The 56,478-nt window shown below is 65.3% G+C and carries 50 protein-coding genes and 1 riboswitch (2 of these 51 only partly in view); of the genes, 24 read left to right on the top strand and 26 right to left on the bottom strand.

Annotated elements, in window-relative coordinates:
* Window positions 1-2,532 carry the 5' portion of an isoleucine--tRNA ligase gene (gene ileS / locus MLD63_RS06525; protein ID WP_255329071.1) on the bottom strand. The gene continues 363 nt to the left of window position 1, outside the view, so only the first 2,532 of its 2,895 coding nucleotides appear in the window; its start codon is at window positions 2,530-2,532; the stop codon falls past the left edge of the window.
* Between the two features lie 180 nt (window positions 2,533-2,712).
* Entirely contained in the window at window positions 2,713-3,468 is a 756-nt protein-coding gene (locus MLD63_RS06520; protein ID WP_255329070.1) for a GNAT family N-acetyltransferase, read from the bottom strand.
* A gap of 93 nt (window positions 3,469-3,561) precedes the next feature.
* On the opposite strand from MLD63_RS06520, the gene msrB reads away from it, so the two are divergent.
* Window positions 3,562-3,948, top strand: a complete 387-nt coding sequence (gene msrB / locus MLD63_RS06515) for a peptide-methionine (R)-S-oxide reductase MsrB (RefSeq protein ID WP_255329069.1) — start codon at window positions 3,562-3,564, stop codon at window positions 3,946-3,948.
* Here msrB and MLD63_RS06510 read toward each other — a convergent pair.
* Window positions 3,906-5,054 (bottom strand): Gfo/Idh/MocA family protein, encoded by a 1,149-nt coding sequence (locus MLD63_RS06510; protein ID WP_255329068.1) that lies wholly within the window; start codon window positions 5,052-5,054, stop codon window positions 3,906-3,908. The two genes, msrB and MLD63_RS06510, sit on opposite strands and share 43 nt — an antisense overlap.
* Window positions 5,054-5,755, bottom strand: coding sequence for a GntR family transcriptional regulator (locus tag MLD63_RS06505; protein WP_255329067.1), 702 nt, complete (start codon window positions 5,753-5,755; stop codon window positions 5,054-5,056). Before MLD63_RS06505 ends, MLD63_RS06510 begins: the two co-directional genes overlap by 1 nt.
* 78 nt (window positions 5,756-5,833) lie before the next feature.
* Between MLD63_RS06505 and MLD63_RS06500 the strand changes: the two genes are divergently transcribed.
* Together MLD63_RS06500 and MLD63_RS06495 are read left to right on the top strand one after the other, a co-directional pair.
* Entirely contained in the window at window positions 5,834-6,991 is a 1,158-nt protein-coding gene (locus MLD63_RS06500) for an LLM class flavin-dependent oxidoreductase (RefSeq protein WP_255329066.1), read from the top strand.
* A 5-nt stretch (window positions 6,992-6,996) separates the two neighbouring features.
* Complete coding sequence (locus MLD63_RS06495; RefSeq protein ID WP_255329523.1) at window positions 6,997-7,890, top strand: aldo/keto reductase; 894 nt, start codon at window positions 6,997-6,999, stop codon at window positions 7,888-7,890.
* On the opposite strand, the gene MLD63_RS06490 is transcribed toward MLD63_RS06495, so the two are convergent.
* From MLD63_RS06490 to bglB, 7 genes are read right to left on the bottom strand one after another with little or no spacing between them, the layout of a single operon-like run.
* Window positions 7,887-8,864: an ABC transporter ATP-binding protein gene (locus MLD63_RS06490; protein WP_255329065.1), complete on the bottom strand. Its 978-nt coding sequence runs from the start codon at window positions 8,862-8,864 to the stop codon at window positions 7,887-7,889. The genes MLD63_RS06495 and MLD63_RS06490 overlap by 4 nt on opposite strands.
* The gene (locus MLD63_RS06485) at window positions 8,864-9,916 is read right to left on the bottom strand and encodes a carbohydrate ABC transporter permease (RefSeq protein WP_255329064.1); all 1,053 of its coding nucleotides are present in this window, start codon (window positions 9,914-9,916) and stop codon (window positions 8,864-8,866) included. Before MLD63_RS06485 ends, MLD63_RS06490 begins: the two co-directional genes overlap by 1 nt.
* Window positions 9,913-10,911, bottom strand: coding sequence for a carbohydrate ABC transporter permease (locus MLD63_RS06480; protein WP_255329063.1), 999 nt, complete (start codon window positions 10,909-10,911; stop codon window positions 9,913-9,915). The genes MLD63_RS06485 and MLD63_RS06480 overlap by 4 nt, the downstream gene beginning before the upstream one ends.
* Window positions 10,908-12,185: an ABC transporter substrate-binding protein gene (locus tag MLD63_RS06475; protein ID WP_255329062.1), complete on the bottom strand. Its 1,278-nt coding sequence runs from the start codon at window positions 12,183-12,185 to the stop codon at window positions 10,908-10,910. Before MLD63_RS06475 ends, MLD63_RS06480 begins: the two co-directional genes overlap by 4 nt.
* An 18-nt stretch (window positions 12,186-12,203) precedes the next feature.
* The gene (locus tag MLD63_RS06470) at window positions 12,204-14,687 is read right to left on the bottom strand and encodes a hypothetical protein (protein ID WP_255329061.1); all 2,484 of its coding nucleotides are present in this window, start codon (window positions 14,685-14,687) and stop codon (window positions 12,204-12,206) included.
* Entirely contained in the window at window positions 14,684-15,517 is an 834-nt protein-coding gene (kduI, locus tag MLD63_RS06465) for a 5-dehydro-4-deoxy-D-glucuronate isomerase (RefSeq protein WP_255329060.1), read from the bottom strand. Before kduI ends, MLD63_RS06470 begins: the two co-directional genes overlap by 4 nt.
* The gene (bglB, locus tag MLD63_RS06460) at window positions 15,514-16,602 is read right to left on the bottom strand and encodes a beta-galactosidase BglB (RefSeq protein WP_255329059.1); all 1,089 of its coding nucleotides are present in this window, start codon (window positions 16,600-16,602) and stop codon (window positions 15,514-15,516) included. The genes kduI and bglB overlap by 4 nt, the downstream gene beginning before the upstream one ends.
* 88 nt (window positions 16,603-16,690) lie before the next feature.
* On the opposite strand from bglB, the gene MLD63_RS06455 reads away from it, so the two are divergent.
* From MLD63_RS06455 to MLD63_RS06440, 4 genes are all read left to right on the top strand, one after another.
* Window positions 16,691-17,716: a LacI family DNA-binding transcriptional regulator gene (locus MLD63_RS06455; protein WP_255329058.1), complete on the top strand. Its 1,026-nt coding sequence runs from the start codon at window positions 16,691-16,693 to the stop codon at window positions 17,714-17,716.
* A gap of 64 nt (window positions 17,717-17,780) precedes the next feature.
* On the top strand, window positions 17,781-18,965 hold the full coding sequence (gene metZ, locus MLD63_RS06450) for an O-succinylhomoserine sulfhydrylase (protein WP_255329057.1): 1,185 nt from the start codon (window positions 17,781-17,783) through the stop codon (window positions 18,963-18,965).
* A gap of 96 nt (window positions 18,966-19,061) precedes the next feature.
* Entirely contained in the window at window positions 19,062-20,024 is a 963-nt protein-coding gene (folE2, locus tag MLD63_RS06445) for a GTP cyclohydrolase FolE2 (protein WP_255329056.1), read from the top strand.
* A 79-nt stretch (window positions 20,025-20,103) separates the two neighbouring features.
* Window positions 20,104-22,488, top strand: coding sequence for an ATP-dependent helicase (locus MLD63_RS06440; RefSeq protein WP_255329055.1), 2,385 nt, complete (start codon window positions 20,104-20,106; stop codon window positions 22,486-22,488).
* A 14-nt stretch (window positions 22,489-22,502) separates the two neighbouring features.
* On the opposite strand, the gene miaB is transcribed toward MLD63_RS06440, so the two are convergent.
* The gene (gene miaB / locus MLD63_RS06435) at window positions 22,503-23,825 is read right to left on the bottom strand and encodes a tRNA (N6-isopentenyl adenosine(37)-C2)-methylthiotransferase MiaB (protein WP_255329054.1); all 1,323 of its coding nucleotides are present in this window, start codon (window positions 23,823-23,825) and stop codon (window positions 22,503-22,505) included.
* 93 nt (window positions 23,826-23,918) lie between these two features.
* Complete coding sequence (locus MLD63_RS06430) at window positions 23,919-24,407, bottom strand: DUF2380 domain-containing protein (RefSeq protein WP_255329053.1); 489 nt, start codon at window positions 24,405-24,407, stop codon at window positions 23,919-23,921.
* A 132-nt stretch (window positions 24,408-24,539) separates the two neighbouring features.
* Here MLD63_RS06430 and MLD63_RS06425 point away from each other — a divergent pair, with 132 nt between their 5' ends.
* Window positions 24,540-25,904 carry an aminotransferase gene (locus MLD63_RS06425; protein ID WP_439957630.1) on the top strand — a complete coding sequence of 455 codons (1,365 nt, stop codon included), beginning with the start codon at window positions 24,540-24,542 and terminating at the stop codon, window positions 25,902-25,904.
* A gap of 14 nt (window positions 25,905-25,918) precedes the next feature.
* Here MLD63_RS06425 and MLD63_RS06420 read toward each other — a convergent pair whose 3' ends face one another.
* On the bottom strand, window positions 25,919-28,150 hold the full coding sequence (locus tag MLD63_RS06420) for a ComEC/Rec2 family competence protein (protein ID WP_255329052.1): 2,232 nt from the start codon (window positions 28,148-28,150) through the stop codon (window positions 25,919-25,921).
* Between the two features lie 112 nt (window positions 28,151-28,262).
* Here MLD63_RS06420 and gltX point away from each other — a divergent pair, with 112 nt between their 5' ends.
* From gltX to MLD63_RS06405, 3 genes are all read left to right on the top strand, one after another.
* Window positions 28,263-29,666: a glutamate--tRNA ligase gene (gene gltX / locus MLD63_RS06415; RefSeq protein ID WP_255329051.1), complete on the top strand. Its 1,404-nt coding sequence runs from the start codon at window positions 28,263-28,265 to the stop codon at window positions 29,664-29,666.
* 63 nt (window positions 29,667-29,729) lie between these two features.
* Window positions 29,730-31,022: a citrate synthase gene (locus tag MLD63_RS06410; RefSeq protein WP_255329050.1), complete on the top strand. Its 1,293-nt coding sequence runs from the start codon at window positions 29,730-29,732 to the stop codon at window positions 31,020-31,022.
* Window positions 31,023-31,202: 180 nt separating this feature from the next.
* The gene (locus MLD63_RS06405) at window positions 31,203-31,622 is read left to right on the top strand and encodes a VOC family protein (protein ID WP_255329049.1); all 420 of its coding nucleotides are present in this window, start codon (window positions 31,203-31,205) and stop codon (window positions 31,620-31,622) included.
* 25 nt (window positions 31,623-31,647) lie between these two features.
* Here the strand turns inward: MLD63_RS06405 and MLD63_RS06400 are convergent, their stop codons facing one another.
* On the bottom strand, window positions 31,648-32,127 hold the full coding sequence (locus MLD63_RS06400) for an SRPBCC family protein (RefSeq protein ID WP_255329048.1): 480 nt from the start codon (window positions 32,125-32,127) through the stop codon (window positions 31,648-31,650).
* On the bottom strand, window positions 32,124-32,447 hold the full coding sequence (locus tag MLD63_RS06395; RefSeq protein ID WP_255329047.1) for an ArsR/SmtB family transcription factor: 324 nt from the start codon (window positions 32,445-32,447) through the stop codon (window positions 32,124-32,126). Before MLD63_RS06395 ends, MLD63_RS06400 begins: the two co-directional genes overlap by 4 nt.
* Before the next feature lie 105 nt (window positions 32,448-32,552).
* Here MLD63_RS06395 and MLD63_RS06390 point away from each other — a divergent pair, with 105 nt between their 5' ends.
* Window positions 32,553-33,206: an SDR family NAD(P)-dependent oxidoreductase gene (locus MLD63_RS06390; protein ID WP_255329046.1), complete on the top strand. Its 654-nt coding sequence runs from the start codon at window positions 32,553-32,555 to the stop codon at window positions 33,204-33,206.
* Here the strand turns inward: MLD63_RS06390 and MLD63_RS06385 are convergent.
* From MLD63_RS06385 to glmU, 6 genes are all read right to left on the bottom strand, one after another.
* A complete protein-coding gene (locus MLD63_RS06385; protein WP_255329045.1) occupies window positions 33,203-33,949 on the bottom strand; it encodes an ABC transporter ATP-binding protein in 747 nt (248 codons plus the stop codon). The two genes, MLD63_RS06390 and MLD63_RS06385, sit on opposite strands and share 4 nt — an antisense overlap.
* Window positions 33,946-34,929, bottom strand: a complete 984-nt coding sequence (locus tag MLD63_RS06380; RefSeq protein ID WP_255329044.1) for a FecCD family ABC transporter permease — start codon at window positions 34,927-34,929, stop codon at window positions 33,946-33,948. The genes MLD63_RS06385 and MLD63_RS06380 overlap by 4 nt, the downstream gene beginning before the upstream one ends.
* The gene (locus MLD63_RS06375; RefSeq protein WP_255329043.1) at window positions 34,926-35,753 is read right to left on the bottom strand and encodes an ABC transporter substrate-binding protein; all 828 of its coding nucleotides are present in this window, start codon (window positions 35,751-35,753) and stop codon (window positions 34,926-34,928) included. The genes MLD63_RS06380 and MLD63_RS06375 overlap by 4 nt, the downstream gene beginning before the upstream one ends.
* Window positions 35,740-37,590 carry a TonB-dependent receptor plug domain-containing protein gene (locus tag MLD63_RS06370; protein ID WP_255329042.1) on the bottom strand — a complete coding sequence of 617 codons (1,851 nt, stop codon included), beginning with the start codon at window positions 37,588-37,590 and terminating at the stop codon, window positions 35,740-35,742. Before MLD63_RS06370 ends, MLD63_RS06375 begins: the two co-directional genes overlap by 14 nt.
* Window positions 37,591-37,715: 125 nt before the next feature.
* A riboswitch (cobalamin riboswitch) is annotated at window positions 37,716-37,915 on the bottom strand.
* A gap of 31 nt (window positions 37,916-37,946) precedes the next feature.
* Window positions 37,947-39,779 carry a glutamine--fructose-6-phosphate transaminase (isomerizing) gene (gene glmS / locus MLD63_RS06365; RefSeq protein ID WP_255329041.1) on the bottom strand — a complete coding sequence of 611 codons (1,833 nt, stop codon included), beginning with the start codon at window positions 39,777-39,779 and terminating at the stop codon, window positions 37,947-37,949.
* A gap of 2 nt (window positions 39,780-39,781) precedes the next feature.
* Window positions 39,782-41,137 carry a bifunctional UDP-N-acetylglucosamine diphosphorylase/glucosamine-1-phosphate N-acetyltransferase GlmU gene (gene glmU / locus MLD63_RS06360; protein WP_255329040.1) on the bottom strand — a complete coding sequence of 452 codons (1,356 nt, stop codon included), beginning with the start codon at window positions 41,135-41,137 and terminating at the stop codon, window positions 39,782-39,784.
* A gap of 99 nt (window positions 41,138-41,236) precedes the next feature.
* Here glmU and MLD63_RS06355 point away from each other — a divergent pair, with 99 nt between their 5' ends.
* On the top strand, window positions 41,237-41,911 hold the full coding sequence (locus MLD63_RS06355; protein WP_255329039.1) for an HAD-IA family hydrolase: 675 nt from the start codon (window positions 41,237-41,239) through the stop codon (window positions 41,909-41,911).
* Here MLD63_RS06355 and tpiA read toward each other — a convergent pair.
* Together tpiA and MLD63_RS06345 are read right to left on the bottom strand one after the other, a co-directional pair.
* Window positions 41,908-42,648 (bottom strand): triose-phosphate isomerase, encoded by a 741-nt coding sequence (gene tpiA, locus MLD63_RS06350; protein ID WP_255329038.1) that lies wholly within the window; start codon window positions 42,646-42,648, stop codon window positions 41,908-41,910. The two genes, MLD63_RS06355 and tpiA, sit on opposite strands and share 4 nt — an antisense overlap.
* Before the next feature lie 74 nt (window positions 42,649-42,722).
* Window positions 42,723-43,097 (bottom strand): HesB/IscA family protein, encoded by a 375-nt coding sequence (locus tag MLD63_RS06345; protein ID WP_255329037.1) that lies wholly within the window; start codon window positions 43,095-43,097, stop codon window positions 42,723-42,725.
* A gap of 201 nt (window positions 43,098-43,298) precedes the next feature.
* On the opposite strand from MLD63_RS06345, the gene MLD63_RS06340 reads away from it, so the two are divergent.
* The gene (locus tag MLD63_RS06340) at window positions 43,299-44,735 is read left to right on the top strand and encodes an LGFP repeat-containing protein (protein ID WP_255329036.1); all 1,437 of its coding nucleotides are present in this window, start codon (window positions 43,299-43,301) and stop codon (window positions 44,733-44,735) included.
* A 57-nt stretch (window positions 44,736-44,792) separates the two neighbouring features.
* Here the strand turns inward: MLD63_RS06340 and MLD63_RS06335 are convergent, their stop codons facing one another.
* The gene (locus MLD63_RS06335) at window positions 44,793-45,149 is read right to left on the bottom strand and encodes an SUF system Fe-S cluster assembly protein (RefSeq protein WP_255329035.1); all 357 of its coding nucleotides are present in this window, start codon (window positions 45,147-45,149) and stop codon (window positions 44,793-44,795) included.
* Between the two features lie 117 nt (window positions 45,150-45,266).
* Here MLD63_RS06335 and tgt point away from each other — a divergent pair, with 117 nt between their 5' ends.
* The gene (tgt, locus tag MLD63_RS06330; protein WP_255329034.1) at window positions 45,267-46,394 is read left to right on the top strand and encodes a tRNA guanosine(34) transglycosylase Tgt; all 1,128 of its coding nucleotides are present in this window, start codon (window positions 45,267-45,269) and stop codon (window positions 46,392-46,394) included.
* 107 nt (window positions 46,395-46,501) lie between these two features.
* Window positions 46,502-47,671: a ribonuclease D gene (gene rnd / locus MLD63_RS06325; RefSeq protein WP_255329521.1), complete on the top strand. Its 1,170-nt coding sequence runs from the start codon at window positions 46,502-46,504 to the stop codon at window positions 47,669-47,671.
* 42 nt (window positions 47,672-47,713) lie between these two features.
* On the opposite strand, the gene MLD63_RS06320 is transcribed toward rnd, so the two are convergent.
* Window positions 47,714-48,397: a PAS domain-containing protein gene (locus MLD63_RS06320; protein ID WP_255329033.1), complete on the bottom strand. Its 684-nt coding sequence runs from the start codon at window positions 48,395-48,397 to the stop codon at window positions 47,714-47,716.
* 275 nt (window positions 48,398-48,672) lie between these two features.
* On the opposite strand from MLD63_RS06320, the gene gmk reads away from it, so the two are divergent.
* From gmk to MLD63_RS06280, 8 genes are all read left to right on the top strand, one after another.
* Window positions 48,673-49,323 carry a guanylate kinase gene (gmk, locus tag MLD63_RS06315; RefSeq protein WP_255329032.1) on the top strand — a complete coding sequence of 217 codons (651 nt, stop codon included), beginning with the start codon at window positions 48,673-48,675 and terminating at the stop codon, window positions 49,321-49,323.
* Window positions 49,307-49,828, top strand: a complete 522-nt coding sequence (locus tag MLD63_RS06310; RefSeq protein ID WP_255329031.1) for a gamma carbonic anhydrase family protein — start codon at window positions 49,307-49,309, stop codon at window positions 49,826-49,828. Before gmk ends, MLD63_RS06310 begins: the two co-directional genes overlap by 17 nt.
* A gap of 21 nt (window positions 49,829-49,849) precedes the next feature.
* A complete protein-coding gene (locus MLD63_RS06305; RefSeq protein WP_255329030.1) occupies window positions 49,850-50,968 on the top strand; it encodes a sensor histidine kinase in 1,119 nt (372 codons plus the stop codon).
* 107 nt (window positions 50,969-51,075) lie between these two features.
* Window positions 51,076-52,155: a microcin C ABC transporter permease YejB gene (locus MLD63_RS06300; RefSeq protein WP_255329029.1), complete on the top strand. Its 1,080-nt coding sequence runs from the start codon at window positions 51,076-51,078 to the stop codon at window positions 52,153-52,155.
* Entirely contained in the window at window positions 52,155-53,261 is a 1,107-nt protein-coding gene (locus tag MLD63_RS06295; RefSeq protein ID WP_255329028.1) for an ABC transporter permease, read from the top strand. The genes MLD63_RS06300 and MLD63_RS06295 overlap by 1 nt, the downstream gene beginning before the upstream one ends.
* A gap of 119 nt (window positions 53,262-53,380) precedes the next feature.
* The gene (locus MLD63_RS06290; RefSeq protein ID WP_255329520.1) at window positions 53,381-55,018 is read left to right on the top strand and encodes an ABC transporter ATP-binding protein; all 1,638 of its coding nucleotides are present in this window, start codon (window positions 53,381-53,383) and stop codon (window positions 55,016-55,018) included.
* A 3-nt stretch (window positions 55,019-55,021) separates the two neighbouring features.
* The gene (locus MLD63_RS06285; protein ID WP_255329027.1) at window positions 55,022-56,023 is read left to right on the top strand and encodes an NADP-dependent oxidoreductase; all 1,002 of its coding nucleotides are present in this window, start codon (window positions 55,022-55,024) and stop codon (window positions 56,021-56,023) included.
* A 214-nt stretch (window positions 56,024-56,237) separates the two neighbouring features.
* Window positions 56,238-56,478 carry the start of a glycosyltransferase gene (locus MLD63_RS06280; RefSeq protein WP_255329026.1) on the top strand. The gene runs 983 nt beyond the window's last position, so only the first 241 of its 1,224 coding nucleotides appear in the window; its start codon is at window positions 56,238-56,240; its stop codon lies beyond the right edge, outside the window.

The following is a 56,478-nucleotide window of genomic DNA, read 5'->3' as shown; positions in this document are numbered from 1 at the left end:
CTTTGCAACAAGCGGCTCGTTCAGCCAGTCGGCCGGCGTGACGGGGAAATCGTGCAGATGAACGCTGTCATCTTCAGATGGGAAGCGAGACAGCCAGACGTCCTCCATCGTGAAGGGCAGGATCGGCGCAAGCCATGTGACCAGTCTGTGGAACAGCAGGTCCAGCAAGGTGCGCGCGCTGCGGCGACGCAGGCTGTCGGGCGCATCGCAATAGAGCGCGTCCTTGCGGATGTCGAAATAGAAGGCCGACAGGTCCACCGTGGCAAACTGGAACAGCGTCTGGAAAACGCCCTGGAAGTCGTAGGCGTCGTAACCCTGCCGCACCCGATGGTCGAGCTGCGCGAGGCGGTGCAGCACCCATTGCTCCAGCTCGGGCATGTCCTCGGGGGCGACCCGTTCAGCGTCCGAGAACCCGGCGAGGTTGCCCAGCATGAAGCGCAGCGTATTGCGCAGCCGGCGGTAACCGTCGGCGGTGCCTTTCAGGATCTCGGGCCCGATGCGCAGGTCGGCGGTGTAGTCGGACTGCGCCACCCACAGACGCAGGATATCGGCGCCGTACTGATCGATGACCTGCTGCGGCGCGACGGTGTTGCCGAGCGACTTGGACATCTTCATGCCCTTTTCGTCCAGCGTGAAGCCATGGGTCAGCACACCACGGTAAGGCGCGCGGCCCTTGGTCGCGCTGGCCTGCAGAAGTGAGGAGTGGAACCAGCCGCGATGCTGGTCCGTGCCTTCCAGATACAGGTCCGCGATGCCGTCCGGCGCGCCGTCCTTGCGGTCGCGGATCACGAAGGCATGGGTCGAGCCGCTGTCGAACCACACGTCCAGAACGTCCATGACCTGATCATAGTCGTCCGGGTTCACGATCCCGTCCAGCATCTCGGCCTTGAAGCCGGGGCGATACCAGGCGTCCGCGCCGTCAGCCTCGAAGGCTGCGGTGATCCGGTCATTGACGCGGCTGTCGCGCAGCAGGAAATCCTCGGCGTCGGGCTTCACCCCCTTCTTGACGAAGGCGGTCAGCGGCACGCCCCAAGCGCGCTGACGCGACAGAACCCAATCGGGGCGGTTCTCGATCATCGAGTGGATTCGGTTGCGTCCCGTCTTAGGCGTCCAGCGCACCAGCTTGTCGATCGAGGTCAGCGCGCGGGCACGGATGGTCTGGCCGTATTCGTTCATCCCGTCGCCCAACGGCTTATCGATCGCCGCGAACCATTGCGCGGTGTTGCGATAGATCAGCGGCGCCTTCGAGCGCCAGGAATGGGGGTAGGAGTGCTTGATCTTGCCCTTGGCCAGCAGGGCCCCGGCCCAGGCGAGGTTCTTGATGACGCTGACATTGGCCGGGCCGTCCTTGCCATCGGCCTGGATGATCGCCTCGCCGCCGAAGATCGGCAGGTCGGGGCGATAGCTACCATCCGGCTCGACATTGTAGGTCATCTTCAGCCCGTGCTTCAGGCCAAGCTGATAGTCGTCGTCCCCGTGGCTGGGGGCTGTGTGGACAAAGCCCGTGCCGGCCTCGTCGGTGACGTGATCGCCGGGCAGCATGGGAACGTCGTAATCCCATTCACCGTTTGCACCGTCGACGCCGCGGAACGGGTGGGCGAGGGTCAGGGCGCCCAACTCTTCCGCGCTCACATCGCGCAGACGCTCGAACTCTTCGACCTTCGCGGCCTGCATGACGCTTTCGGCCAGCGGATCTGCCAGGACGATCGTCTCGTCCTGCTGTGCCGTCGAGTTTTCGGATGCCGAGGTGACACGATAAAGGCCGTAGCTGATGCCAGGATTGAAGGCGACCGCGCGGTTCTGCGGGATGGTCCAGGGCGTGGTGGTCCAGATCACCACCGACGCTCCGTCCAGCGCCCCGTCCACCGGCCTGAACCGCACCCAGATCGTGTGGCTGGTATGGTCGTGATACTCGACTTCGGCTTCGGCCAGGGCCGTCTTTTCGACCGGCGACCACATTACAGGTTTACTGCCCTGATACAGCGCACCGTTCATCACAAGCTTCATGAACTCGGCCGCGATCACCGCCTCGGCGTGGTAGTCCATCGTCAGGTAGGGATCGTCCCACTTGCCGGTGATGCCGAGGCGCTTGAATTCGGCCCGCTGCACGTCGATCCATTCGTCGGCGAAGCGGCGGCATTCCTGCCGGAACTCGACGACATCGACCGCGTCCTTGTCCAGGCCCTTCTGGCGGTATTGTTCCTCGATCTTCCATTCGATCGGCAGACCATGGCAGTCCCACCCGGGCACGTAGCGCGCGTCGCGACCCATCATCTGCTGGGAGCGAACGACCATGTCCTTCAGCACCTTGTTAAGGGCGTGGCCGATGTGCAGATGGCCGTTCGCATAGGGCGGACCGTCATGCAGGATGAAGGGCGTGCGGTCGCCGACGGTCTCGCGCAGGCGGTCGTAGATGCCGATCCGCTCCCAGCGGGCCAGCCAGTCGGGTTCGCGTGCGGGAAGGCCGGCGCGCATCGGAAAATCGGTTTCGGGCAGAAAGACGGTGCTGCGATAGTCGGGCTGGTCGCTCATCGGCGGGATCCTTGGCTTAATCGGGAGAAGACGCGCGTGACCCGGCGGCGAGCGACAGGCTCAGGCCGCCGGGCGACTAATTCGCGCGATGTGGATCGTCCCGAGCATCGGGCCGCTTATAGAAAGCGCGCCCAGACTGTTCAAGCAGCGAGGTTCAAGCGTGCGGTGGATGGGCAGGGGCTAGCCCGCGGCACGTCGCAGCAGACGCTGCCGCGCAGCCGGAATCGCGCCGATCTCCAATCCCGTGAAGACGTGGAGCGTGTCCAGATCACGGTCCACCACCGCGTGATCGGATACCCATCCCCCCATGACCAGATAGCTGCGAAGCAGGGGCGGCATCGCGGCCAGTGCGGCCCGCGGATCGGCCCGGCGCCGCGCCAGCACACGGGCAAAGCGGAACACCTGGGGCGCCTTCACCCGTGGCAGCCAGCGGCGCGGCGCGATATGCCTTTCGCGCAGTATCGCCAGCGCCTCGGCATGCGCGTCGGGATCGGCGCCGAGGAAGCTGGAGCAGCCGAACAGCATCCGCACTCCGTTCGCATCGACGAACCGCGTGAGTTCTGCCCAGGCAAGCCGCAGGATGTCGGGATCGCGCCATCCGGGGTGGATGCAGAAGCGTCCAAGCTCCACCATCGGTCCGTCGAAATCGGCAAGCGGCGACAGATCGTAGTGCCGCGCGGAATAGCTGCGCGCGATCTCGGACCCGTCGCGAAGGTGAAGGAAACGGAAGCAGCAGACCAACTGACCGCTGCCGGCCTCCTCGATCAGCATGTGCGTGCAGAGCGGGTCCAGATCGTCGCTGTCGACCATGTCGGGATCGTCGGCAGGTCTGTGACGTGCCATGAAGCACAGCCAGCGCAATCTTTGCGCGGTGCGCAGGTCCTCTGCCGTCGCGGCGACGTGCAAGTGATAGCGGCTGCGGCGTTGTGCAAGCATCGCGTCGTCCCCGCCCGATCGGGCCTTGCTTGTTCCAGGCCAGTCTACACCTATCTTTGTAACCAAGCTGTAAAACATTTGCAGGAGCAGGCGATGGCCGCGAAGATCCAGAAATCCGACGCCGAATGGCGCGAACAACTGTCTCCCGAAGAATATCGGGTCACCCGCCAGGCGGGGACCGAGCGCCCGTTTTCACATGAGGGTTTCCCGGACGGGCCGGGACATTACGAGTGTGTCTGTTGCGGCGCGCGGCTGTTTGACGGCGACCAGAAATTTGAAAGCCATTGCGGATGGCCCAGCTTCAGCAAGGCCGGCGGCGAGATCGAAGAAATCCAGGACCGCAGCCACGGAATGATCCGGACCGAAGTGCGCTGTGAGAATTGCGACGCGCATCTGGGCCACGTCTTCCCGGACGGCCCGCCGCCGACCGGGTTGCGTTATTGCATCAACGGCGTGGCGCTGCGCTTCGTACCGGACTGAACAGACCGGGCCGGCGGGGCATAGGGCTGGTCCGCGATTTCGATCGCACGACCGGTCCGTGCTGAGTCCTGCGCGGCCATGCCCATCGCGACGGCCCACCAGCCGTCGCGCACGGGGACCTCGACCGGTCCGTCACCCGCCATGGCGCGGGCAAAACGCTGATGCTGCCAGAAGGTCGAGCCATTGTGGTCGCCGGCCGCCAACAATGTCGGATCGACCGGAATTTTCAGCACATGCGGCCCTTTCGGTGTGCGGGGGCTGGCGATCACCTGTGCGACCGGTGGAGCACCCAGATGGTCGGGCCAGAAGCGCGTCGGACCGGGTACGAAGGCCTCTATCAGCCCATCGGGCCCGGTTGCCGCAACCTGCTCTTGATAACGCGCACCTTCGGCGAACATGCACAATTCCAGCATCGCGCGACCGCCGCGGGCGAAATCCACGATGACATAGCCACTGTCCCAGACATCAGGCTGGCGACCGTCGACGCGTTCGTCCTTGTGGTTCACCGCCTGTCCGGCAGAGGCCATGACCCGCACCGGATCATCCTGCAAAATTAACCGCATCAGGTCGAAGAAATGGCAGCATTTTTCGACCATTGTGCCGCCCGACCGCGCGTTGAAGCGGTTCCAGCCACCGACCTTGTGCAAAAACGGAAAGCGATGCTCGCGGATCGACAGCATCCGAACGCCGCCGGTGACGCTGTCAGCGGTGGATACCAGCCGCGCGATCGGTGGCATGTAGCGGTATTCCATCGCCACCCAAACAGGCGCGGGGTAGGTGGCCAGCGCCGCCAGACGGTCGGTGGACCCCGGATCGGTGAACAGCGGCTTTTCAACCATCAGCGGCAGGGGACGCGTGGCGGCGATCTGTTCGATCTGCGACAGATGCAGATCATTCGGACTGGCGATCAGCACGGCATCGACGGGCTGATCCAGCAGCGCGGTCACGCTGTCGCAGCACCGCGCGTCCGGGGCCAGCGCCATCGCGGCCGCGGCCATCGCCGCATCCGGCTCGACGATCGCAAGCACCTGCGCGTCGGGCAGCAGGGCGAGGTTGCGGATATGCTCCTGCCCCATCATCCCCGCGCCGATGATCCCCCACCGCATCAGCCCAGCCTCGCCACATAGCGTGCAACGGCCGGGTCGAACCAGTTGCGAGAGATTTCGGCGACGGTGCCATCTGCCGTCTGGCTCAACCGCTGGACCTGCGGCAACGGTGTGCCGGGTGGATGGGGGAAGGTGTCGGGCGTCCAGTTTGGAAGGGGTTCCTGACCGATCCGGTCCTCGGCCCGGGTGATGTGCAGGCCCAGGTGCTGGCGATAGTGCAGGTACAACGATTCCGAAAGCGACTCGCGATCCATCCGCGCCGCGTAGGAGGCGCAGAGCCAGATTTCCTCGACGGAGGCCGGCTGGCCCGACAGGCGACGCAGTCGCCGGATGCGATGCGCCTGATCGCCGCTGCCGAAGGTCGGCAGATCGGCAGGCTTGGGCTCGCGCGAGACCGAGATCACCTCTGCCGTCGGAAGCCCGCCGCCAGACACATGTTCAAGCCGGAACAGCGCATAGATCCCCTGCGGTTGCGCGCTCGCCTGAATGTAGTTGCCCGATCCCTGCCGCCGCGCCAGCAGCCCGCGCGTCTCCAGTTCGGACAACGCCTTTCGCAGTGTGCCCACCGCGACGTTCAGCCCGGCCGCCATTTCGCGTTCAGGCGGCAGCCGCTGGCCATCGACCAGCCGTCCCGCCGCGATGTCACGGCCCAGGGTCTCGGCGATGCGCAGATAGGTCGGAAGGGGGGCTGTCTGGGGCATGGCTCATCGCAATTGATGCACCATTGATCTATCACTTCGCCGATGCTACGCAAGTCCCGATTTCATGGAGGAGCGCGTATGAGCATCGTCCCCGTCACGTCCGAAGACCTTCCCAGCAGCGAAGTGTCGTGGTTCGCGGCGCTTTGTTCCGACGATTATCGCCTGCTTGGCGTTCCCGACGACGATCTGCGGTCCAGTTGGGAGCATTGCAGCGAGATCGTGAAGCGATCCGAAGCGCTTGGTTTTCGAAACATCCTGTGCCCGTCCTCCTATCAGGTCGGGCAGGATACGCTTAGCTTCGTGGCGGGCTGCGCACCGATCACGGACCAGATCAATCTGCTGGCCGCGATCCGGATGGGCGAGATGCAACCGATCATGCTGGCCCGGACGGTCGCCACCCTGGATCACATGCTGAAGGGGCGGCTGACGCTGAACGTCATCTCCAGCGATTTCGCCGGTCAGAAGGAAGACAGCGCGCTGCGCTATCGCCGCAGCCACGAGGTCGTTCAGATCCTGCGGCAAGCCTGGACCCGCGACACGATCGATCACGACGGTGAAATCTACCAGTTCAAGGGCGTGCCCACCGATCCCGCCAAACCCTACCAGCAGAACGGCGGACCGCTTTTGTACTTCGGCGGCTATTCCCCGGACGCGCTCGAACTCTGCGGTGCGCAATGTGATGTCTATCTGATGTGGCCCGAACCCAAGAAGCAGCTTGCCGAGCGCATGCGCGCTGTCCATTCCCGCGCCGAGGCGCATGGTCGGACGCTGGATTACGGGCTTCGCGTCCACATGATCGTGCGCGAGACCGAAGCCGAGGCCCGCGAATACGCCGAGCACCTCGTCAGCCGGCTGGATGACGAATACGGCCGGTTGATCCGCGAACGCGCGCACGATTCGACCAGCCTCGGCGTCAGTCACCAGGCCCGGGCGCGCGAACTGGCCGACCAGTTCGGCTATGTCGAGCGGCATCTGTGGACTGGCATCGGCCGCGCACGGTCGGGCTGCGGTGCGGCTTTGGTCGGGTCGGTGGACCAGATCCTGTCCGAGATCGAGGAGTACCGCCGGATGGGCATCCGGTCCTTCATCTTCTCGGGCTACCCGCATCTAGACGAGGCCGAGCATTTCGGCCGTCTCGTCCTGCCGCATCTGGAAACCTGCTCGCTTCCGCACGAATATGGCCGTGTTCCGGCCCAAACGCCGGCGACGCCACTCGGGAACGGAGAACGCAGGTGACTGACATGGAACGCGTCGAGATCGCCGACGATCTGAGCTTCAGCCGGATCGTCTACGGCATGTGGCGCCTGGCGGACGATCCGGACATCTCGACTGGTCATGTCCGGGCCAAGGTCGAGGCCTGTCTGGATCAGGGCATCACCACGCTGGATCAGGCCGATATCTATGGCGGCTACGAAGGCGAGGCCCTGCTGGGCGCCGCCTTTCGCGAAGCGCCGGGACTGCGCGACCGGGTCGAGCTGGTCACAAAATGTGACATCGTGGCACCGATGGGCCGCCACGGTGCGGCACGGGTCAAGTATTACGACACCACGCCCGGCCATATCCGCGCCTCGGTCGAACAATCCCTCAAGGACCTGACGACCGACCGGATCGACGTGCTGCTGCTGCACCGCCCCGACCCGATGATGGATGCCGACGAGACCGGCCCGGTGCTGGACGCCCTTGTCGAGGCGGGCAAGGTCCGCGCCATCGGGGTGTCGAACTTCCGTCCGTGGGACGTCGAGCTTTTGCAGAGCCGGATGGATCAGCCGCTGGTGACGAACCAGATCGAGCTGAGCCTGGCCGCGCATGAGCCTTTTACCAACGGCGATGTCACCACCATGCAGCGTGACCGCACGCCGATCATGGCCTGGTCGCCGCTGGGCGGCGGCTCGCTGTTTGCGGCGTCCGACCCCGCCCTGACCGCCGAACTGAAGACGCTCGCCGAACGCGAGGGCACTGACATGGCCGCCATTGCGGTGGCGTGGCTGCTGGCCCACCCGGCGACGATCCTGCCGGTGATGGGGACAAACAACCTCGACCGCATCGCGAGGCTATCGGACGCGCTGCGCGTCAAGCTGGACCGGCAGGATTGGTTCGTGCTGTATCAGGCGGCATTGGGGCGCGAGGTCGCCTAGAGGCGCAAGCCATCCGCGCCGAACCAATGCTCATCCGCCGGGTCGTGGACCAGTGAAAGGTTCTCGCCGCGCGTTGGCGTGAGCTGCCCCGGAAGCAGCGCAAGGATCGGCTGATCCTTGTCCGTCCGCGCGTGGATCAGCGTCTCGGCGCCGAGATTTTCGGCCATGTCGACCGTCACCGCCAATCCGCCGTCTGCCAATCGCAGATGCTGCGGGCGGACACCCATGACACGGCCGTCCTCGGCTTCGATGAAGTTCATCCGCGGCGCGCCGATGAAACCCGCCACAAACCTGTTCGCGGGCTTGTTGAAGAGGTTCAGCGGCGTGTCGACCTGTTCCACCACCCCCGCGCGCAGGACCACGATCCGGTCGGCCATCGTCATCGCCTCGATCTGGTCGTGGGTGACGTAGATCATCGTCTTGCCCAGCCGTCCGTGCAGCGCGGCCAGTTCGGCGCGCATCGTTCCGCGCAACTCGGCGTCGAGGTTCGACAAGGGCTCGTCCAGCAGAAAGGCCGTCGGTTCGCGAACGATGGCGCGGCCGATGGCGACGCGCTGGCGCTGGCCGCCGGATAGCTGGCCGGGGCGGCGATCCAGAAGCGGGCCGATCTCCAGCATCCGGGCCGCTTCCTCGATCCGGCTTGCGATCTCGGCCTTGGGCATGCGGGTGTTTTCCAGACCGAAGGCCATGTTCTGACGCACCGACATATGCGGGTAGAGTGCATAGGACTGGAAGACCATCGCCAGCCCCCGGTCGGCGGCTGACACCCGCGTGACGTCCTTGCCGTCGATGAGGATGTGGCCCGATGTCGGCTGATCGAGGCCGGAGATCAGCCGCAGCAGCGTCGATTTGCCGCAGCCCGATGGGCCGACGAAGACGACCAGTTCGCCCTCGGGGATGTCCAGCGACACGTCGCGGATCACCTCGACCGCGCCGAAGCTTTTCACGATGTTTTCTAGCGTGATGGCGCCCATTATTTCAGTCCCGTTCCGGCGATCCCAGCGGTGATGAAGCGTTGCAGAAAGACGAAGACCAACACGACGGGGATCATCGCGACCACGGTCATCGCCAGGATGAAGTGCCATTGCACGTTCAGCTCGCCCGCATAGGAATTGAGGCCGATCTGCAGCGTGTAAAGCTCGCGCCGCGACAGCACCACCAGCGGCCACAGAAAGTCGTTCCAGCGCCACACGACGGAAAAGATCGCGAGCACCGCAAGCGCCGGTGCGGCCAGCGGCAGGACGATCCGCCAATAGATCTGCCATTCGCTCGCATGATCCATCCGCGCGGCTTCAAGCAATTCGTCGGGGATGGTCAGCATGTACTGCCGCAGCAGGAACACGCCCGTCGGCGTCGCAACCGTGGGCAGGATCACGCCCCAGAGGTTGTTGATCAGTCCGACCGCAGAGACCACGGAATAGAGAGGCACCAGAATCACCGACAGCGGCACCATCAGCGTCGCGACGATCAGCAGCATCACGGCGTTGCGTCCGCGAAATTCGTATTTCGACAGGGCAAAGGCCGCCATAGAGTTCGTCAGTAGCGTGATGATCGTCGCCATAACAGTGACATAGACCGAATTCCTGAGAAACAGCACGAAGTCGAATTGCAGGAATGGCTGGGTATAATTCTCGGTCGCAAAATCCATCTGCCGGACCGGTGTCCGGTCGTTGATGTTGATCTTCAGCGGCTCTGCATCCGGTTGATCCGGCGGCACCATCTGCGCGACGATGCCGACGCGGCGCAGTTCTGCCATGGTAACAGTGATGCCATCCTCCAGCGTCACCTCGAACAACGGCTTTGCCTGATCGCCGAGCATCGTCGTTTCCTGCGCGTAGGGCAGGATCGTCGGCGGGAATTCGGCCAACCCGGCAGGTGTCTTGAAGCTGGACAGAACCAGCCAGACCGCGGGGCCGAACATCAGGATCGTGCCCCCGATCAGCCAGACCCAGGTGGCGATGTCGGTCCAGTGCCAACCGTGCCCGTCCCCGGTGGCACCCCGCCTGCGGGTGAGGAAGCGGATCATTTCGCGCCACTCCGCCGCGAGAGATACAATTGCAGCAGCGTGAGCACGATCAGCACGCAGGCCATCAGGATCGATGCCGCGGCGGCCAGCCCGGGATTGCGCAGCAGGTTCGCGAACCCGACCTCATAGATATATTGCGTCATGAACATGGTGGACGTGCCCGGACCGCCGCCGGTCAGCACATAGGCCTCGTCGAAGATCTGCACCGCGCGGATCAGCGACAGCACGATGACGACCAGCAGGTTCGGCATCAGCAGGGGCAGGGTGATGCGCCAGAAGACGCGGAACGGACGCGTGCCATCCATTTCGGCCGCCTCGTAGAGGTCGCGCGGGATCGCCTGCAATCCGGCGAGCAGGATCAAAGTGTAGAACCCCATATGGGCCCAGACCGAAACGCCGACGGCAGCGACGAAGGCCCACAGCCGGTCTGTCAGCCAGTTGACGGGTTCCAGCCCCAACTCGACCATGAACAGGTTCGCAAGGCCCTGTCGTTGCAGGATCCACTTCCAGATCAGCCCGACGACGACCGGCGACAGCAGCACCGGGAAGAAGAACACGGCGCGCCAGAACCCCTTGCCGGGCAATGCGCGGTTCAGGATCAGCGCGGTGATCAGCGCGGCCAGCGTCATCACCGCGACCTGGAAGAACACGAAGCGCGCCGTGTTGCTGACCGCGATCCAGAACATGTCGTCGCGGCAGGAGTTCGGGTCGAGGTAGTTTCCGCAATCGAGCAGCCGGGCATAATGGTCGGCACCGACCTGCGGGCGGTCGGAAAGGAAAAACTCGGTTCCGCCGGTCGTCGAGTAAAGAAGATTGATGACCAGCGGCACCAGAACGAAGATGCCGAAGATCGCCATGTTGGGCAGCAGGAACAGCGCGATCATGCCGCGCTGCCCGGTCAGGCGCTGCCAGGCGGACAGCGGAACATCCGTCGCCCGCGCAAGCCACCGCAGGGGGGCGGTGACGACCGCCCCCGCCGAGGTGGCGGGTCTCATTTCGTCTGGTCCGCCGCAGCGACCTGTTCGGCGATATCGCTGTCGATGCGTGCGAAGATGTCTTCGACCGCCATTTCGCCCGCCATCGCCTGGCTGATGCGGTTGACCATGCCGCCATAGACCGCATTGGCGTAACGCCAGGCGGGCATTGCGTTCGCTTCGGGCATGATCGTGCCGGTGAAGCCGACAAATGCTTCCAGCGCGGCCTTGGCGCTTGGGTCTTCCGTCTGGAAGTTCAGGCCGCCTGCCTCGACCACGCCCTTGTGGGCGGGCAGGAACAGAGTGCGTTCCGAGAATTCCTTGACGATGTCTTCACGCGCGAGGAAGTCCATCACCTTGCCGACATCCTCGGGGTTCTGCGTGTACTTGATCCCGACCAGCGCCGCGCCACCCGGCAGGCCCGTGCAGCCCGCGTCGCCGCAGGGAGAGCCAATGGCGACCCAGTCGAAAGCATCGCCGATCTTGGTCGACAGGTTCGCGATCTGCCAGCTGCCCGAATAGTACAGCGGAATGTTGGCGTTGATGAACTCGTCTGCGCCGGGGATGTAGGTCGTGCCCGCCGCGCTGACCCAGACGTCGCGCAGGTTCTTGCCCTCGTCCGTCCATTGCACGAGCTGAGTGATGAACGCCTTGGCCGCATCGTCCAGCGGTGCGGGCTTGCCGTCCTCGCCGACCAGATTGGCCCCGTAGGAGATCATCGGTCCGGTGATCCGGTGCCCAGATCGGTCGATCGAGAAGGCGCCGGCAGTCTGCTGGCTTTCCTGGACCTGCGTTGCGGCCTCGACCCATTCCTCCCAGGTCGCGCCTTCACCGGGCATGGCGACGCCTGCCTGTTCGAACAGGGTCGCGTTGGCGAAGCCGCCGGTCAGGGTCAGCTGGGTCATGAAGCCCGGGATGATGTCACTGTCGTCAGGACGCATCCAGTCGAACTGGTCGCCGAAATTCGTGCGCCAGTATTCGGGGTCCTCGACATAGTCGGTGAGATCCAGCCAGTGTTCAGCCTGTTCCTTGAGGTTGGTGACACGCGCGATGTCTGGGCCTTCGCCTGACGCGAGCTGGATCGGCAACTGCTCCATGATCACCTGGTAGGCGACGTTGTCGAGCGTCACATTGATGTCGGGGTTCTCCTCCATGAAGCGGTTCAGCAGGTCCTGCATCACCTCGCCCTCGATCCCGTCGGAATACCACATCATGCGGACCTCGCCCGCCTGCGCGCCCGCGCCCAGCAGCGCCAGCACTGATGCGGTGGCGAGCATCCTTGCCCTGTTCATCATTAAAAACTCCTCCCCGTGTTACGGCGTCCGGTCTGCTGCCGGTGCCAACGTCCGTCTCTCCCCCGCAAGCGTCCAGTCGTCTGGATCAAGCTTGCGTCCCTGTGCCGTGACCGTGCCGTCCACGTGGAAGGCGACCGGTCCGTAATCCGGGTCGGAAACCAGAATGGTGCCATCCTCTGCGGTGGTCAACTTGAGCCCGCCGAAGCGGTCGCGCATCGCCTGCGCGCTGTCGATGCCGTCCGCCAAGCGGATGATCCAGGACCCGTCACGTCCCGACTGACGCAATTCGCAGCCTGCGCTCGGGCCGCTCATGACGCGGGTCAACGGCGTCGCTGCAGAAATCAGCAGCCCGGAGCCTGCCTGCGCTGCGGCGGCCGTCGCGTCCTCCAGCAGCCAATCGTCGAAGACCGATGCGGGAAACCACGCATGGGTCAGGTCGGGCTGCGGGGCCACGCCGTCGAAAACGACGATCGCAAGGCCGCGATATTGCTGCACTCGCGGGATCGAGGCCGATCCGCCCCAGTAGGATGGCCGGCCGTAGCCCGACTGGATCAATTCACCCGGATGGTTGATCCAGACCTGCGCCTGCGGATCGGTGCCGATCCGCGCATGGATCAGCGTTTCCTGATAGCCCCACTCGCCCCAGCGATAGCGCGCGGTTGATCCCATCGCTGTTCCGCGGGTCTTCCAGTGATAGAGATGCGCGAATCGCCCTTCGCCTTGGGTGAAGCACCATTCCTGGCCGTCGTCATGGTCCCACACCGCACGCGCGCGCAGATCGGGCAGTGCAAGCCCGTGATCGCGCAAGCAGAGCGCCAGTTGCGGAACACAGTGGAAGCGCGCTCCATAGCTGCCCGCGCCCCACAACATCCGGGCGATGGCCGACAGTTCCAGCGTCGCACCCGCGCGCAGGGTATGCTCGTAGCTGCGGCCCTGCGCCGCGGTCAGCACACCCTGATGCGCGCTGTTGGCCACGATCTCGACCAGCCGCGCTATGCCACATCCCGCGCGGTCGCGGATGTCGGCGTCCGGCGCTAGGGCAAAAAGCGCGCACAGGCCCTTGAGGTCGATCGGGAAATAGGGGGCCGAGTTGAATTCGGCCATCTCCGCTTCCTCGAAATGGTCGAGCCAGGCCCGCACCCGGTCGCGGCCCACCGCCGACTGGTCCACGCCGCTGCGACCCGAGCGGCGGAAGGTCGCGTCGGGCAGCAGGTGGCCGGCCAGATAGGCGGCGGTGTGGAACAGCAGCGCGTGGTTTTCGCTGAAATACCACTGCACATCGTTGCCAGGCTCATCCATCCAGTAGCGGTAGGCCAGGATCGTTTCGTCGATCCTTGGCAGCGTGTCGGGCGCCAACCCGTCCGCAAAGCGCATCCGCGACCATAGCAGCGGAACCAGCGCGAAATCGGCGCAGTCCCAGCACTCTTCGATCGTCGGCAACACACGCAGGATCATGTCGTCGGCGGGAAGGCCGCAGGCCAGGCGCGCCAGCGCGCAGACGGTGTCGGGTTCGGCCTTTTCGGCGACGGCCCTCAACGCCTCGTCCTGTCGGGCGCGCGACTCGGTTGGGGCGGGTCCGGCGGGATGGGCAATCTCGACCCCCAGGGTGCGGGTCGCGGTGAAACCCTGCGTGGTCAATGTGACGTGGAAATGGCGGAAATCGGCCGGGAAGTCCTCGGCCTGACCGAGCACCAGCCGCTCAGACCCGGCGGGCAAGGCAAGGCGCCGGTCCATCCGTTCGTGCGACATGAAATCGCCCTCGACCCGGATCGAGAGGTCGGCGTCCGCCTGGGGCGCAATCGGCCAGACCAGGGACACCGCGCCGCCGGCATAGGCGGGGCGATCGAAATGCACCTGGTCCAGCATCGATTCGACATGGCGAACGGTTTCGCCCGGGATGCCGGGGAAGGGCAGGGCGGCTTGAACCTCTGGCCCCTCCAGCCAGTCGAGGCGGATGAAGAAGCGGGTGTCGCGCTCTGCCAGGTCGTCGAAGAAGACCTCGATCCGGTTCTCACCCGCAACCAGCTCGGCCTCGAACTCCATCGCGGTGGCGTAGTTGCGGATATAGGGCGCGCACCACGCGACCTGAGCGCCATTGATCCGCATGACAGCGCCGCCGCAGGTGACCAGCCGCAACCGCGCACGGCCGGGTTCTGCGGCGATCACCCCGCCAGTGGCATGGGCCGCGATCCGCGTCGGCCGGAACCAGAAGCCCGACAGGTCGAGGAAATCCTGGCCAAAGGGCAGCCAGTTGCGCGCCTGCGTGGCATCGCCCCAGGGCGCGGGCTCGCGGTCGCGGTAGCGGGCGGCGAATTCAGTGCGGCACGGATATTCGTGCGGGATGAAGTTCTGGTCCTTGGTCAGGAAGAAGAACGGGTCCATTTCCCCGTGCAGCGGTTGGTCGAGCGTATCGAACCGTTCCTCGCTGATCGCCGAGACGGTCCAGAACCGCAGCGCCTGACCGGGCGACAGTGCGGCGGCGGGGGCGAATGCGGTGCTCATCGAAGCGCGCTCACCGGCACGGGATCGACATCGCCATAGGCCTGATTCTCGCCGGTCATGCCCCAGACGAAGGCATAGGGTCCGGTCCCCGCGCCCATGTGGATCGACCAAGCGGGCGACAGGACGACATCGCCATTCTGCACGACCAGATGGCGGGTATTGTCGGGCCGACCCATGAAGTGGAACACGCGATCCTCGGGCGCGAGGTCGGTGTAGCAATAGGCCTCCATCCGCCGCTCGTGCAGATGCGGGGGCTGGGTGTTCCAGATTTGGCCCTGCGGCACGTCGGTTATGCCCATCAGCAGCAGGCAGGACGGCCCGACCTCCGGATGGATGTACATGCGCAGCTCGCGGTAATTGCCGCGGTCACGCTCGCCGAAACTGATCTGCTTGCTTTCGGCGCGGGTGACCACGCGCGTCGGGTGATCAGCGCCGGCGGGGACCGAATTCAGATAGAACCTGGCCGGTTTGGCCGGATCGTCGCTGCCCAGCGTGACCGAGCGGCTGCCGCGCCCGATATAAAGGCAATCGCGTCCCGCCACGGTCATCCGCTGTCCGTCGACTTCGGCCCATCCCGGTCCACCAAGATTGGCGATCCCGGCCTCGCGTGCGGTGAAAAACAGTTCGGTTCCGACATCGGCCCCGTCGACGAAGCGAAGTGGTTGGTCCGTCGGCACCGCGCCGCCGACGATCATCCGATCCAGATGTGTGTACGTCATCCGCAACTCGCCCGGCCGGAACAGCCCCTCGACCATGAATTCGGCCCGCAGCCTGTCGGTGCCCATGTGATCGATCTCGCCCGGTCCGGCGCCGTATCGCACGTCCATCATGTGGTCTCCTTCACCTTCAGCGCCTCGACCAGTGCGAGGATCGCCAGCGACTGCCCGTAGCCCGTGGGCTGGATGGGGATGTCGCGGTAGAATTGCAGATCGTGGCCCATCCGCGTGCCATAGCTGACGCCGCCGACCACCCCGTCAGGTCCGATCTGACGCAGAACTGCATCGACAGCGCGCAGGCCCGCGTCACGCCATGTCGCGTCGCCGACGCCGAGACGTGCGGCTTTCAGCAGACCGTACGCAAAACCCGCCGTGGCACTGGTTTCCTCATAGCTGGCGGCATCGTCCAGAAGCGTGTGCCAGGCACCGCTTGGGGCCTGCAACGGCAGCAATGCGGCCGCCTGATCCCGCAACAGCGCGGTCAGATGGGACCGCGCGCCCGGTTCGATCTCGGCCAGTTCGGGCAGGTCGATCAGGCAGGCGGTCACCCAGGCATTGCCCCGCGCCCACCGGGCACGGGCGAAGTTGTGCCGCCCTTCGAAGGTCCAGCCGTGAAACCACAGCCCCGTTTCGCGGTCCGTCAGAAACTGAGCGTGGACCAGAAACTGCCGAACGGCCTCGTCCACCAGATCCCGGCGGCCCGAGGCCTGTCCGTAACTTGCCAGAAACAGCGCCATCATGAACAGCGTGTCGTCCCACAACTCGCCCGCGTTCAGCTTGTCCGAAACATCATGCTGAAAGCCACCGAACGGGGTGCGCGGCGCGTCCTGCATCACGCGCTCGGCCCAGTCCTCCAGCACGGCGCCATGCCGCGGATCGCGGGTCTCGCGCCACAGGATCGACAGGGCCAGCATAGGGGCGGTTGTATTGACGTTCAGGCCCGGCAGTCTGCGGTCCAGCGCACGATCGTACCATTCGGTCAGGCGCCGCCCAAGCGCGGGGTCCTTGCCGCGTGCCAGCCAAAGCTGCGCCAGACCGTAAAGACCGACGCCCTGCGGCCATTCCCACGCGTCGAAGCTGATGTAATCGCCGCTGGACCCATCGAGGTTAGGCTCATCGAACCGCCCGTCATGGCGCAGGCTCTCAAATCCCGAAACGAGCGTTTCCAACGCGGCCTCGATGGCGCTTCGATCCCTCATCAAGCGCCTCCCCGCGCTTAGTCCCGACCGCAGGAAAGCGCCGCACGCGCCGATTGCACAACATGTAAATCTTTTGCACATTCGACCCATGCGTCCCGATGGCAAGCGAGCCCGCATCTCCCCCCGTGTCCGGCTGACGGATATCGCAGAGCGCTGCGGCGTCTCGACCGCGACGGTGTCCCGGGCGCTGTCGCGGCGCGGCTATGTCGAGGCAGACCTGTCCAGGCGCATCCACGCGGTCGCCGTAGAGTTAAACTATCCGCTGCCCTCATCGCAGGCCGGACGACGGGTGCTGCTGGCGGCGTCGGGCCCGGCGATGGTGGATTTCGCGCGAAGCCAGTTCACGCTTCATGTCCTGCAGGGCATCCGCGACCGTTGCGCAGTGCTGGGAATGGAGGTCGAGACACGCCAGACCGAGGGCCCGGCCGAGGTTGCGCGCCTGCTGGACGAAGGGCAGGGTGCCGCCGATATCGCTGGCCTGTTGCTGTTGACCCTGGACGATCCGGAAATCCTCGATCGTGCCTTCGCCGCCGAAAAGCCCGTCGTTCTGGTCAACGGCGACGATCCGATGATGCGGCTGTCCTCGGCCGCGCCCTGCAACCGATCGGCCGCCGCGCTGGCGACGCAGCATCTGCGCGCGCTTGGGCATCGGCGGATTCTGTTCCTGACTTGCCCGGGCAGGCGAACGATCGCACGGCGGTTGGACGGCTGGCGTGACGCGATGGGTGCCGATCACGACCCGGCGCTGGTCTGCGAGGTAGCGGATTGGCGCGCCGATCTGGCGACGCAGACGGTGGCGCGGCGGCTGGGCCGGCGCGATTTCACCGCGATCCTCGCCTCGGGTGACGCGCTGGCCATGGGGGCGTATGCGGCGCTGGCGGGCGCTGGTCTGCGCATCCCGGACGACGTTTCGATCATGTCCATCGATGGTCTTCCGCAGGCCGAACTGATGGACCCGCCGCTCAGCACCATCGCGATCCCGATGCGCGCGGTCGGGGCCACTGCGTTGGATCTTTTGTGCGATACGATTGCCGACCCGCACGCGCCCGCCCGGCGGGTCGAGCTGGCCTGCCGGCTGGTGCGCCGCGGGTCCGACGGGAAGACGCCGAAATGATGTGCGATCTTGCGCCCGTGTCAGCGAAGGACTAAGGCCCGGCCCAAGCGAGATGGAGGTTCCGATGGCCAAAGATGGCGGCAGCGATCGTCACCCGCGCACACGCGCCGTGCATGACGGCATTCGCCGCAGCCAGTACGGCGAGATGGCAGAGGCGATCTTCCTGACCCAGGGCTTCGTCTATGACAGCGCCGAACAGGCCGAGGCCCGCTTCATCGAAACCGGTCCCGACGAGTTCATCTATGCCCGCTACGGCAACCCGACCAGTCGCATGTTCGAGGATCGGATGGCGGCACTGGAAGGCACCGAGGACGCCTTTGCCACGGCCAGCGGTATGGCCGCCGTCAATGGCGCGATGTTCTCGCTCTGCGCACCTGGCGATCACGTCGTCGCGGCGCGCGCACTGTTCGGGTCCTGCCTCTATGTCCTTGATTTGCTGTCCAAGTTCGGGGTCGAGATCACCTATGTCGACGGCACCGATCTGAACCAGTGGCAGGACGCGATCCGGCCCGGAACCAAGGCGGTGTTCTTCGAGACCGTCTCGAACCCGACGCTGGAAGTGATCGATATCAAGGCCGTCGCCGACCTGGCCCATGCTGCCGGTGCGATAGTCGTCTGCGACAACGTCTTCGCGACCCCGGTCTTCTCGCGTGCTGTGGAACTGGGCGCCGATGTCGTCGTCTATTCTGCGACCAAGCATATCGATGGCGGTGGGCGTGCGTTGGCCGGCGTCGTTTGCGGAACGCGCGACTACATCCGCACGGTGCTGGAGCCTTACCTGAAGCACACCGGCGGCGCGATCAGCCCTTTCCATTCCTGGCTGATGCTGAACGGATTGACGACGATGGACCTGCGCGTGCGCGCCCAGGCCGAGGGTGCGGCCACGATCGCAGGCGCGCTGCAGGGTCACAATCGGCTGACGCGGTCCATCTATCCGGGTCTGGCCGATCACGCACAGCATGCTTTGGCGATGGAACAGATGGGGTCGGGCGGGACGATGATCGCGTTCGAGCTGGAAGGGGGCAAGGATGCCGCCTTCGCAGCGCTGAACCGGCTGAAGCTGATTTCGATCTCGAACAATCTCGGCGACGCGAAATCGATCATCACCCATCCGGCGACGACGACCCACCAGCGTCTGTCCGAAGAAGCGCGCGCGGCACTGGGCATCACACCGGGCCTCGTCCGTCTGTCCGTGGGCCTGGAGCATCCGGGCGATCTGATCGACGATCTGCAGAGCGCGCTTCAGTAGAAGCCAGAGCGTGGGCCGCGCGGATTGACCTAACGAGTTGGATTCACGCGGCCGATGCCTATATACCCGTCACGAGTCCCGACAGGAGCCGCCCCGATGACCGAGACGCGCCCGCTGACCCCGGCCTATCCGTTTCTCGCCCGCGATTATGACGGCGATTTTCGGGTCGATGACCAGTACCGGGCCAGTCTTCCGGATCTGCAAAACGGCCCTGCGAGCCTGATCGTCGGTGCGCGCGCGCCGATCCAGCATGTCGGCATTTCCAACTTTCGCCTGCCGATCCGCTACCGCACCCGCGAGGGTGGCGAGCTGACGCTGGAAACCAGCGTGACCGGGACCGTCAGCCTGGAAGCCGATCGCAAGGGCATCAACATGTCGCGGATCATGCGGTCCTTCTATGCACATGCCGAACATGAGTTCAGCGTGAAGGTGCTGGAAGCCGCCTTGGCCGACTACAAGTCGGATCACGACAGTCTGGACGCCCGCATCCTGATGCGCCTCAGCTATCCGATGCGGGTCAACTCGCTCCGCTCGGGCCTGTCGGGCTGGCAGTATTATGACATCGCGCAGGAGGTGGTCGAACGGCAGGGCCAGCGCTTGCGCATTGCGCATCTGGACTATGTGTATTCCTCGACCTGCCCGTGTTCACTGGAATTGTCAGAACATGCGCGAGAATCGCGCGGCCGGCTGGCGACGCCGCATTCGCAGCGCTCAGTTGCACGGATCGCGGCGGTGATGCTGGGAACGGAAAAGGTCTGGTTCGAGGATCTGATCGATCTGTGCCGTCGTGCCGTGCCGACCGAGACGCAGGTGATGGTCAAGCGCGAAGACGAACAGGCCTTCGCCGAACTGAACGCCTCGCAGCCGATCTTCGTCGAGGACGCGGTCCGCGCATTTGCCCGCGAATTTCAGGACGATCCGCGCTTCGGCGATTTTCGCGTCATCGCCAGTCACCAGGAATCATTGCATTCCCATGACGCGGTCAGCGTCCTGACCGAAGGTCCGACTTTCGAACAGCATAGTCTGGATCCCGCGCTGTTCGCGGGGATGCGGGTCTGATCCTGACGGCGTGCGCCGCGCGGGAACAAGTCAGGAACATTTGCTTTTCATGCCGCGTCTGCGCGGCTAGGATGCATCCATGAGCCATTTCGACGATACCGATGCTTTTGAGGCTGCTGCGGTGCCGCTGTCGCAGCGTGCCGTCGCGGCCCGACCCCAACCCTATATGGATGGGTTGAATGCGGCGCAGCGCGCGGCGGTCGAGGCGCTGGACGGTCCGGTGCTGATGCTGGCAGGCGCCGGGACCGGCAAGACCCGCGCGCTGACGACGCGGATCGCTCATCTGCTGACGCTGGGCCGGGCGCGGCCGGGCCAGATCCTTGCCGTGACCTTCACCAACAAGGCCGCGCGCGAGATGAAAGAGCGGATCGGCCGCCTGCTGGGCGAGACGGTCGAGGGGATGCCATGGCTCGGGACCTTTCACTCGATCAGCGTGAAGATCCTGCGCCGCCATGCCGAACTGATCGGCAACGGCGAACTGCATCTGAAGCCCAGCTTCACCATCCTCGACACCGACGACCAGATCCGGCTGCTGAAACAGTTGATTGCGGCCGAGAACATCGACGAAAAGCGCTGGCCCGCCCGGCAATTGGCGCATCTGATCGACGGCTGGAAAAACCGTTGCCTGACGCCCGCCAAGCTGCCGAAGGGTGAGGCGCAGGCGTTCGACGGGCAGGGCGGCAAGCTCTACACCGCCTACCAGGATCGGCTGCTGACGCTGAACGCGGTCGATTTCGGCGATCTGCTGATGCATTGCGTGACGCTGTTTCAGGCGCATCCCGACGTCTTGAAACAGTGGCAGGACCGCTTCCGCTATATCCTCGTGGACGAATATCAGGACACGAACGTCGCCCAGTACATGTGGCTGCGTTTGCTGGCGCAGGCGCACCAGAACATCTGCTGCGTGGGCGACGACGATCAGTCGATCTATGGCTGGCGCGGGGCCGAGGTTGGCAACATCCTGCGGTTCGAGAAGGACTTTCCCGGCGCGCAGGTGATCCGGCTTGAACAGAACTACCGGTCTACGCCGCATATCCTCGCCGCTGCGTCCGGTCTGATCGCAGCGAATGCCGGGCGTCTTGGCAAGACACTCTGGACCGATGAAACGGATCAGGGCGCGCCGGTTCGCCTGATCGGCCACTGGGACAGCGAGGCCGAGGCGCGCTGGATCGGGGAGGAGATCGAGGCGTTCCAAGGCGGCCACAGGGCCAGTGTCGGTCGCACCAGCTTGAATGATATCGCGATTCTCGTGCGGGCGTCCCATCAGATGCGGGCGTTCGAGGATCGCTTCATGACGATCGGTCTGCCCTATCGCGTGATCGGGGGACCGCGCTTCTATGAACGCGCCGAAATCCGCGACGCGATGGCCTATTTCCGTCTGGTGGTCAGCCCCGCCGACGATCTGGCGTTCGAGCGGATCGTGAACACCCCCAAGCGTGGCCTTGGCGACAAGGCAATCCAGACGGTGCAGGGTGCCGCGCGCAAGGCGGGGGTGACGCTGCTGGAAGGGGCGAAGATCGCGGTCGACGACGGTCTGCTGTCCGGCAGGGGCGCGAACAGCCTGCGCGACTTTGTCGCCCTGATTGGTCGCTTCCACGCCGAGGCGCTGGACGACACCAACCATGTCGAACTGGCCGAGCGAGTGCTGGACGAATCCGGCTATACCGCGATGTGGCAGAACGACAAGTCGCCGGATGCGCCGGGCCGGCTCGACAACCTCAAGGAACTGGTCAAGGCGCTGGAAGAGTTCGACAACCTTCAGGGCTTTCTGGAGCATGTCGCCCTGATCATGGACCGTGACGAGGGCGAAACGACCGAAGAGGTCAGCATCATGACACTGCACGCAGCGAAGGGTCTGGAGTTCCCGGTCGTGTTCCTTCCGGGATGGGAAGACGGGCTTTTTCCCAGCCAGCGCAGCATGGACGAGAACGGCACCAAGGGGCTCGAGGAGGAACGGCGACTCGCCTATGTCGGCATCACGCGTGCTGAACGACTGGCGACGATCAGTTTCGCAGGCAACCGGCGCATGTACGGGCAATGGCAAAGTTCGATGCCCTCGCGCTTCGTGGACGAGCTGCCGGAAGATCATGTCGAGGTGCTGACGCCGCCGGGCCTCTACGGCGGCGGCTACGGCGCAGCGATGGCCTTTGCCGGCGCCAATGCCGGGACCGAGATGCACGACCGTGCGGCCAAGGCCGACGTCTACAATTCACCCGGCTGGAAGCGGATGCAGTCCCGTGCGGCCGAGCGCAAGGCACCCGCCCATCGCACGCCGGTCATCATCGACGCCGAACCCGCGTCGAAATTTACCGTCGGCGACACCGTAGAGCATCCGAAATTCGGCACGGGCGAGATCATGGGCATTGCCGAGGATACGCTGACGATCCGTTTCGATGTCGGCTTCAAGAACGTGAAGGCGGCATACGTGCAGGTGCCTGGCAGCGCCGACGACGTGCCGTTCTAAGCCATCGCCGCGTTTTATTGGAGCAACTGGCCCTGTAGCGAATTCGGTGCGCTGGCGAGGATGCGAACGCGTACAAGATCACCGACCTTCGCCTGCGGCGCATCTACGAAGACCGAATGCAGGTAGTCGGACTTGCCGACCATCTGTCCTGGCTCGCGACCCGGTTTCTCGAACAGCACGCCGACCTCGCGCCCGACCATCGATTCCTGCGCCTCGCGCTGCTGGCGTGACAGCAGCGCCTGCAATTCGTGCAGGCGAGCGTCGGCGACCGAAGGCTCGACCTCGGCCCGGTCTGCGGCGGGGGTGCCGGGACGCGGCGAGTATTTGAAGCTGAACGCAGTGGCGAAGCCCACCCGTTCGATCAGGTCCAGCGTCGCGCGGTGATCGTCGTCGGTCTCACCCGGGAAGCCGGCGATGAAGTCGCTGGTCAGCAGAATGTCGGGCCGTGCCGCGCGGATCCGGTCGATCAGGCGCAGATACTGTTCGGCCGTATGCTTGCGGTTCATCGCTTTCAGCACCCGGTCGCTGCCCGACTGAACCGGCAGATGCAGATAGGGCATCAGCTTCGGTTCCGCCCCATGTGCTTCGATCAGGTCGTCGGCCATGTCGTTCGGATGGCTGGTCGCATAGCGGATCCGGTCCAGCCCGTCGATCTCGGCCAGCGCCCGGATCAGGCGTCCCAGACCCCATTCGCGGCCATCCGCGCCTTCGCCGTGCCAGCCGTTGACGTTCTGGCCCAGCAGCGTGATTTCGCGCACGCCGCGAGCGACCAGATCGCGTGCTTCGGTCAGGATACGCGGGGCAGGGCGGCTGACCTCGGCCCCACGAGTATAGGGCACGACGCAGAAGGCGCAGAACTTGTCGCAGCCTTCCTGCACGGTCAGGAAGGCCGTTGGCGTCCGGCGGGTCGCGGCCCGCGCGGGCAGGTGGTCGAACTTGTCTTCGGCTGGAAATTCGGTGACGACGGCAGGCGCCTCGCCCCGCGCCATCGCGGGCAGGCGATGATAGGCCTGCGGTCCGACGACCAGATCGACCAGCGGCATCCGGCGCGTGATCTCCTCGCCCTCGGCCTGCGCGACGCAGCCCGCCACGCCGATCTTCAGGTCGGGACGCTCGGCTTTCAGGGGCTTCAGTCGACCAAGATCGGAATAAAGCTTCTCGGCCGCCTTCTCGCGGATATGGCAGGTGTTCAGCAGCACCATGTCGGCCTGCGCCTGATCCTCGGTCAGCACATAGCCGTCCGCCGCCATCGCCTCGGCCATGCGCTGGCTGTCATAGACGTTCATCTGGCAACCATAGGTCTTGATGAACAGGCGTTTCGGGGTCGGGCTGGTCATGGGCAGCTCATCGCAAGGGAAGGCCGCCTGTTAGCCTATCCGGGCCATCTTGGAAAGATCGTCGCGGCACGGCGGTGTCCGCGGGGGGGGGGGTCACTTCGGTGTCGCGCGGTCGAAGGCACCTGCCGCCATTTCCTTGACGACGTATTCGGCCGCGCGCTGCCAGGATTGATCGGTATCGCCGCGAAAACTGAGATCGCCATATTTCACCAGCGCCCCGTCATCGAGCTCGACGATGGAGACATACATGGTGATGATCAGGCTGCTGGCCTTTTGAAGGCTGACGAACAGGGCCTGATCGGCGCCAGCATCACGCGCGACACCGAAGAGGCAGTCGGGCGTCGCCTGCGGACAGACCTGCGCCACCGTCTCGGGCGCGATCATCGTCTTTTCACCTGGCAGACCCTCGGCCAAGATCTCGGCCATCATCGTCTGGCGGCTGGCATGGTCGGCCCGTTGATCGCGCGCCTCGTTCGACGTGTCGAGCAGCTTGACGGGAAACACCGCCAGCGTCTCGGCTGCGCTGGCCCCGCTGGACGCCAGTATCAGCGCCGTCAGGGCGCCGGTCAGGATATGTCGCATCGGTTCCTCCCCCAATCGCACATCCGATCCTAACATTCCCGGACCAGCGTTGAAGCCATCCCTACGTCTGGCATTGCGGAGCGGTGGGGGCACGGCTAGCCTGCCCGCGCCATTCAGATGAGGACCCTGCCGATGAACAAACCGCAAAGCTGGGAAGCGCGTGCCGACGAATATTCGCTCTACGGGTTCACCGACCTGCCGAGCGTCCATCAGCGTGGCGCGGTGGTGCTGACCCATGGCGAGGGTCCCTACGTCATCGACACGAACGGCCGGCGTTACCTCGATGCCAATTCGGGGCTGTGGAACATGGTCGCCGGCTTCGACCACAAGGGCTTAGCCGAGGCTGCGAAGGCGCAATACGACCGCTTTCCGGGCTATCACGCCTTCTTCGGGCGGATGTCGGACCAGACCGTCATGCTGTCCGAAAAGCTCGTCGAGGTCTCCCCTTTCGAGCGTGGGCGCGTCTTCTATACCAATTCCGGCTCCGAGGCGAACGACAGCATGGTCAAGATGCTGTGGTTCCTGCATGCCTCTGAAGGCAAGCCCGAAAAGCGCAAGATCCTGACGCGCTGGAACGCCTATCACGGCGTCACTACCGTCTCCGCGAGCATGACGGGCAAGCCCTACAATTCGGTCTTCGGTCTGCCGCTGCCGGGCTTCATCCACCTGACCTGCCCGCATTACTGGCGCTTCGCCGAAGAGGGTGAGACCAAGGAGCAGTTCACCCAGCGTCTGGCGCGTGAGCTCGACGAGACGATCGAGCGCGAGGGCCCTGATACGATCGCGGGTTTCTTCGCCGAGCCGGTGATGGGCGCGGGCGGCGTGATCCCGCCCAGCGAGGGCTATTTCCAGGCGATCATGCCGATCCTGCGCAAGCACGGCATTCCGATGATCTCGGACGAGGTGATCTGCGGCTTTGGGCGAACGGGCAATACCTGGGGCTGTCAGACCTACGACTACATGCCGGACGCGATCATCAGCTCGAAGAACCTGACTGCTGGGCTGTTCCCGATGGGCGCGATCATCCTTGGTCCCGAGCTGGCCGATCGGGTCCAGGCCGCAGTCGAGAAGATCGAGGAGTTCCCGCATGGCTTCACCGCGTCGGGCCATCCGGTCGGCTGCGCGATCGCGCTGAAGGCGATCGACGTGGTGATGAACGAGGGGCTGGCGCAGAACGTCCGCGACCTGGCGCCGAAGATGGAGGCCGGTCTGCGCGCGATCATGGAGCGCAGCGATCACATTGGCGAATTGCGCGGCATCGGCTTCATGTGGGCGCTGGAGGCGGTGAAGGACAAGGCGACGAAGCAGCCTTTCGACGGCTCGCTGTCGGTCAGCGAGCGGATTGCCAACACCTGCACCGATCTGGGTCTGATCTGTCGTCCGCTGGGTCAGTCGATCGTGCTTTGTCCGCCCTTCATTCTGACCGAAGCGCAGATGGACGAGATGCTGGAGAAGCTGGAACAGGCACTGGTCAAGGTCTTCGCCGAGGTCGCCTGACCGCGCGTCCCGCGTCACTTGCGGGACGGTCTGCGCGCCTGTGCTGCGACCCAGGGTGCGGCGCCGGCGGTTTCGGTCACGGTGAGCAGCATCGGGCGTCCGTCCCGTATCTCGACCGCGACCGCACCGGTGCGGCGCAGGCTTTTCTGATCGAAGATCAGGCAGGCTGCACCTTGGGGCAGATCCGGGATGGCTTCTGTCGCGACCAGGATCGTCTGCGCGTGGCATTGCTGTGCCGCGCGTTCGCCTGAACCCTTCCCGGTGAAGTGCATCAAACGCCAGCCGTCTGGCAGTTCGGCCAGACGGTCGCGCCTGTCCCCGCTCCAGGCCGGCCGGGCTGCGGCCTGTTCCTGCGTGGCCATGTCGCCATCCTCGGACAGCCACGTGTCCACGACGAACGAGCCGCCGGACGGTTTCGACAGGCTGCGCCCCTCGGCGGTCATAAGCCCGACCCCCTCGCCTTCCGGCGCGATCAGGATCTGCGGCCGGCTGGTCGTCAACCACAGCCCGAACGCAGCGATCAGCATCGCCAGTCCCACGCTGGCGCCTGCAAGGGACGCGCTGCGCGTTCGCATCATCCCGCGTCGCCAGGACAGGATGGCGACGGTCGCGCCGAACCCCATCAGCGGAACCACCTGCCACGGTGGCAGCGGCACCGCACTGACGGCGCCGTTCAGACCGGCGATCCATTCGGCGATCCACAGCATCCAGCCGGTGCCGAGGCCCATCACCCAAAGCGCCGGACCGGCAAGGCCGATCGGCGCCAACAGCGCCGCGATGACCCCCATCGGCATCACCAGCGAACCCATCACCGGCACGACCAGCAGGTTCGCAAGAAGCCCGTAATGCGCCATGCGGCTGAAAAGTGCGGCGGCGATGGGCGAGGTCGCAAGCCCGGCCACCATCGATGAGATGATCAGCATCGCGACGGGCCGCAGCCAGAACGGCAGCTTCGGACCGACCTGGCGCCACGGCCCGTAGCAGAGGACCAGCGCCACTGTTGCGGCAAAGCTCATCTGGAAGCCGGGAGAGGTCACCGCCTCGGGGCTATACGCGAGGATGATCAGGGCCGCGATGGCAATGCTGCGCAAGGAGATCGCGCGTCGGTCGGCGAGGATCGCGCACAGCATCACCGCGACCATGACGAAGGCGCGCTCGGTCGCGACGCCGCCGCCTGACAGCCACAGATAGCCGGCCGCGGCCGCCAGCGCGACTGTCGCCGCGATCTTGTGGACCGGCCAGCGCAGCGCCAGCCCGGCCGCGACGGCGCCCACCAGCGCAAGGCGCAAGCCGTTATAGACGAACCCCGCCAGCATCCCCATATGCAATCCCGAAATCGAGATGATGTGGTAGAGGTTGGAGGCGCGCATGATCTCGTTCGTGGCCTCGGCGATGCCAGACCGGTCGCCCGTCATCAGCGCAGCCGCCACGGCCCCGCGCTGCCCGCCGATCGAGTCCCGCATCGCTGCTGCCACGCCCATGCGGGTGCGGTCCATGACCCAGATCCCACCCTCGGGTGCGGCCACGGGCAGAATCGGGGTTCGGACATAGCCGACCGCGCCAAGCCCCTGAAACCACGCCATCGACCGGAAATCGAAACTGCCCGGGGACGCTGGCCCCGGTGGCGGTCCCAGATGCCCGGTCAGCATGACGCGTTGGCCGACGACCGCGCCGGTGTCCGCCGCCATGTCCATGAGCGAAACGCGAACCAATGCCGGCGTGCGGTCGGGGGCCATGTCACGCAACCGGACCCGGTCAAGCGTCAGCCGCATCCGATCACGGGCAGAGCGGTCGATTTCGACCACGCGACCTTCGATGGGGCCGTAATAGCGAAAGCCCAATACCGGGGCCGACACTTGCGTAGCCCGTAATTGTGCAAGGCCAAGGCCCGCTGCGACGACCAGCGCCGCCCAAGCGCCAAGCCGGACAGCATCCGCAACCTGCCAGCCGGGTTCGCCCGCCAGCGCGTGGGATCGTGCCCGCAGGCTGACCATCGCGGCGATCACCATGACACCAGCCGTAGCACAGAGCGACACGAAGGTCGGCACGAACGGTCGCGCGAACCAGAGCGCGATACCCGCGGCCAGCAGGACCGGCAGCCAGGGAAACAGTCCCGCCCGGACGGCTGCCGGTTGCGGCATCGCACCTTGGCGTGACGTCGTGCCGGTCGCGCCATCGCGAAAGCGCCAGAACCGCCGAGGCTTGGCGAGGACGCCTGTCGCGGGCGGATCGGACAGCGCGGTCATCGGCTCTTCCTTGTCCTTTCCCGACCGACTGGGTATTCATCCGCCGTTCTGCCACGGCGATCCTTTCGAAACCGTTAACGACAACCCAGCCAGCCCTGACCGAAAGTCCCCCATGTCCGAGACCGAGACGATCGTCACCCGCTTCGCGCCTTCGCCGACCGGCTATCTGCATATCGGCGGCGCGCGGACCGCGCTCTTCAACTGGCTCTACGCGCGTGGCCGTGGTGGCAAGTTCCTGCTGCGGATCGAGGATACCGATCGTGCCCGCTCGACGCCCGAGGCGACCGAGGCGATCCTGCAGGGGCTGACCTGGCTCGGCCTTGACTGGGACGGCGAGCCGGTGAGCCAGTTCGAGCGGCGCGACCGCCACGCCGAGGTCGCCCGCGAGATGCTGGCGCGGGGCGGCGCCTATCGCTGCTTCTCCACCACCGACGAGATCGCCGCCTGGCGAGAGGCGCATCCGCGCGAGCCCTTCGTCAGCCCTTGGCGCGATGCGGATCCCGACAGCTTTCCAGATGCACCCTTTGCGATCCGCCTGCGCGCGCCTCGGGACGGCGAGACGGTGATCCACGACGCGGTGCAGGGCGATGTCACGGTGGCCAACGACCAGCTGGACGACCTGATCCTGCTGCGGAGCGACGGCACGCCCACCTATATGCTGGCGGTCGTGGTCGACGATCACGACATGGGCGTGACCCATGTCATTCGCGGCGACGATCACCTGACCAACACTGCGCGACAGATCCAGGTCTATCAGGCGATGGACTGGCCGTTGCCGAGCTTTGCCCATATCCCGCTGATCCACGGCGAAGATGGCAAGAAGCTTTCAAAGCGTCACGGTGCCGTCGGCCTGCACGAATTCGCGGCGCTCGGTTATCCGCCCGAGGCGATGCGCAACTATCTCGCCCGTCTGGGGTGGAGCCATGGCGACGACGAGCTGTTCGACGACGCCCAGGCGCGCGACTGGTTCGACCTGTCCGGCGTGGGCCGGGCGCCTGCGCGGCTCGACTTCAAGAAGCTCGAACATGTCAGCAGCCACCATATCGGCGGCATGGACAGCAATCGCCTGATGGCGGCGCTTGACGATTTCCTGCAGGCAAGCGGACAGCCCGTGCTTTCCGATCTTCAACGCGACCGGATCGTAGCGTCGTCCGAGGTTCTGCGCGAGAAGGCGAAGACCCTACCGCAGCTTCTGGATCAGGCGCGTTTCGCGATGATCGAGAGGCCGGTCGAGGTCGATGAAAAGGCGCTGAAAGCGCTTGATCCGGCGGGTCTCGACATGCTCGGCACATTGACTGCCGCAGTGCAGAATGTTAGCTGGAGCCGAGAAGAGTTGGAAGCGAGCGCACAGGCCGTGGCCTCCGACAAGGGGGTCGGTCTGGGCAAGATCGCAGCACCGCTCAGGGCGGCCTTGGCCGGCCGAACCTCCACGCCCAGCGTGTTCGACATGATGATGGCGCTTGGCCGCGACGAGACGCTCGCCCGGCTGCGCGACCAGACGAAGACGGCAGGCTAGACCTGCGCACCACGTTGCGGACGGTCCGGACAGCGGACCGCCGCCAGCTGAGAAGGGAAGTCCATGTCCACCAGCAATTCAGCCAAACTGACGATTCACGGTCAGGACTACGACCTGCCGGTGATGTCGCCGACCGCCGGGCCGGACGTGCTCGATATCCGCAAGCTTTACGGCGCGGCCGACGTCTTCACCTACGATCCGGGCTTCACCTCGACGGCAAGCTGCGAATCCGAGATCACCTTCATCGATGGTGACAAGGGCGAACTGTGGTATCGCGGCTATCCGATCGAGCAGTTGGCGGCAGAATCCCACTATCTGGAAGTGTGCTATCTGCTGCTTTACGGCGAACTGCCCAATGCCGATGAGCTGGAGAAGTTCGAAAACCTCGTGACGCGCCACACGATGGTGCACGAGCAGATGAACAATTTCTTCCGTGGCTTCCGTCGCGATGCGCATCCGATGGCGACCATGGTGGGCGTGGTCGGCGCGATGTCAGCCTTCTACCACGACAGCACCGACATTTCCGATCCGCATCAGCGCGAAGTCGCGGCGATCCGCCTGATCGCCAAGCTGCCGACGATCGCTGCGATGGCCTACAAGTATTCGATCGGCCAACCGTTCGTCTATCCGCAGAACGATCTCGATTACGCAAGCAACTTCCTGAACATGTGCTTCTCGGTCCCGGCCGAGAAATACGAGATCAAGCCCGAACTGTCGCGCGCGATGGACCGGATCTTCACGCTGCACGCGGATCACGAACAAAACGCGTCGACTTCGACGGTGCGCCTGGCAGGCTCTTCGGGCGCCAACCCGTTCGCCTGCATCGCCGCGGGGATCGCCTGCCTGTGGGGCCCCGCGCATGGCGGTGCCAATCAGGCCGCGCTTGAGATGCTGCAGGAAATCGGGTCCGTCGACCAGATCCCCGAATACATCAAGCGCGCGAAGGACAAGGATGATCCGTTCCGCCTGATGGGCTTCGGCCACCGGGTCTACAAGAACTTCGACCCGCGCGCGAAGGTGATGAAGGAATCGGCGGACGAGGTGCTGGATCTGCTGGGGATCGAGAACAATGAAACCCTCAAGGTCGCCAAGGAACTCGAGCGGATCGCGCTGGAAGACGATTTCTTCATCGAGAAAAAGCTGTATCCCAACGTCGATTTCTATTCGGGCATCATTCTGTCCGCGATGGGCTTCCCGACCGCGATGTTCACCCCGATCTTCGCGCTGTCGCGCACGGTGGGCTGGATCGCACAGTGGAAGGAAATGATCGCCGATCCGCAGAACAAGATCGGCCGTCCGCGTCAGCTTTATGTCGGATCGGACAAGCGCGACTACGTGCCGGTCGACAGCCGCTGAACTTGCGGGCGTCGAAGGCCCGCGCTAGCATCGACCTTGTCTGAAACAGGTGAGGTCGGTGCGGTTGGCCCGGCCCCCGTCTATCCCGACGGGTCCTTCCGCGGCAGAATGAGATCGCTCTGCCATGGCCCAAGACCGAAAAGCGCGCGGATGTCCCGCGCGCCAGCATGGGTTTTGGATATGCAACAGCAGATTTCGGTCATCACGCTCAGCATTGCGGATCTTACACGCTCGCTGAAGTTTTACGGCGACGGGTTCGGCTGGACGCCGGTCTTCCAGAACGACGAGATCGCCTTCTACCAGATGAACGGCCTGATGCTCGGGATCTGGCAGGGCAGGGGCCTTTCCGACGATATGCAGCGCCCGCCGAACGGGACGGGCGGCTTCGCCCTGGCGCACAACGTCACGGACAGGTCGGACGTCGCGCCGCTGATGGACCGCCTTGTCGCCGCGGGCGGTACGATCCTGCGGGCGGCCGATGCGCCCATGCATGGCGGCTTCCGTGGCTACGTCGCTGATCCCGATGGCCATGCCTGGGAAATCGCGTGGAACCCCGCCTGGACCATCGACGCGGATGGCCACGTCACCTTCGGTCTTTAATAGCGGCGGCGGCCGGACCGCCGCCCTATCGTTCGACCATTGCGGCTAGTTGCTCGGCGACCGTGCCCCAACCCTCGGCGAAGCCCATCTCTTCGTGCTTCTGACGATCTTCCGGGGTGCGGTGCAATGCCCGCGCGGTGTAAAGCGTTCCGTTGCCGTCTGCCTCCATTGTCATGATCGCGGTCATGAACGGTGTCTCGTTGGGCCGGTAGCCGCCCGATAGCGCGTCGGTCCAGACGATTCGCGATGGCGCATCAGCTTCCAGCACACAGCCTTCTGACGGGCCGCAATCCTCGTTCTCGCCGTTGGGTCCCACCATCTTGGTGAGGAAGCGGCCGCCGGGTCGCGGCTCGATCACCGCTTCGGTGATCGTCCAGGGCTTCGGCACGAACCATTGCTTGAGTTTTTCGGCATCGGTCAGCGCATCCCAGATCGCCTCGGGACTGGCCGCGATGTGGCGTATCAGGATCAGGTCGTTTCCGTCCACTTTCGTCTGCGTTTTCATCGTCTTTCCTCATGGTTTTCAACGAATGCGGCAAGTCTTTCTGTCCGCTCTTCCCACAGCAGCCGCTGGTCGGCGAGCCAGGCCGATACCGGCACCAGCGCGCCGGGCGCCAATCGGCATGACCGTGTGCGGCCCTGCTTCTCGGTCTCGATCAGGCCCGCGCGTTCCAGCACGCCAAGATGCTTCATGAAGCTTGGCAGGGCCATCGGATGCGCGGCGCCAAGGGCACCGGCGGTCGCGGGGCCACGGCGCAGGTCCTGTAGGATGGCGCGCCGGGTCGGATCGGACAGGGCGTTGAAGAGACGGTCAAGGTTAGCCATGAGGGAAAGTGTTTGCACGGCTTGTTGTCACCGTCAAGACATTTAGCCGTCTGGCTCAGTTTATCGCCGCTTGAAGCGTCGGGGCCGGGGTGGCAATGGGACGCCATGAGCGAACAGGAACCAAAGATCGCGCTGGTCACCGGCGCCTCGCGCGGGCTTGGGGCGGCACTGTCCGAAGCACTGGCCTCGGCCGAATGGCATATCGTTGCGGTGGCCCGCACGACCGGCGCGCTGGAAGAACTGGATGACCGGATCGTTGCCGCCGGCGGCACGGCCACGCTGGCGCCGATGGATGTGGCGAACCCCGAAGCGATGCGCAGCCTGGCAGGCTCGATCGGGTCGCGTTGGGGTGGACTGGACCTGTGGGTGCACGCGGCGATCCACGCGGGGCCGCTGTCGCCCGCACCGCATATCGACGGCAAGGACTGGCAGAAGGCGCTGGACATCAACCTGCAAGCGACGCGCGGGCTGATCGCCTTGCTTGAACCCTTGCTGATCGCGCGCAAGGGGACGGCCATGTTCTTTGACGATCCCCAGGGCGGTCGAAAGTTCTTCGGCAATTACGGCGCGACCAAGACCGGGCAGATCGCACTGGCGCGCAGCTGGCAGGCTGAGACCGGGCGCACCGCACCGCGCGTCGTCATCGCCGAGCCGCGGCCGATGCCCACGGCGACCCGCGCACGATTCTATCCTGGTGAGGATCGCGCCGCGCTGACCCCCTGCCGCGAAGAGGCCGCGCGCATCCTTTCGCTGCTTTAAAGCGGGGCTGCGGGAACGATCGCCGTACCCTCCGGCGTCTCGATTCGCTGCACCCGGATGCCGAAGCCACGGGCGAGGTTGTCGTCGCTCAGAACCTCGTCCGGCGTGCCGTCGGCCAGAACGGCCCCGCCCGACAGCAGGACCAGCCGCGAACAGAACCGCGCCGCCATTCCAAGATCGTGGACCGACACCAGGACACCCCGTCCCTCGGTCGCCAGATCGCGCAGCAGCGACAGGCAGGACAGCTGATGCGCGGGGTCCAGACCCGCGATGGGCTCGTCCGCGATCAGCAGCGGCGTTTCCTGCGCCAGCACGCGGGCGATCAGCCCACGCGCCTGTTCGCCCCCCGATAGCCTGTTCGCGGTGCGGTGGCGGAACGGCTCCAGCCCCATCCGCGAAATGGCGGCATCCACGGCGGCGCGGTCCTGCGCGTTGCTGGCCCCGGGCCAGGGGATGCGGCCGAGTGCGATCAGTACCTCGACGCTGACCGGCCAGGCGATCTCGCGCGATTGCGGCAGATAGGCGGCGTGGCGCGCGCGTTCGGCGGCGGACAGATCGGCCAGGCTGGATCTGCCCTCGCAGGGAATCAGCCCAAGCGCGGCTTCCATCAGCGTCGATTTTCCGGCCCCATTCGGGCCGATCAGGCCCACGAACTCGCCCGCCGCGACGTCCAGCGACACATCGCGCAGGACCGGACGCCTGCGTCGCGTGACGCTCAGCCGCGACAACGACAGCAGGCTCACAGCCGTCCCCCCGCGCGCGTTTTCCAGATCAGGTGCAGGAACAGCGGTGCGCCGACGATGGCGGTCAGCACGCCCAGCTTCAGGTCGCGTTCCGGGACGATCAGTCGGACCGCGATATCGGCTGCCAGCAGCATCGCCGCCCCGCCCAGGGCGGACGCTGGGAGAAGCCGCGACGGTCGCGCCCCGACCCACGGACGCAGGATGTGGGGCACGACGAGGCCGACGAAACCGATGGCGCCCGCGACAGCCGTCGCTGGCCCCACGATCAGTGCGACACCCGCGACCAGTTGCCAGCGCAGGCGCGCAGGCGAGACGCCGAGCGCCGCGGCGGCCTGTTCGCCCAGCGTCAGCGCGTCAAGGGCCCGTCCGGTCGCCAGAACCAGCGCCGAACCCAAAACCATCAGCGGCAGCGCCAGCCAGACATGGCTCATCGAGCGGTCGGCAAGCGAACCCATCAGCCAGAACATGATCTCGGCCGCGGCGTAGGGGTTGGGCGACAGGTTCAGCACGAGCGCGATGCCCGCACCCGCCAGCGAGGCGATGGCGACCCCCGCGAGGATCAGCGTCACCGACCCGCCCCGTGGCCCGGCCAGCGCCATCAGCGCCGCGACGCCAAGCGCCGCGCCCGCCAGCGCGGCCAGCGGCAGACCCAGCGCGAAGGCGGTCGAAAGACCCGTCTGGATTGCGATGACCGCGCCCAGGGCGCCCATTCCGGACACGCCGATCAATTGCGGCTCGGCCAGGGGATTGCGCAGATAGCCCTGCAGCGCAGCCCCGGCGAGGCCCAGACCGCCGCCGATCAGCAGCCCCAGGATCGCACGCGGCAGTCGAATTTCGCGCATCACGATGGGCAAGGGACCGTCGCCGCCGAAGAGCAGGGCCTGCAGGCCGCGCAGCGACCCGACCTCTGCCGGGCCGAGGCTCAGCGAGACCAGAAACAGCAACGCCACCAGCAGTGACAGGGCGGCGATCAGTCTCATTCCAGTCCGGCGATCGCATCCAGCACGTCGGGCGTGCCGCAGACCCAGTCGCGGTCGGTCTCGGCCCGCGCGTCGGGCGCGACAGCGATCAGCGCGGGATGTGCCATGATGGCTTCGCCCTGCGAGCGTCCAGGCATGTGGCTTCCGCTGACGACCCGGTCGGGATCGGCCATGACCAGCTTTTCCAATGGCAGGACGCGGGTGTCGTCGATGCCGTATTCGGTTGCGATGTTGTCATAGCCCGCGGCGCGCAGGATCGCGCCCGCCAGGGTCTTGCCGCCCGACGTGTAGCCGTTGGCGTAATAGATCGCGGCCTCGCCACGCTCGGGCGGCTGGCGCAGAGCGGCCAGCCGGCTCTCGAAATCGCGGCGCAGCCATTGCGCCTGATCCTCACGACCCAGCATGTCGCCGATCCGGTCGATCTGTTCGCCGATCGCTTCGAGACTGTCCGCGGGCGGCAAAACCTCGACCCGGATGCCGAGATTCCGCATCATCGACAACGTCGCGGGCGAGATCCAGGAGCCCGCGATGACCAGATCCGGACGCATCAGGTAGATTTCCTCGGCCCGACCGTGATTCAGCCGGTAGGGGGCGGTCCGGTCGGCCAGCGGCGACATGTCGGGATCGGCGGTCAACGCGCTGACGGACAATAGCTGCCCCGGCGCCGCCAAGCGCATCGCGATCTGGTCAAGGCACAGGTTCATCGAGACGACCCGTCGCGGCGCCGGCTCGCCTGATGGGGTCGGGCTTCCGTCAGCGAATGCAGGCATGGCGGCGGCGACCAGAACCGCCGCCGCGCCGCGGATGGCGTCAGAAATTCGCACGCAGCCCCGCATAGATCGCCCGGTCCGAGGTGCCGTAGCCCCGGATCACCTGATATTCCTCGTCCAGAAGGTTCTCGATCCGCAGATAGCCCGTCGCCTGATCGGTAATGTCGTATTCGATCTGGGTGTCGACGACCGTGTAGGTGGGCAGTTCCGATCCGCCGTCAAACGTGCCGGATGCATGGCGCAGACTGACGCCGAAACGCGAACGCTCGGTGATGTCGCCATCGAGTTGCAAGTTCAGCGCCCGGGCCGGGACCCGCGCCAGCGGCTCGCCCGCCGCATTGTCGGCGTCGGTATAGGTGAAATTGCCCGCCAGCGTCAGTCGATCCGTCAGCGGCGTCTCGCCCGCCAGTTCGACCCCGCGCGTCTTCGTCTCACCCGGGATCTGGACATAGGCGAACGTCGTGAAGCTGTAGTCGATCAGATCCGTGATTCTGTTCTCGAAAAGGGTTCCGCGGATATGGCCGCCATTCGGCAGCGCGTATTCCGCACCGATTTCGGCGCCGCGTGACGTTTCGGGTTGCAGGTTCTCATTGCCACTGAAGCTGTCGTAAAGCTCATACAGCGACGGGGCACGGTAGCCGGTGCCGTATTGACCGCGAATGGTCCATTCCGGTGTCGCGCGCCAAGCTACGGCGAGACGACCCGTCGTCTCGCTGCCGAACTGGCTGTTGTGATCGTGTCGGGCCGACAGCGCGACATCCAGATCGGGCGCGGCGGCAAAGCGCACTTCCGAGAAGGCCGCATTGTTGATGTAGTCGTTCGTCACACCGCCCGACGCGTATTCTTCGCGGCTATGGGTGCCGCCCCAGGCAAGCGTGACGCGGTCATTCACGTCGGCGACGCCCTTGTAATCAACTTCGCGCCGTTCGCCCTCGGGGCGAGAAGCGAAGCCGCCATAGTTCTCCTCCCGGTCGGTCTGGCTCAATGCGGCAGAGAACGTGTGCTCGACAGCGCCGGTCTCAAGCTCGGCATAGGCGCGCAGCCCGCGCGAGATGCCGTTGCTGAAATCGTCTGCGTCCTGAAGACTTGGGAACGTCGTGTCGGTCTCAACCTCGGTCTTCTGCCAGAAACCCGCTACGCCCAGGGTCAGCGTTTCGGTCGCGTCAAACCGTCCGCTGAGGCTGACGCGCCGCGCGCTGGCGCCGTCCGCTTCGGTGTTGCCATCGTTTTCATCAGCGGCAGAAAATCCGTTGGTTTCCAACGCCTGCAGGCTCAGCGCGACGGCGTGGCGATCACCGGCATTGGTCAGTGTGTAGGCGGCGCGGCGGGTCGCGTAGCTGCCGTATTCCAGATTCGCGCGCTGATGCGTCCCAGGATCGACGGCGCCGAGGGTGCTGATCGCGATCACGCCGCCGATGGCTTCCGAGCCGTAGAGTGCGGATTGGGGGCCTTTCAGCACCTCGATCCGGCCCACGTCGCCGGTCATCAGCCCGCCGAAATTGAAATTGAACTGCGGTGCCGACGGATCCGACACGTCGATCCCGTCGATCGTCACGCGAACATATTGGGTGGGCAGGCCGCGCAGGCGGACATAGGACAGCGTGCCGAAGCCGCCATTGCTGGTCGCCGAGACGCCCGGCAAGGTGTTCAGATAGTCGCTGACAGAGATGCTGCCTTCGCGCTCGATATCCTCGCGTGTCGCCACTTCGACCGTGGCGCCGGTGCGGCCCAGTTCCTCGGGCGACTGGTTGGCGATCAGGGTGATTTCGGGCAGGACATAGGGCTGTCCGCTGACGGTGATCGCGTCCTGCGCAAGGGCGGGAAGGGCGCTGAGAGTTGCTGTGATCGTGACAAGGGCGGTGCTGGCGGCGAGCGCGCGGCGCAGATTCATCGGTCGGTCCTTCCGTGGGCCCCGGGAATGGGGCGATCAGTAGTGATCCGGGAAGGACTTGGCCGCCCCGGACGGGGATGCCACCACGACGGAAGATCCGCATCTCGCATGCCCCTCGCATGCGGATTGGGTGATCGACCTCGGCAGGTCTCCTGACTCGCGGGTCGCCGCTTTGCCCGCCTTCCCGCCCCGAATGGGACAGTGGCATGATGGGCATCGCTCGCCGCTTACAGTTGCGGGGGCAGTCGCGGCATTGGGACCAATGGCCCGCACCGCGTTCCCTTTTCATCCGGGCGAACCCGGAACCGAAGCAGTTCGGGGCATAGCGCGCAGCCCCCGAGTCGCGCAAGAGCGCGTTATTCGACCGTGACCGATTTCGCGAGGTTGCGCGGCTGGTCCACGTCGGTGCCCTTGGCGACGGCGGTGTGATAGGCGAGATACTGCATCGGCACCGCGTAGGTGATGGGCCTGAACAGCCCTCCGCCCGCCGGCATGGTCAGGCTGTGCCGTACGCCATCCCCAGCCTCGGCGATCCCTTCGGCGTCAGAAATCAGCACCACTTGGCCGTGCCGCGCCATCACCTCCTGCATGTTCGAGACCGTCTTCTCGAACAGCGCGTCGCGCGGCGCCACGACCACCACCGGCACGTTGCGGTCGATCAGCGCGATTGGACCATGCTTCAGCTCACCCGATGCATAACCTTCCGCATGGATGTAGCTGAGTTCCTTGAGTTTCAACGCACCTTCCAGCGCCACCGGATAAAGCGGACCGCGGCCCAGATACAGCACGTCCTGCGCCTCGGCGAGCCAGTCGGCGATGCGCTTGCAATCGTCGCTGACCGCCAGCGCCTGGTTCAGCAGTCCCGGGATCGCGCGCAGATCGGCCAGATGCGCAGCCATCTGCGCATCGTCGATCCGCCCCCGATCATGGGCGGCCTTGATCGCCAGGACCGCGAGCACGCCAAGCTGGCAGGTGAAGGCCTTGGAGGAGGCCACGCAGACCTCTATCCCCGCCAGCGTCGGCAGTGCCAGATCCGCCTCGCGCGCGATGGCCGAGGTTCCGACGTTCACGATCCCCAGCGTCCGCGCGACCCGGCCCTGCGCATAGTGAAGCGCGGCCAGCGTATCCGCCGTTTCGCCCGACTGGCTGATGAACAGGCCCCAGCTGCGGTCCGACAGGGGCGGCTCGCGGTATCGGAACTCCGACGCGACATCCAGATCGCAGGGCAGGCCGGCGAGGCTTTCAAACCAGTATTTTGCCACGTGTCCGGCCAGATAGGCGGTGCCGCAGCCAACCAGCACGATCCGGTCGACATCGGCGAAGTCCAGCGCCGCGCCACCGGCGAATTCCGGCAGCACGATCCGGTCGCCCTTGACGTAATGGCTCAGCACGTCGCCCAGCACGGCGGGTTGCTGCGCGATCTCCTTGGCCATGAAGTGCCGATAACCGCCCTTGTCGATCGCGGTCTCGCCCACGTCGATCCGGGTGGCATCGCGGTTGGCAAGCCGGCCCTCGGCGTCGAAGACCTGCACGCCCTGGCGGGTCAGGACGGCATGGTCGCCATCCTCAAGATAGGTGATCTTGTCGGTGAAAGGCGCCAGCGCAACCGCGTCCGAGCCGAGATACATCTCGCCCTCACCGTGGCCGATCGCCAGCGGACTGCCGCGACGTGCCGCGACCATCAGATCACCCTCGCCGTCGAAGAGGAACGCCAGGGCAAAAGCGCCCCTTAGCCGCGCCAGCGTCGCGCGCGCGGCGTCGAGCGGTGTCATCCCCTCGTCCATCAAGCGACCGGCCAGCAGCGCCACCGTCTCGGTATCGGTCTCGGTCTGCGGCGAGATGCCAGATGCGACCAGATCCTCGCGCAGGTCACGGAAGTTCTCGATGATGCCGTTGTGGACGACTGCAACGCGTCCGTAGCGATGCGGGTGGGCGTTCCCCTCGGTCGCCGCGCCGTGGGTGGCCCAGCGGGTATGGCCGATCCCGGCAAGCCCGGTCAGCGGCTCATGAACCAGCCGGTCGCTGAGATTGACCAGCTTTCCCACCGCGCGGCGCCGGTCAAGCTTGCCGGCACCATCGATCGTGGCGATGCCCGCGCTGTCGTAGCCGCGATATTCCAGCCGCTTCAGCGCTTCGACCAGTTGCGGCGCGACCTCGTGCTGGCCGAGGATCCCGATGATGCCGCACATGCCTAATGCTCCCGTTTCTTCTGGCGGAGCGCGGCCATGAGACGGCTGGCCAGCCCCGGCTTCGTCACCTGGCGCGCCCGGCCAATCGCCAGTGCGTCGTCGGGGACATTGTCGGTGATCGTGCTGCCCGACCCGGTCATCGCGCGGTCACCGACGCGCACGGGGGCGACCAGCATCGTGTCGCTGCCGATGAAGGCGTCGACGCCGATCTCGGTCCGGTGCTTCATCACACCGTCATAATTGCAGGTGATGGTGCCCGCGCCGATATTCGTGCGCTCGCCGACATGTGCGTCGCCCAGATAGGTCAGGTGGCCGACCTTCACGCCCTCGTCCAGGACGCTGTTCTTGATCTCGACGAAATTGCCGACATGGACGTCGCCGCCCAGTTCCGCGCCGGGCCGCAGCCGGGCGAAAGGACCGACGGTCGCGCCGGCGCTGATATGGCAGCCTTCCAGATGGCAGAAGGGCAAGATCTCGGCACCGCTTTCCACGGTCACGCCGGGTCCGAAGACGACATTCTGGCCCACAACCGCGTCACGGCCGATCGCGGTGTCCAGCGCGAACCAGACCGTCGCCGGATCGGCCAGCGTAACTCCGTCGGCCAGTGCCTGCGCCCGTGCACGCGTCTGGAATGCGGCTTCGGCCGCTGCGAGTTCCGCACGGGTGTTGATGCCGAGCGTCTCTGCCTCGTCGCAGATCACGACACGCGCGCGCTGTCCTTCGGCGCGTGCAAGCGCCACCAGATCGGTGAGGTAATATTCGCCTGAGGCGTTGTCGTTGCCGAGCCGCGCGATCAGGCTGCGCAACAGGTCCGCGTCCAGCGCCATCACGCCGGAATTGCAAAGGGCGATGGCGCGCTCCGCCTCGGTCGCGTCCTTGTATTCCACGATCCGCTGCAGCTCGTCGCCTTCGACGATCAGGCGTCCGTAGCGGCCCGGATCGGCAGCCTCAAACCCCAGCACCGCGACATCGGCGGGTGCCTTGATCAGCGCGGCGAGCGTTTCGGCGCCGATAAAGGGCGTGTCGCCGTAAAGCACCATGACCTTGCCAGAGAACCCTTCCAGCTGCGGGATCGTCTGCTGGACGGCGTGTCCGGTGCCCAACTGTTCGGTCTGCAGCGCGATCTTCGCCTCGGGGTCCAGCTTGCCGACGGAACGCCGGACCGCCTCGGCCCCGTGGCCCGCGACGACGATCACCGTTTCCGGCTCCAGCGTGCGGCCCGCGGCCAATGCATGGGCCACCAGGGGCATCCCGCCCAGAGGGTGCAGCACCTTCGGCAGGTCCGACTGCATCCTGCTGCCCTGGCCTGCTGCCAGCACGATCAGCGCAATGGGCCCCGTGGTGGGTTGTTCGCTCATCACCGTCCCCGTTTGTGTTTTCGTTCGGCGCGTTCTACTCAAGCGGCGCGCGGCACAAAAGGCCCTGCACGTTCACACATTCTTACGCTTGGTTACGCCATGACGGGTACTGTTGTTTTCGATCTGGACGGCACGCTGGCCGACACCTCTGCCGATCTGATCGCGGCGGCAAATGCCTGCTTTCGGGCCCGGGATCTGGGCGATCTGCTTCACCCGCAGGACGATGCGCTGATCGCCTTTCACGGCGGGCGTGCGATGCTGCGGGCGGGTTATGGTCGGATGCCGTCGGACCGCTTGCTGCCACCGGGGGCGGAGGACGAGGATTTCGATTGTCTGCTGGACCATTACGGCCAGAACATCATGGCCCACACGAAGCTTTACCCCGGGGTCGAGAACGCCCTGAAGCAACTTGCCGATGACGGTCACATCCTTGCCGTCTGCACCAACAAGCCAGAGGCATTGGCCGAAAGCCTGCTCAGGGCGCTGAACATCCGTGACGCGTTCGCATCGATGATCGCCGCAGACACGCTGCCGCACCGCAAGCCGGATCCCCGCACCTACAAGACGACGGTCGAGCGTGCCGGCGGAAAGGTGTCGCGGTCGTTCCTGGTCGGCGATACCGAGACCGATCGCAAGACCGCCAGCGCGGCGGGGGTGAAGGTGGCGCTTGTCAGCTTCGGCCCCGAAGGGACGGCCATCGAGCGTCTCGCGCCCGAGGCGCTGCTGCATCATTTCGACGATCTGCCTGCGCTGGCGCGCGACTGGCTTGCCTAGCTGTCAGACAAAGCCGCGACGATGGGGCCGAAATCCGCGGCCTTCAGGCTTGCGCCGCCGACCAGCGCGCCATCCACATCGGCGATCGCGAAGATTTCTGTCGCGTTGCCCGGCTTGACGCTGCCGCCGTACAGCAGGCTCACATCCGCGCCGTCATCGAAGCGGTCTGCCAGGGTCCGACGCATCATCGCATGAACCTCGGCGATCTGGTCGTTTGTCGGCGTGCGGCCCGTGCCGATGGCCCAGACCGGCTCATAGGCCACGACCGTGTTGTTGGCGGTTGCGCAATCGGGCACCGACCCCGCAAGCTGAGTGGCGATGACGTTCAGCGTCTCGCCCGCGTCGCGCTGTGCATCTGTCTCGCCCACGCAGATTACCGTCACCAAGCCTGCATCATGCGCAGCGATGGCTTTCGCCGCCACGTCCGCATCCGTCTCGCGGTGATCGGCCCGGCGTTCGGAATGGCCCAGGATGACATGGCTTGCGCCCGCGTCGCGCAACTGCGCGGCCGCGATGTCGCCTGTATGCGCGCCTGACGGTTTCGCATGACAATCCTGCCCACCGACCGCGATGCGTCCTTGCACGCGATCGGCCATCGCGGCGATCAGCACGGCGGGCGGACAGATCAGAACGTCGCATCCTTCGCTCAGACCGTGCAGCAGCGCATCGACTTCCGCCAGCGCGGCGCGGTCGCCGTTCATTTTCCAGTTTCCGGCGGCAAGCTTGCGTGCAGTCATCATCGTCCCCCTGTTGGTGCCGCAGGCTTAGGCCGGGGCAGGGGATGGATCAAGCCGCCAGTATGCGCTGCACCTCAGACGCCTTCGGCGCGCGAGCCTTCGAGCGGCTCGAACCGAACCGATTCACCGCATCCACAGCTGTCCGTGACGTTGGGATTGCGAAAGCGGAAGCCCGATTCCAGCAGACCGTTCTCATAGTCGATCTCTGTTCCGAACAGGAACATCTGCGCCATGGGGGCGATCAGCACCCGCGCGTCACCCTGTTCCACGACCTCGTCGGCCTTGTCCGCCGCCTCGGCCAGTTCCATCGTGTATTCCATCCCCGCGCAGCCGCCCTTCTTCAGACCGATGCGCAGCCCCGCGCTGTCCTTTCCGGCCATAAGCCGGACGATCTGCCGCTCGGCGGCGGGAGTGATGGTGACTGGCGACTTGCCGGGAATCCCGAACATGGCGAGGTCCTTCGTCTTAATCCTCATGATTAAGATAGGGCTCTGCTCCGTGCGGCTCAAGGCCCCGTGCCGGTCGGCGGGCATGACGTTTTCAAGAAAGAGGCGCCGCTTTTCACGTCAAGCCCCGATCCGTCTCACGCCGCTTTGACGGCGCGGACCGATGCAGAGGGCACTGCAAACGCATATCCCCGGAGGGAAATCGTGACGAACCTGATCAACTACACGCTCGCCATGCGGATCAAGGATGATGAGAACTGGCCGCAAAGCGACGAGTTCGCCAACCGCAGCGTGTCCGGCGTGATCCAGCTGGACGATTCGACGCCGACGCGCGAAATCCTCAACATCGGCCGCTGCGGCGGCGAGGTCCGGGTCGAGGCGCGCTATACCTTCACCCGTGCAGCTGGCGGCGCCGTCAGTGTAAGCGGCAACCTCAAGCTGTTCGAAGGCACCTCGACCAACAGTTCCGATCTCGACGGGACGGCCAGCGTGTCAGGGTCCATCGCGGCCAATGGGTCGGCCACGCTCGCCAAGCGCGTGAACAACACCGATGAAGGCGGGGACTGGGCCGACGTGACGCTGACGATCAGCAACGCGCTGCTGAACCAGAACGACCCCTGCGCCAATATCGAGGCCAAGGCCAAGGCGCTCGGCGCGGCCTTCACCGGCGCGGCGCAGGGTCCGTGCGAGGCGGTCAGGGGTGGGCATCGTCGCCGCTACGCTGGTTGTGACATCTATTATTCTCCGGCGACCGGTGCACATGAGGTCCACGGCGACATCCGCGCCAAATACAACGCCAAGGGCGGGCCGGACAGCGACCTGTTCCTGCCGGTGACCGATGAGACGACGACCCCGGATACGGTGGGCCGGTTCAACCATTTCTCCGGCAACGGCAGCATCTACTGGCATCCGCAGACCGGCCCGATGGAAGTGCGCGGCGGCATCCGCGGGGTCTGGGCCGGACAGGGCTGGGAACGCGGCGGTCTTGGCTATCCGACCAGCGACGAGATGATGATCAAGCAGCGTCCGGCGCAATGGTTCAGCGATTTCCAGAACGGCGTCGTCTTCTGGGAAGAAAACGCCAGGCAGGACCCTGCGATTGCCACCCTGTCGCGCGCCAGGGTGCTGTCGGCCTTCGATCAGGCGTTTCGAAAGCGCGTCACCGATTCACGCGTCGACATCCAGTCGGTCAGCATCGTCGGCGTGTCGGCCACCGGCTACGATTTCTGGCGCAGCATCAACCGGAGCATCACCTTCCGCATCGCGGGCGAGGTTGCATCGGGCCATTGGTTCATCCCCGACCCGAACTGGTGGGTCGAAATTCCGATCCGGTTCGAGGCAACGCCCGCCCCGAACGCGAATACCGCGCTCGCGCTGCGTGTGCGACAATCGGGGACGGCGCGCATTCACGCCGACAACTTCGCGGGGATCGGCACGGGCGATACTGTTGCGGGCATCAAGGCAGCGATCGAAAGCGCCTTCGCAAACCCGATCAAGCTGGCCGACGTCCCGGCCGAGGCCTGGCTGCTTAGCGCGAAGGTGATGGCTGACGGCGCGGTGACGCTGTTCTTCCGACCCGACATCGCAGGCCGTTTCGCCGCCTTCACAGCGCAGCAGGCGCTCGACAATATTCAGATCTGATTGCGATTACATCGCAGCATGCGACGCGGGCGGGGGCTTCCCCGGCCGCGTCTTCGCTTACATGAAGCCCAGTTCCAGCCGCGCTTCGTCGGACATCATGTCCATGCCCCATTGCGGCTCGAAGGTCATCGCGACATCGACCTGTTTCACGCCCGGCAGCGGCTCGATCGCGTCAGCGACCCAGCCCGGCATCTCACCCGCGACGGGGCAGCCTGGCGCGGTCAGCGTCATCGTCACGGCAACCGCATTCTCGGGGTCGATCTCGATCGTGTAGATCAGGCCCAGATCATAGATGTTCACCGGGATTTCCGGGTCATAGACCGTCTTGCAGGCTTCGACGACCTGCTCGTACAGCGGGTGATCTGTGCTTGAAGGGCGGATCAGCGGTGCGCCTTCCATCAGCGGCTCGGACATGGGCAGGACCTTTCAATTCCGACTGATTATATAGGCGTGCCCGCCAGTCGGGTCCAGTGGCGTTGCGGGCACGCGGCCGCCGCGCTAGAAGTCCGCCTTCCCGGTTCCGGATCACACATGCCCAGCTTCCCGTTCCAGATCGCCGCACGCGACGGCGCCGCCCGCACGGGCACGTTGACCACGCGGCGCGGGGACATCCGCACGCCTGCCTTCATGCCGGTCGGCACCGCCGCGACTGTCAAGGCGATGATGCCCGAAAGCGTGGCCGAGACCGGCGCCGATATCCTTCTTGGAAACACCTATCACCTGATGCTGCGCCCAGGCGCGGAACGCATCGACCGGCTGGGCGGACTGCACCGCTTCATGAACTGGGATCGGCCGATCCTGACCGACTCGGGCGGATTTCAGGTGATGAGTCTCGCGAGCCTGCGCAAGCTGACAGAGGATGGCGTGACCTTCGCCAGCCACATCGATGGCAGCCGCCACCACCTGACGCCCGAGCGCAGCATGGAAATCCAGCGGCTGCTAGGCAGCGACATCGTCATGGCCTTCGACGAATGTCCCGCGCTGCCCGCGACCGATGATCAGGTTGCCGCATCCATGCGGCTGTCGATGCGCTGGGCGCAGCGCTCGCGCGATGCGTTTGGCGACCGGTCGGGGCATGCGCTGTTCGGAATCATGCAGGGCGGGATCAACCGCGAGCTGCGCGAAGAGAGTGCCGAGGCTCTGCGCAGCATCGGTTTCGACGGCTACGCCATCGGCGGCCTTGCGGTGGGCGAGGGTCAGGCGGCGATGTTCGACGTGCTCGACTATGCACCTGGCCTGCTGCCCGACGACCAGCCGCGCTACCTTATGGGCGTCGGAAAGCCCGACGACATCGTCGGCGCCGTCCAGCGCGGAGTCGACATGATGGACTGCGTTCTGCCCTCGCGTTCGGGGCGGACCGGTCAGGCCTGGACCGCGCGCGGACAGGTCAACATCAAGAATGCCCGCCACGCCGACGATCCGCGTCCGCTGGACGAATCCTGTACGTGTCCCGCCTGCAGCCGCTATTCACGGGCCTACCTTCACCACGTGTTCCGCGCGGGCGAGATGATCTCGGGCATGTTGCTGACATGGCACAATCTGCACTACTACCAGCAGCTGATGGCCGGTCTGCGCGGTGCAATCGCTGGGGCACGGCTTGATGATTTCGTGGCCGTGTTTCATGCAGAGCGTGAAAAGGGCGATATTCCACCCTTGTGACCCGGCGTTCCGCGCCGACCACGCTTTCCAAGACAGCGCGTCAATCCTATCTGCACTTCACCGGCGGATGACCCGCCCAGCATCACAGGCCCATCATGACCGACACGATCACGACCATCACCACGACCGGGGACCTGGCCGCCTTCTGCGAACAGGCGAAGCAGGCGCCCTACGTCACCGTGGATACGGAATTCCTGCGCGAGCGGACCTATTACTCAAAGCTTTGCCTGATCCAGCTGGCGCTGCCGCCTGCCGACGCGCCGAAATCGCAGGGCGGGCCTGCAGTCCTCGTCGATCCGCTGGCAAAAGAATTGTCGCTGGCGCCGCTCTACGATCTGTTCCGGCATCGGGACACGGTCAAGGTGTTCCACGCCGCGCGCCAGGATCTGGAAATCTTCTTCCATGACGAAGGCCTGATCCCCGCGCCGTTGTTCGACACGCAGGTGGCTGCGATGGTTTGCGGCTTTGGCGAGCAGGTCGGCTACGAGACGCTGGTGCGGAAGATCGCACGCGCCAATCTCGACAAGTCGTCTCGCTTTACCGACTGGTCCCGCCGCCCGCTGAGCGATGCACAGAAGACCTACGCCCTGGCCGACGTGACGCATCTGCGCGCCATCTACGAACATCTCGATCGCGAATTGTCGCGATCTGGCCGTCGGTCCTGGCTGGCCGAAGAGATGGCGGTCCTGGAAGATCCCGAAACCTACATCACCCGCCCAGAAGAGGCGTGGCTGCGCGTCCGCACGCGCTCGAACGGACCGCGCTTTCTGGCCATCCTGCGCGAACTCGCGCAGTTCCGTGAACGATTCGCGCAAGAGCGCGACGTCCCGCGCTCGCGCGTGTTCAAGGACGATGCGATGATCGAGCTGGCCTCAACCAAGCCCACTTCCGAGGCTGATCTGGGTAAATCGAGGCTGCTGCTGCGCGATGCGCGGCGGGGGGAGATCGCCACCGGTATCCTCGCCGCTGTCAAGGTGGGACTGGAGACGCGCGACCTCCCCAAGATGCCCGAGCAGGTGCAGGGCAGGGCAGGCAATGGGGCGTTGGCAGACCTTCTGCGCGTCCTTCTCAAGGCCAAGTCGGAAGAAGTCGGTGTTGCCGCCAAGCTGATTGCCGCCAGTTCCGATCTGGACGCCATCGCTTCTGGAGAGCGCAATCTGCCGGCACTTCAAGGCTGGCGCGCCGAGGTGTTCGGCGAAGACGCACTACGGCTCGCGCGTGGAGAAATCGCGTTGTCGGCCGAAGGTGGTGCAGTGCGCGTCGTCCCGGCGCGCTGACGCTACTGGTCGTCGCGGTCCGAAAACCGCTGACACGGATCGTCAGGAGTCCCGGCCGATGACCTTGAAACGGGCGCGGCGTTCTTCCGGTGTCTCGGCGGATGCTGCGGGCGTCGCTTGCGCTTGGGTCCGCTCGCGCGTCGCCTTGTTGCCGCGCCAGCCCTGCGCTTCCTCACCAAAGCCACGGGCCGAGGGTGAGGGCTGCATCGGCTTCGCGCCATCGAAGATCGCATTTACCTCGGCATGGGCCAGATCGAAGCGACGCGGCGCGATGCCGATATCACCTTCCGAAATCAGACAGCCAAGCGCGCGCGTGACGTCACCGAGATCGGACTTCAACGGCAGGAACAGCATCCGTGCCTTCAGATGCGGGCGTGCGTAATCCGATCCTGCCTGCAGATGCAGGTCGGCGATCTGGGGCGCCTTGAAGACGGTTTCCAGCACATCCGACAACTGGCCGCGCGACGCCGGGTTCAGAAACGAGCAGACGGGCATCCCCCGCACTTCCATTCCCATCAGATCGATCAGATGACGGCCGGCCAAGCGGAAACGCGCTGCACCCGGCGCAATCCGCTCAATGATGAAGGCATAATCCAGCGCCCGCCGGATCCCGCGCGGATCGACGTCAGACCGGTTCGGGACCGCACGGCCCTGCCGAAGACTGTTCCAATAGTCTCGCAGCTCCGTAACGATCCGTGACGGCTGTTCTGGGCCGAAGTCGTGCATCTGTAGAACTTGCCCGGTCGATTGGGCTCCGTCCCTTCCACCCCTGTCCATCGAGTTACTCATCACGCGCTGCCGAAACTGGATACCGTCACTACCAACGAACCATACGTCAAATTGGGTTCAGCCACCGAGAAGATTCCTAACGATTGGTTAAGTAGTTGACGCGACGTCAACTTGAATGACGACCCGCGCCTTGACGCTCCGTGACCCTTGCGCCATGTCAGGCGGCAGGGTCCCTATCGGCCCGCAGGCCAGAGGAAAGACGCGCTCCAAGCATGGATCGAAACGGGCTTCTCATCATTCTATCCTCGCCTTCGGGCGCGGGCAAATCCACGCTCGCCCGACGTCTGATGGATTGGGACGACGGGCTTCGTTTCTCGGTTTCGGCGACGACACGGTCGCCGCGTGCGGGCGAGATCGACGGCCATCATTACCATTTCACCGATTCCGTGACGTTCCGCGATCTCGTCGCTCAAGGACAGATGCTGGAACACGCAGAGGTATTTGGCAACCTCTATGGCAGCCCTCGTGGTCCGGTCGAAGCGGCGATGCGCGAGGGTCGCGACACGCTTTTCGACGTCGACTGGCAGGGCGGCCAGCAGATCCGCGCGTCGGCCCTGGGTCGTCAGGTCGTGTCGATCTTCGTGCTGCCGCCATCGATGGCGGAACTGGAACGCCGTCTGCGCGCACGCGGGCAGGATGCGGCCGACGTGATCGCGAACCGGATGGAAAAGGCTCGGGATGAGATCAGCCACTGGGCCGAATACGATTACGTCCTCGTCAACGATGATCTCGACGAGACCGAGGCTCGGCTGCGCACGATCCTGAACGCCGAACGGCTGCGGCGCGACCGCCAGACCGGCCTCGGCCCCTTCGTGCAAAGCCTGATGACAACCGAAAGGCAGCAGGATGATCTGGGAACTTGACGGCATCACACCGCGGCTCGGCAAGGATGCCTGGGTCGCGCCCGACGCGCAATTGATGGGCCGCATCGTGATCGAGGATGAAGCCAGCGTGTGGTGGTCATCGGTGCTGCGCGGCGACAACGAGGAGATCCGCGTAGGGCGCGGCTCGAACGTCCAGGATCTGGTCTGCTGCCATACGGATCCGGGCTTTCCGCTGACCATCGGCGAAAACTGCACGATCGGCCACAAGGCGATGCTGCACGGCTGCACGATCCGGGATGGCGCGCTGATCGGCATGGGCGCGACGATCCTGAACGGCGCGGTGATCGGTGAAGGTGCGCTGATCGGTGCCGGAGCCCTGATCGCCGAGGGAAAGGAAATTCCAGCGGGAGCGCTGGTCATGGGTGCACCGGGGCGCGTGGTGCGCGAGCTTGACGATGCAGGTCGTGCCGCGATCCTGCAGACCGCGAAAGGCTATCGGGAAAGGGCGCGCCGCTTCCGCGAGACATTGCGCCCGGTCGGCTAGTTCCGCGCGCGGGGGCAGGCGATGGACGTCGCGCGCCAGATCGATGCGATGGTCCGCGCACTTCCGGTCGCGGTCGTGGCCGTTGATCGTCGTGCCCGCGTGATTGCCGCGAACGACGCTGCGCGACGCCTTTTGGGCCCTGACCCTCTGGATCGTCCCTTCGTCACGCTGTTGCGCAATCCCGGCGTCAATCAGGCCATCGACCGTGTTCTCGCGCCGGGTCACCTGGCAGCAAGCGCTTCCGATCCCGGGCCCGGCGGGAACGGTGGCGCGCTGACGATGCGGGCCGCCATCGGGGCGGGCAGTTCGGGTCGTGAGCCTTACTTCGATGTCACCGTGGCGCCCTTGCCCGCGACGTTGGGGGGCGGCGCGCTCGTCACCCTGATCGATACCGCTCCGGTCGAGGGCGCCGAACAGATCCGCCGCGATTTCGTAGCCAATGTCAGCCACGAATTGCGCACGCCCCTGACCGCGCTGATCGGCTTCATCGAGACGCTTCGCGGCCCTGCTCGCAACGATGCTGCCGCGCGCGATCGCTTTCTGGACATCATGGAGCGCGAAACGCACCGGATGAACCGGCTCGTGTCCGACCTGCTCTCGCTCAGCCGGGTCGAAAGCGGCGAGCGACTGCGACCGGTCGCGCGCGTCGATCTGGCTGTGCTGCTGGGCGGCGTTGCGACCACGCTGGGACCTGCCGCCGAAAAGGCCGGCGTGCGGATCGAGCTCGATACCGGGGACGCTCCGGCTTGGATACCCGGCGATCAGGATCAACTGACGCAGGTCTTTCAGAACATCATCGAAAACGCGATCAAGTATGGCGGGTCCGGCGGGTGGGTCGGCATCGCGCTGCGCGAGATCACGCATGAACCGATGCTGCGTGGTCCGGCCTATTCGATCGAGATCGCGGACCGGGGCGAAGGGATCGACGCGATCCACCTGCCGCGCCTGACGGAACGCTTCTACCGCGTCGACACGCACCGCTCGCGCGAGAAGGGGGGCACCGGCCTTGGTCTCGCCATCGTGAAGCATATCGTCGCACGCCATCGCGGCAGGCTTCGCATCCACAGCGAACGCGGGCAGGGCAGCCGCTTCACCATTGTGCTGCCGCAAGCTTCGGCTGCACAGCCACCGGCCGGGTAGCCCTCGCACCCGTCGAGCCGCTTGCTTTTCGGCCCCCAAAGCCTGAAAACGACCCAAATGCAAAGGGGCCGGCGTAAGGTCCGAAGACGGGCAAAGGGCAGGGGAGAATGGGCGCCTATATCCTGCGGCGGTTGTTGCTGATCATCCCGACGCTGATCGGGATCATGGTCGTCAACTTTACCCTGACGCAATTCGTCCCCGGTGGCCCGATCGAACAGATCGCGGCGCAGGTGCAGGGGCAGGGCGACGTCTTTGCCAACATCTCGGGTGGAGGCAACGACACCGGCTCGGCGGTCGAGGCGCAGGGCTACGAAGGCGCGCGTGGCTTGCCGCCGGAATTCATTGCCCAGCTTGAACGCGAATTCGGCTTCGACAAGCCGCCGCTGGAACGCTTCCTGTCGATGATGGGCAACTACCTGACCTTCGATTTCGGGCGAAGCTGGTTCCGCTCGATCTCAGTCGTGGATCTGGTGATCGAGAAGATGCCGGTCTCCATCACGCTCGGCCTGTGGTCCACGCTGCTGGCCTATCTGATCTCGATCCCGCTCGGCATCCGCAAGGCGGTCAAGGACGGCACCCGCTTCGACACCTGGACCTCGGGCGTCATCATCATGGGCTACGCCATCCCCGCCTTCCTGTTCGCGGTGCTGTTGATGGTGCTGTTTGCCGGCGGGTCCTACTGGCGGATCTTCCCGCTTCGCGGCCTGACCAGCGACAATTTCGCCGACCTGTCCACCTGGGGCCAGATCAAGGACTACGCCTGGCACATCACGCTTCCGGTGATCGCCTCGACCATCTCCAGCTTCGCAACGCTGACGCTGCTGACGAAGAACAGCTTCCTCGACGAGATCAACAAGCAATACGTGATGACCGCCCGCGCCAAGGGCCTGACGGAACGCCGCGTGCTTTACGCCCATGTCTTCCGCAACGCGATGCTGATCGTGATCGCGGGCTTTCCGGCGATGTTCCTCGGTGTCTTCTTCGGCGCGAGCATCCTGATCGAGACGATCTTCTCGCTCGACGGCCTCGGTCGCCTTGGCTTCGAGGCCGCGGTCCAGCGCGACTATCCGGTGATCTTCGGCACGCTCTATGTCTTCGGGCTGATGTCGCTGGTCGTCGGGATCCTGTCCGACATGATGTATGTCTTCGTCGATCCGCGCATCGACTTTGAATCGAGGGCCGGCTGATGGCCCTGTCCGAACTGAACAAGCGTCGCTGGCGCAACTTCCGCCGCAACGGCCGCGCTTTCTGGTCGCTGGTGATCTTCTCGATCCTGTTCGTGCTTTCGATGTTCGCGGAACTGATCGCCAACGACAAACCGATCGTGGTCAACTTCCGCGGCGAATATTTCTTCCCCGCCTACAACTTCTACCCCGAGACCGCCTTCGGTGGCGATTTCGGGACCGAGGCGATCTACCGCGACGAGGCTGTCCAGTGCCTGATCGTGACCGGCGGATCGCAGGCCTGCTGGGACGATCCCGAAACCTTCATGGCCGAAGCGAAATCCTCGGGCACGGTCGAGGGTCAGCCGGTGGAAACCGGCTGGATGATCTGGCCGCCCGTCCCCTACCATTACAAGACGATCAACAATGTCGGCACAGCCCCAAGCGCGCCGGACGCGGACCACTGGCTCGGCACCGACGACACGGCCCGCGACGTGCTGGCCCGCGTGATCTACGGCTTCCGCACCTCGATCCTGTTCACCCTGATCGTGACCGTCGTCGCCTCCGCCGTGGGCATCGCCGCCGGCGCCATCCAGGGCTATTTCGGCGGCAAGACCGACCTGATCTTCCAGCGCCTGCTGGAAATCTGGGGCTCCACCCCCTCGCTCTACGTGATCATCATCCTCTTCGCGATCCTCGGGCGATCGTTCTGGCTGCTGGTCTTCGTGACGATCCTCTTCGGCTGGCCCGCGCTGGTGGGCGTCGTCCGGGCCGAGTTCCTGCGGGCCCGCAACTTCGAATATGTTCGCGCTGCCCGCGCGCTCGGCGTCACCGACCGGACGATCATGTTCCGCCACATCCTGCCGAATGCCATGGTGGCCACGCTGACCATGCTGCCTTTCGTCGTCACCGGCACGATCTCGGGCCTCGCGGCACTGGATTATCTGGGCTACGGCCTGCCTGCGGGCGCGGCGTCGCTGGGTGAAATGGCGCTTCAGGCCAAGCAGAACCTGCAGGCCCCGTGGCTGGCCTTCACCGCCTTCTTCACCTTCGCGATCATGCTGTCCTTGCTGATCTTCATTTTCGAGGGCATCCGCGACGCCTTCGACCCGCGAAAGACCTTCGCATGAGCGGCACGCATCCCGATCAGCGCGGTCAGACCGGCGAGGACGAGGCCGAGCTGCATCCGATCATGCCTGGTCCCGCCAGCGCCGCTGCGGTGGCCGAGGATCGCGATCCCTCTCGCGGGATGCCGGGGGAGGCCGAAGAGATCGCGACCAACACCGCGGCGCCCACGGATGCCGTTCTGGGCGTCGACGACCTTCGGATCAGCTTCCGTCAGGACGGGCAAACCATCCCTGCGGTCAAGGGCGTCAGCTTCCATATCGGCCACGGCGAGACCGTCGCGATCGTGGGCGAATCCGGGTCCGGCAAGTCTGTTACCGCACTGTCCACCGTGCGGCTGCTGGGCGATTCCGCCCGTGTCGAAGGCTCGGTCGTCTACAAGGGGCGGCAGTTGATCGACGCCCCCGACAAGGTTCTGCGCGACATCCGTGGCAACGACATCAGCTTCATCTTCCAAGAGCCGATGACCTCGCTGAACCCGCTGCACACGCTGGAACGGCAGTTGGCCGAAAGCCTTGCGCTGCACCAGGGAATCAGCGGCAAGCCCGCCCGCGCGCGGATCATCGAGCTTCTGACCCGCGTCGGCATCCGCGATCCCGAAACCCGGCTGGCGGATTATCCGCACCAGCTGTCAGGCGGGCAACGGCAACGCGTGATGATCGCGATGGCGCTTGCAAACGGCCCGGACCTGTTGATCGCGGATGAACCGACGACCGCGCTCGACGTGACGATCCAGGCGCAGATCCTTGACCTGCTGGCGGAACTCAAGCGCGACGAAGGCCTGTCGATGCTGTTCATCAGCCATGATCTGGGCATCGTCCGCCACATTGCCGACCGGGTCTGCGTGATGAAGGACGGCGAGATCGTCGAACAGGGTCCGACAGAGGCGATCTTCGCCAATCCGCGCCACGACTACACCCGCAAGCTGCTGGCGGCGGAACCGACCGGCAGCGCGCTGCCGGTGCCCCAGGATGCCGAAACGCTGGTCGAGACCCGCGATCTGAAGGTCTGGTTCCCGATCCAGCGCGGCCTGCTGCGCAAGACGGTGGGCCACGCCAAGGCGGTGAACGGCGCCACGCTCAGCGTCCGCGCCGGTGAAACGCTGGGCATCGTCGGTGAATCCGGGTCGGGCAAGACCACACTCGCGCTGGCCATCATGCGACTGATCGAAAGCGACGGTCCGATCCTGTTCATGGGCCAGGACATCGCCCGCTGGACGGGACGAGAGCTGCGCCGCCTGCGCCGCGACATGCAGATTGTCTTCCAGGACCCCTACGGCAGCCTTTCTCCGCGGATGACGGTCGAACAGATCATCGCCGAGGGCCTGACCGTCCACGGGGTCGAGAAAGGCCGGAACCGCCGCGAGATGGTGGCCGAGATCATGGCCGAGGTGGGTCTGCGACCCGAGACCATGCATCGCTACCCGCATGAGTTTTCCGGCGGTCAGCGCCAACGCATCGCCATCGCCCGCGCGATGATCCTGCGCCCCAAAGCCGTGGTGCTGGACGAACCGACCAGTGCGCTCGACATGACCGTGCAGGTGCAGATCGTCGATCTGCTGCGCGGGCTGCAGGAAAAATACGGTCTGGCCTTCCTGTTCATCAGCCACGACCTGCGCGTGGTGCGAGCCATGTCGCACCAGATCATGGTCATGCGGGCCGGCGAGGTGGTGGAACAGGGCACCACCACCCAGATCTACGACGACCCGCAAAGCGACTACACGCGCGCATTGCTTGCCGCGGCCCTGAACCCGGGCGGGTAGGGCATGCGAGCCTATGTCATGTCCCGTTACGGCGGCCCCGAGGTCGCGGGGCTGACCGATGTCCCAATGCCTAAGGTCGGACCGGGTCAGCTTCTGGTCCGCGTTCGCGCAGCGGGCCTGAACCCCGTTGATTTCAAGATCCGCGAAGGCAAACTGCGGATCATCCAACGCTACAGGCTGCCCGCGGTCATGGGCAACGAACTGGCAGGCGAGGTCGAGGCGGTGGGCGACGATGTCACCCGTTTCGCGCCGGGCGATCGCGTCTTCGCGCGGGTCCCCAAAGAAGCGATGGGCGCCTTCGCCGAATACGCGGTCCTGCCCGAGGATGTCGTCGCTCGAATGCCCGACGATGTCGATTTCGCGATGGCCGCTGCGGTACCTCTGGCCGGACTGACCGCATTACAGGCGCTTCGCGACGAACTGCACCTCGGGCCGGACAGTCGAGTCTTCATCCCCGGCGGTGCGGGAGGGGTCGGCACCTTCGCCATTCAGATCGCCAAATGGCTTGGCGCCCATGTCGCAACAACGGCCTCGCAGCGCGGTCGCGGGCTGGTCGAACGGCTGGGTGCGGATCAGGTCATCGGCTACACGACCGAACGGTTTCAGGATCATCTGCACGACGTCGATGGCGTCTTCGACCTGATCGGGGCCGAGACGCTCGTCGATTCCTTTGCTGTCGTGAAACCCGGCGGCACGGTCGTTTCGGTCGCCGCACTGCCCGAGCCGCAGACAGCGTTGAAGGATCTGGGTCGCGGACGTAGGCTGGCGGCCTTGTTCTGGCTGATCTCATTTCCGCTGCGCAAGGCCGCGCGCCGTCACGGCGTGCGCTACCGCTTCCTTTTCATGCATCCAAGCGGCACGGAACTGGCAGAGCTTGCCGGGCTGATCCAGGACGGAAAGCTTACGCCGATCATCGACAAGGTCTATCCGTTCGATCGGATCGCGGACGCCTTTACCCATCTCGAATCAGGACGCGCCAAGGGCAAGATCGTCGTCACGATGTGACGCCGCCATTTCGTTGCGCCATCGGCACGATCACCGCGCGGGGGCTGTGTACAGGTTGTGTACAGCCTGTGTACGCCCGGTGTACGGGCTGTGACCCCTCCGGGGCTGCGATTGCTGGGCGAAACCTCATCACGTCGAGTTGAATGTTGCGAAGCATGCGCACGCAACGCACGCAGCCGTTGCGCAGACGCTTTTCGCAAGTCAAAACAGGGTCATGCGTGTCCTTTTCGTCCATCAGAACTTTCCGGGCCAGTTCCCGCATCTCGCCCCCGCGCTGGAAAAGCGGGGACACGAGGTGGTCGCCCTGACCGACGAAAAGAACGACCGCCCCAGCCCCGTCCGAACGCTCCGCTACGCCGCGCCGAGCGCGGTCCAGACCACCAGCATGCTCGGCAAATCCTACGCGACCCATGCCGAGCGGGGATACCTCGCCGCCCGCGGCGCGCGCGCGATGC

The sequence above is a fragment of the Paracoccus albicereus genome, assembly GCF_024359525.1.
In the GTDB taxonomy this organism is placed as follows: domain Bacteria; phylum Pseudomonadota; class Alphaproteobacteria; order Rhodobacterales; family Rhodobacteraceae; genus Paracoccus; species Paracoccus albicereus.
Note: the sequence above shows the minus strand (reverse complement) of the source record. Positions and strands in the feature narration are given on the sequence as shown.

Excerpts from the sequence above, each read along its gene's own strand:
- MLD63_RS06520 (WP_255329070.1), bottom strand. The coding sequence starts at position 3,468 with ATGCTTGCACAACGCCGCAGCCGCTATCACTTGCACGTCGCCGCGACG.
- msrB (WP_255329069.1), top strand. The coding sequence starts at position 3,562 with ATGGCCGCGAAGATCCAGAAATCCGACGCCGAATGGCGCGAACAACTG.
- MLD63_RS06510 (WP_255329068.1), bottom strand. The coding sequence starts at position 5,054 with ATGCGGTGGGGGATCATCGGCGCGGGGATGATGGGGCAGGAGCATATC.
- MLD63_RS06505 (WP_255329067.1), bottom strand. The coding sequence starts at position 5,755 with ATGCCCCAGACAGCCCCCCTTCCGACCTATCTGCGCATCGCCGAGACC.
- MLD63_RS06500 (WP_255329066.1), top strand. The coding sequence starts at position 5,834 with ATGAGCATCGTCCCCGTCACGTCCGAAGACCTTCCCAGCAGCGAAGTG.
- MLD63_RS06495 (WP_255329523.1), top strand. The coding sequence starts at position 6,997 with ATGGAACGCGTCGAGATCGCCGACGATCTGAGCTTCAGCCGGATCGTC.
- MLD63_RS06490 (WP_255329065.1), bottom strand. The coding sequence starts at position 8,864 with ATGGGCGCCATCACGCTAGAAAACATCGTGAAAAGCTTCGGCGCGGTC.
- MLD63_RS06485 (WP_255329064.1), bottom strand. The coding sequence starts at position 9,916 with ATGATCCGCTTCCTCACCCGCAGGCGGGGTGCCACCGGGGACGGGCAC.
- MLD63_RS06480 (WP_255329063.1), bottom strand. The coding sequence starts at position 10,911 with ATGAGACCCGCCACCTCGGCGGGGGCGGTCGTCACCGCCCCCCTGCGG.
- MLD63_RS06475 (WP_255329062.1), bottom strand. The coding sequence starts at position 12,185 with ATGATGAACAGGGCAAGGATGCTCGCCACCGCATCAGTGCTGGCGCTG.
- MLD63_RS06470 (WP_255329061.1), bottom strand. The coding sequence starts at position 14,687 with ATGAGCACCGCATTCGCCCCCGCCGCCGCACTGTCGCCCGGTCAGGCG.
- kduI (WP_255329060.1), bottom strand. The coding sequence starts at position 15,517 with ATGATGGACGTGCGATACGGCGCCGGACCGGGCGAGATCGATCACATG.
- bglB (WP_255329059.1), bottom strand. The coding sequence starts at position 16,602 with ATGAGGGATCGAAGCGCCATCGAGGCCGCGTTGGAAACGCTCGTTTCG.
- MLD63_RS06455 (WP_255329058.1), top strand. The coding sequence starts at position 16,691 with ATGCGTCCCGATGGCAAGCGAGCCCGCATCTCCCCCCGTGTCCGGCTG.
- metZ (WP_255329057.1), top strand. The coding sequence starts at position 17,781 with ATGGCCAAAGATGGCGGCAGCGATCGTCACCCGCGCACACGCGCCGTG.
- folE2 (WP_255329056.1), top strand. The coding sequence starts at position 19,062 with ATGACCGAGACGCGCCCGCTGACCCCGGCCTATCCGTTTCTCGCCCGC.
- MLD63_RS06440 (WP_255329055.1), top strand. The coding sequence starts at position 20,104 with ATGAGCCATTTCGACGATACCGATGCTTTTGAGGCTGCTGCGGTGCCG.
- miaB (WP_255329054.1), bottom strand. The coding sequence starts at position 23,825 with ATGACCAGCCCGACCCCGAAACGCCTGTTCATCAAGACCTATGGTTGC.
- MLD63_RS06430 (WP_255329053.1), bottom strand. The coding sequence starts at position 24,407 with ATGCGACATATCCTGACCGGCGCCCTGACGGCGCTGATACTGGCGTCC.
- MLD63_RS06425 (WP_439957630.1), top strand. The coding sequence starts at position 24,540 with ATGAACAAACCGCAAAGCTGGGAAGCGCGTGCCGACGAATATTCGCTC.
- MLD63_RS06420 (WP_255329052.1), bottom strand. The coding sequence starts at position 28,150 with ATGACCGCGCTGTCCGATCCGCCCGCGACAGGCGTCCTCGCCAAGCCT.
- gltX (WP_255329051.1), top strand. The coding sequence starts at position 28,263 with ATGTCCGAGACCGAGACGATCGTCACCCGCTTCGCGCCTTCGCCGACC.
- MLD63_RS06410 (WP_255329050.1), top strand. The coding sequence starts at position 29,730 with ATGTCCACCAGCAATTCAGCCAAACTGACGATTCACGGTCAGGACTAC.
- MLD63_RS06405 (WP_255329049.1), top strand. The coding sequence starts at position 31,203 with ATGCAACAGCAGATTTCGGTCATCACGCTCAGCATTGCGGATCTTACA.
- MLD63_RS06400 (WP_255329048.1), bottom strand. The coding sequence starts at position 32,127 with ATGAAAACGCAGACGAAAGTGGACGGAAACGACCTGATCCTGATACGC.
- MLD63_RS06395 (WP_255329047.1), bottom strand. The coding sequence starts at position 32,447 with ATGGCTAACCTTGACCGTCTCTTCAACGCCCTGTCCGATCCGACCCGG.
- MLD63_RS06390 (WP_255329046.1), top strand. The coding sequence starts at position 32,553 with ATGAGCGAACAGGAACCAAAGATCGCGCTGGTCACCGGCGCCTCGCGC.
- MLD63_RS06380 (WP_255329044.1), bottom strand. The coding sequence starts at position 34,929 with ATGAGACTGATCGCCGCCCTGTCACTGCTGGTGGCGTTGCTGTTTCTG.
- MLD63_RS06370 (WP_255329042.1), bottom strand. The coding sequence starts at position 37,590 with ATGAATCTGCGCCGCGCGCTCGCCGCCAGCACCGCCCTTGTCACGATC.
- glmS (WP_255329041.1), bottom strand. The coding sequence starts at position 39,779 with ATGTGCGGCATCATCGGGATCCTCGGCCAGCACGAGGTCGCGCCGCAA.
- glmU (WP_255329040.1), bottom strand. The coding sequence starts at position 41,137 with ATGAGCGAACAACCCACCACGGGGCCCATTGCGCTGATCGTGCTGGCA.
- MLD63_RS06355 (WP_255329039.1), top strand. The coding sequence starts at position 41,237 with ATGACGGGTACTGTTGTTTTCGATCTGGACGGCACGCTGGCCGACACC.
- tpiA (WP_255329038.1), bottom strand. The coding sequence starts at position 42,648 with ATGACTGCACGCAAGCTTGCCGCCGGAAACTGGAAAATGAACGGCGAC.
- MLD63_RS06345 (WP_255329037.1), bottom strand. The coding sequence starts at position 43,097 with ATGTTCGGGATTCCCGGCAAGTCGCCAGTCACCATCACTCCCGCCGCC.
- MLD63_RS06335 (WP_255329035.1), bottom strand. The coding sequence starts at position 45,149 with ATGTCCGAGCCGCTGATGGAAGGCGCACCGCTGATCCGCCCTTCAAGC.
- tgt (WP_255329034.1), top strand. The coding sequence starts at position 45,267 with ATGCCCAGCTTCCCGTTCCAGATCGCCGCACGCGACGGCGCCGCCCGC.
- MLD63_RS06320 (WP_255329033.1), bottom strand. The coding sequence starts at position 48,397 with ATGCACGACTTCGGCCCAGAACAGCCGTCACGGATCGTTACGGAGCTG.
- gmk (WP_255329032.1), top strand. The coding sequence starts at position 48,673 with ATGGATCGAAACGGGCTTCTCATCATTCTATCCTCGCCTTCGGGCGCG.
- MLD63_RS06310 (WP_255329031.1), top strand. The coding sequence starts at position 49,307 with ATGATCTGGGAACTTGACGGCATCACACCGCGGCTCGGCAAGGATGCC.
- MLD63_RS06305 (WP_255329030.1), top strand. The coding sequence starts at position 49,850 with ATGGACGTCGCGCGCCAGATCGATGCGATGGTCCGCGCACTTCCGGTC.
- MLD63_RS06300 (WP_255329029.1), top strand. The coding sequence starts at position 51,076 with ATGGGCGCCTATATCCTGCGGCGGTTGTTGCTGATCATCCCGACGCTG.
- MLD63_RS06295 (WP_255329028.1), top strand. The coding sequence starts at position 52,155 with ATGGCCCTGTCCGAACTGAACAAGCGTCGCTGGCGCAACTTCCGCCGC.
- MLD63_RS06290 (WP_255329520.1), top strand. The coding sequence starts at position 53,381 with ATGCCGGGGGAGGCCGAAGAGATCGCGACCAACACCGCGGCGCCCACG.
- MLD63_RS06285 (WP_255329027.1), top strand. The coding sequence starts at position 55,022 with ATGCGAGCCTATGTCATGTCCCGTTACGGCGGCCCCGAGGTCGCGGGG.